This is a genomic window from Raineyella sp. LH-20 (genome assembly GCF_033110965.1).
Taxonomy (GTDB): Bacteria; Actinomycetota; Actinomycetes; order Propionibacteriales; family Propionibacteriaceae; genus Raineyella.
On record NZ_CP137003.1, the window covers coordinates 1035984 to 1093654 of the forward strand.

At 69.6% G+C, this 57671-nt stretch carries 51 protein-coding genes and 1 pseudogene (2 of these 52 cut by a window edge); 27 read left to right on the forward strand and 25 right to left on the reverse strand.

The genetic code is table 11. The features are described from left to right. Positions 1–41: the 3' portion of a dihydroorotase gene (locus R0146_RS04500; protein WP_317691666.1), read on the forward strand. Its footprint begins 1318 nt before the window's first position; only the last 41 of its 1359 coding nucleotides appear in the window; its start codon lies beyond the left edge, outside the window; it ends in the stop codon at positions 39–41. 167 nt (positions 42–208) lie between these two features. On the opposite strand, the gene R0146_RS16165 is transcribed toward R0146_RS04500, so the two are convergent. The 6 genes and pseudogenes from R0146_RS16165 to R0146_RS04525 form a co-directional block, all read right to left on the reverse strand. After that, positions 209–781 carry an anthranilate synthase component II gene (locus R0146_RS16165; RefSeq protein ID WP_411567186.1) on the reverse strand — a complete coding sequence of 191 codons (573 nt, stop codon included), beginning with the start codon at positions 779–781 and terminating at the stop codon, positions 209–211. 117 nt (positions 782–898) lie between these two features. Next, a pseudogene (locus R0146_RS04505) lies at positions 899–2926 on the reverse strand (aminodeoxychorismate synthase component I); the annotation flags it as partial. 537 nt (positions 2927–3463) lie between these two features. Next, the gene (locus tag R0146_RS04510) at positions 3464–5116 is read right to left on the reverse strand and encodes an RNA-binding domain-containing protein (RefSeq protein ID WP_317691668.1); all 1653 of its coding nucleotides are present in this window, start codon (positions 5114–5116) and stop codon (positions 3464–3466) included. Positions 5117–5443: 327 nt separating this feature from the next. Beyond that, positions 5444–6814, reverse strand: coding sequence for a hypothetical protein (locus R0146_RS04515; RefSeq protein WP_317691669.1), 1371 nt, complete (start codon positions 6812–6814; stop codon positions 5444–5446). Positions 6815–7272: 458 nt separating this feature from the next. Continuing rightward, positions 7273–8001: an HNH endonuclease family protein gene (locus tag R0146_RS04520; protein WP_317691670.1), complete on the reverse strand. Its 729-nt coding sequence runs from the start codon at positions 7999–8001 to the stop codon at positions 7273–7275. Between the two features lie 75 nt (positions 8002–8076). Continuing rightward, on the reverse strand, positions 8077–9060 hold the full coding sequence (locus tag R0146_RS04525; protein WP_317691671.1) for an NAD(P)-dependent alcohol dehydrogenase: 984 nt from the start codon (positions 9058–9060) through the stop codon (positions 8077–8079). A gap of 103 nt (positions 9061–9163) precedes the next feature. Between R0146_RS04525 and R0146_RS04530 the strand changes: the two genes are divergently transcribed. Further along, entirely contained in the window at positions 9164–9832 is a 669-nt protein-coding gene (locus R0146_RS04530; RefSeq protein ID WP_317691672.1) for a TetR/AcrR family transcriptional regulator, read from the forward strand. 179 nt (positions 9833–10011) lie between these two features. Here the strand turns inward: R0146_RS04530 and R0146_RS04535 are convergent, their stop codons facing one another. After that, the gene (locus R0146_RS04535) at positions 10012–10776 is read right to left on the reverse strand and encodes an SDR family oxidoreductase (RefSeq protein WP_317691673.1); all 765 of its coding nucleotides are present in this window, start codon (positions 10774–10776) and stop codon (positions 10012–10014) included. A gap of 101 nt (positions 10777–10877) precedes the next feature. On the opposite strand from R0146_RS04535, the gene R0146_RS04540 reads away from it, so the two are divergent. Then, positions 10878–11729: a helix-turn-helix transcriptional regulator gene (locus R0146_RS04540; protein ID WP_317691674.1), complete on the forward strand. Its 852-nt coding sequence runs from the start codon at positions 10878–10880 to the stop codon at positions 11727–11729. Positions 11730–11813: 84 nt separating this feature from the next. On the opposite strand, the gene R0146_RS04545 is transcribed toward R0146_RS04540, so the two are convergent. Continuing rightward, on the reverse strand, positions 11814–13370 hold the full coding sequence (locus R0146_RS04545; RefSeq protein ID WP_317691675.1) for a helix-turn-helix domain-containing protein: 1557 nt from the start codon (positions 13368–13370) through the stop codon (positions 11814–11816). Between the two features lie 210 nt (positions 13371–13580). Between R0146_RS04545 and R0146_RS04550 the strand changes: the two genes are divergently transcribed. From R0146_RS04550 to R0146_RS04575, 6 genes are all read left to right on the forward strand, one after another. Further along, positions 13581–14891: a M20 family metallo-hydrolase gene (locus R0146_RS04550; RefSeq protein WP_317691676.1), complete on the forward strand. Its 1311-nt coding sequence runs from the start codon at positions 13581–13583 to the stop codon at positions 14889–14891. A gap of 26 nt (positions 14892–14917) precedes the next feature. Then, positions 14918–15142 (forward strand): hypothetical protein, encoded by a 225-nt coding sequence (locus tag R0146_RS04555; protein WP_317691677.1) that lies wholly within the window; start codon positions 14918–14920, stop codon positions 15140–15142. Then, on the forward strand, positions 15139–16614 hold the full coding sequence (locus tag R0146_RS04560; protein ID WP_317691678.1) for a sodium:solute symporter family protein: 1476 nt from the start codon (positions 15139–15141) through the stop codon (positions 16612–16614). The genes R0146_RS04555 and R0146_RS04560 overlap by 4 nt, the downstream gene beginning before the upstream one ends. Positions 16615–16680: 66 nt before the next feature. After that, entirely contained in the window at positions 16681–18108 is a 1428-nt protein-coding gene (locus R0146_RS04565; protein WP_317691679.1) for an amidase, read from the forward strand. After that, entirely contained in the window at positions 18108–19481 is a 1374-nt protein-coding gene (locus tag R0146_RS04570; protein ID WP_317691680.1) for an aspartate aminotransferase family protein, read from the forward strand. The genes R0146_RS04565 and R0146_RS04570 overlap by 1 nt, the downstream gene beginning before the upstream one ends. After that, positions 19478–20233: an SDR family oxidoreductase gene (locus R0146_RS04575; protein ID WP_317691681.1), complete on the forward strand. Its 756-nt coding sequence runs from the start codon at positions 19478–19480 to the stop codon at positions 20231–20233. Before R0146_RS04570 ends, R0146_RS04575 begins: the two co-directional genes overlap by 4 nt. A gap of 50 nt (positions 20234–20283) precedes the next feature. Here R0146_RS04575 and deoC read toward each other — a convergent pair whose 3' ends face one another. Continuing rightward, positions 20284–20946, reverse strand: a complete 663-nt coding sequence (gene deoC / locus R0146_RS04580) for a deoxyribose-phosphate aldolase (RefSeq protein WP_317691682.1) — start codon at positions 20944–20946, stop codon at positions 20284–20286. 188 nt (positions 20947–21134) lie between these two features. Here deoC and R0146_RS04585 point away from each other — a divergent pair, with 188 nt between their 5' ends. Continuing rightward, positions 21135–22265: a site-2 protease family protein gene (locus R0146_RS04585; protein WP_317691683.1), complete on the forward strand. Its 1131-nt coding sequence runs from the start codon at positions 21135–21137 to the stop codon at positions 22263–22265. Between the two features lie 22 nt (positions 22266–22287). On the opposite strand, the gene R0146_RS04590 is transcribed toward R0146_RS04585, so the two are convergent. Next, positions 22288–23331 carry an NAD(P)-dependent alcohol dehydrogenase gene (locus tag R0146_RS04590; RefSeq protein ID WP_317691684.1) on the reverse strand — a complete coding sequence of 348 codons (1044 nt, stop codon included), beginning with the start codon at positions 23329–23331 and terminating at the stop codon, positions 22288–22290. A gap of 117 nt (positions 23332–23448) precedes the next feature. Next, positions 23449–24600, reverse strand: a complete 1152-nt coding sequence (locus R0146_RS04595) for a hypothetical protein (protein ID WP_317691685.1) — start codon at positions 24598–24600, stop codon at positions 23449–23451. A 211-nt stretch (positions 24601–24811) separates the two neighbouring features. Between R0146_RS04595 and R0146_RS04600 the strand changes: the two genes are divergently transcribed. Beyond that, positions 24812–25630, forward strand: coding sequence for an HAD hydrolase family protein (locus R0146_RS04600; protein ID WP_317691686.1), 819 nt, complete (start codon positions 24812–24814; stop codon positions 25628–25630). Positions 25631–25711: 81 nt separating this feature from the next. Here the strand turns inward: R0146_RS04600 and R0146_RS04605 are convergent, their stop codons facing one another. From R0146_RS04605 to R0146_RS04615, 3 genes are all read right to left on the reverse strand, one after another. After that, positions 25712–26773: a class I mannose-6-phosphate isomerase gene (locus tag R0146_RS04605; RefSeq protein ID WP_317691687.1), complete on the reverse strand. Its 1062-nt coding sequence runs from the start codon at positions 26771–26773 to the stop codon at positions 25712–25714. A gap of 25 nt (positions 26774–26798) precedes the next feature. Beyond that, on the reverse strand, positions 26799–28889 hold the full coding sequence (locus R0146_RS04610) for a hypothetical protein (RefSeq protein ID WP_317691688.1): 2091 nt from the start codon (positions 28887–28889) through the stop codon (positions 26799–26801). A gap of 63 nt (positions 28890–28952) precedes the next feature. Beyond that, positions 28953–29978, reverse strand: a complete 1026-nt coding sequence (locus tag R0146_RS04615) for a LacI family DNA-binding transcriptional regulator (RefSeq protein WP_317691689.1) — start codon at positions 29976–29978, stop codon at positions 28953–28955. A 540-nt stretch (positions 29979–30518) separates the two neighbouring features. Between R0146_RS04615 and R0146_RS04620 the strand changes: the two genes are divergently transcribed. The 6 genes from R0146_RS04620 to R0146_RS04645 all read left to right on the forward strand — a co-directional run bounded on the left by R0146_RS04620 (position 30519) and on the right by R0146_RS04645 (position 37577). Further along, the gene (locus tag R0146_RS04620) at positions 30519–31847 is read left to right on the forward strand and encodes an extracellular solute-binding protein (protein WP_317691690.1); all 1329 of its coding nucleotides are present in this window, start codon (positions 30519–30521) and stop codon (positions 31845–31847) included. A gap of 59 nt (positions 31848–31906) precedes the next feature. Further along, positions 31907–32749: a carbohydrate ABC transporter permease gene (locus R0146_RS04625; RefSeq protein WP_317691691.1), complete on the forward strand. Its 843-nt coding sequence runs from the start codon at positions 31907–31909 to the stop codon at positions 32747–32749. Then, the gene (locus R0146_RS04630) at positions 32749–33660 is read left to right on the forward strand and encodes a carbohydrate ABC transporter permease (protein WP_317691692.1); all 912 of its coding nucleotides are present in this window, start codon (positions 32749–32751) and stop codon (positions 33658–33660) included. Before R0146_RS04625 ends, R0146_RS04630 begins: the two co-directional genes overlap by 1 nt. Further along, complete coding sequence (xylB, locus tag R0146_RS04635; protein ID WP_317691693.1) at positions 33657–35150, forward strand: xylulokinase; 1494 nt, start codon at positions 33657–33659, stop codon at positions 35148–35150. The genes R0146_RS04630 and xylB overlap by 4 nt, the downstream gene beginning before the upstream one ends. 238 nt (positions 35151–35388) lie before the next feature. Beyond that, positions 35389–36480: an ABC transporter ATP-binding protein gene (locus tag R0146_RS04640; protein WP_317691694.1), complete on the forward strand. Its 1092-nt coding sequence runs from the start codon at positions 35389–35391 to the stop codon at positions 36478–36480. Between the two features lie 134 nt (positions 36481–36614). Beyond that, positions 36615–37577 (forward strand): Cof-type HAD-IIB family hydrolase, encoded by a 963-nt coding sequence (locus tag R0146_RS04645; RefSeq protein WP_317691695.1) that lies wholly within the window; start codon positions 36615–36617, stop codon positions 37575–37577. A 9-nt stretch (positions 37578–37586) separates the two neighbouring features. Here the strand turns inward: R0146_RS04645 and R0146_RS04650 are convergent, their stop codons facing one another. From R0146_RS04650 to R0146_RS04670, 5 genes are all read right to left on the reverse strand, one after another. Then, the gene (locus tag R0146_RS04650; protein WP_317691696.1) at positions 37587–38117 is read right to left on the reverse strand and encodes a YbhB/YbcL family Raf kinase inhibitor-like protein; all 531 of its coding nucleotides are present in this window, start codon (positions 38115–38117) and stop codon (positions 37587–37589) included. A gap of 35 nt (positions 38118–38152) precedes the next feature. Beyond that, positions 38153–39229: an AmmeMemoRadiSam system radical SAM enzyme gene (gene amrS, locus R0146_RS04655; protein WP_317691697.1), complete on the reverse strand. Its 1077-nt coding sequence runs from the start codon at positions 39227–39229 to the stop codon at positions 38153–38155. A gap of 747 nt (positions 39230–39976) precedes the next feature. After that, the gene (locus R0146_RS04660; protein WP_317691698.1) at positions 39977–41497 is read right to left on the reverse strand and encodes a dihydrolipoyl dehydrogenase family protein; all 1521 of its coding nucleotides are present in this window, start codon (positions 41495–41497) and stop codon (positions 39977–39979) included. Then, positions 41494–42060, reverse strand: a complete 567-nt coding sequence (locus tag R0146_RS04665) for a hypothetical protein (protein ID WP_317691699.1) — start codon at positions 42058–42060, stop codon at positions 41494–41496. The genes R0146_RS04660 and R0146_RS04665 overlap by 4 nt, the downstream gene beginning before the upstream one ends. 26 nt (positions 42061–42086) lie before the next feature. After that, complete coding sequence (locus R0146_RS04670) at positions 42087–42518, reverse strand: organic hydroperoxide resistance protein (RefSeq protein ID WP_317691700.1); 432 nt, start codon at positions 42516–42518, stop codon at positions 42087–42089. 58 nt (positions 42519–42576) lie between these two features. On the opposite strand from R0146_RS04670, the gene R0146_RS04675 reads away from it, so the two are divergent. Then, positions 42577–43263, forward strand: a complete 687-nt coding sequence (locus tag R0146_RS04675; RefSeq protein WP_317691701.1) for a TetR/AcrR family transcriptional regulator — start codon at positions 42577–42579, stop codon at positions 43261–43263. A gap of 182 nt (positions 43264–43445) precedes the next feature. Here the strand turns inward: R0146_RS04675 and R0146_RS04680 are convergent, their stop codons facing one another. From R0146_RS04680 to R0146_RS04690, 3 genes are read right to left on the reverse strand one after another with little or no spacing between them, the layout of a single operon-like run. Then, positions 43446–45101, reverse strand: a complete 1656-nt coding sequence (locus R0146_RS04680; protein WP_317692331.1) for a fumarate hydratase — start codon at positions 45099–45101, stop codon at positions 43446–43448. 58 nt (positions 45102–45159) lie between these two features. After that, on the reverse strand, positions 45160–46437 hold the full coding sequence (locus tag R0146_RS04685; RefSeq protein WP_317691702.1) for an AI-2E family transporter: 1278 nt from the start codon (positions 46435–46437) through the stop codon (positions 45160–45162). A gap of 30 nt (positions 46438–46467) precedes the next feature. After that, the gene (locus R0146_RS04690; protein WP_317691703.1) at positions 46468–47454 is read right to left on the reverse strand and encodes a LysR family transcriptional regulator; all 987 of its coding nucleotides are present in this window, start codon (positions 47452–47454) and stop codon (positions 46468–46470) included. A gap of 98 nt (positions 47455–47552) precedes the next feature. Here R0146_RS04690 and R0146_RS04695 point away from each other — a divergent pair, with 98 nt between their 5' ends. The 5 genes from R0146_RS04695 (at position 47553) to R0146_RS04715 (ending at position 51198) form a co-directional block, all read left to right on the forward strand. Continuing rightward, positions 47553–48137: a hypothetical protein gene (locus R0146_RS04695; protein WP_317691704.1), complete on the forward strand. Its 585-nt coding sequence runs from the start codon at positions 47553–47555 to the stop codon at positions 48135–48137. Between the two features lie 55 nt (positions 48138–48192). Then, positions 48193–49182: an LCP family protein gene (locus R0146_RS04700; protein ID WP_317691705.1), complete on the forward strand. Its 990-nt coding sequence runs from the start codon at positions 48193–48195 to the stop codon at positions 49180–49182. 75 nt (positions 49183–49257) lie between these two features. Continuing rightward, entirely contained in the window at positions 49258–50193 is a 936-nt protein-coding gene (gene trxB, locus R0146_RS04705) for a thioredoxin-disulfide reductase (RefSeq protein WP_317691706.1), read from the forward strand. A 42-nt stretch (positions 50194–50235) separates the two neighbouring features. Further along, a complete protein-coding gene (locus tag R0146_RS04710) occupies positions 50236–50568 on the forward strand; it encodes a thioredoxin family protein (RefSeq protein WP_317691707.1) in 333 nt (110 codons plus the stop codon). A gap of 111 nt (positions 50569–50679) precedes the next feature. Further along, complete coding sequence (locus tag R0146_RS04715) at positions 50680–51198, forward strand: hypothetical protein (protein ID WP_317691708.1); 519 nt, start codon at positions 50680–50682, stop codon at positions 51196–51198. Positions 51199–51251: 53 nt separating this feature from the next. Here R0146_RS04715 and R0146_RS04720 read toward each other — a convergent pair whose 3' ends face one another. Both R0146_RS04720 and R0146_RS04725 read right to left on the reverse strand, forming a co-directional pair. Further along, positions 51252–51989, reverse strand: coding sequence for a hypothetical protein (locus tag R0146_RS04720; protein WP_317691709.1), 738 nt, complete (start codon positions 51987–51989; stop codon positions 51252–51254). Then, on the reverse strand, positions 51986–52642 hold the full coding sequence (locus R0146_RS04725; RefSeq protein WP_317691710.1) for a GNAT family N-acetyltransferase: 657 nt from the start codon (positions 52640–52642) through the stop codon (positions 51986–51988). Before R0146_RS04725 ends, R0146_RS04720 begins: the two co-directional genes overlap by 4 nt. Positions 52643–52732: 90 nt before the next feature. Between R0146_RS04725 and R0146_RS04730 the strand changes: the two genes are divergently transcribed. The 4 genes from R0146_RS04730 to R0146_RS04745 all read left to right on the forward strand — a co-directional run bounded on the left by R0146_RS04730 (position 52733) and on the right by R0146_RS04745 (position 56339). Next, positions 52733–54049 carry an aminotransferase-like domain-containing protein gene (locus R0146_RS04730; RefSeq protein WP_317692332.1) on the forward strand — a complete coding sequence of 439 codons (1317 nt, stop codon included), beginning with the start codon at positions 52733–52735 and terminating at the stop codon, positions 54047–54049. 19 nt (positions 54050–54068) lie between these two features. Continuing rightward, the gene (locus R0146_RS04735; RefSeq protein ID WP_317691711.1) at positions 54069–55103 is read left to right on the forward strand and encodes a D-alanine--D-alanine ligase family protein; all 1035 of its coding nucleotides are present in this window, start codon (positions 54069–54071) and stop codon (positions 55101–55103) included. Positions 55104–55105: 2 nt separating this feature from the next. Then, positions 55106–55861, forward strand: a complete 756-nt coding sequence (locus R0146_RS04740) for an SURF1 family protein (protein WP_317691712.1) — start codon at positions 55106–55108, stop codon at positions 55859–55861. Positions 55862–55970: 109 nt separating this feature from the next. Next, a complete protein-coding gene (locus R0146_RS04745) occupies positions 55971–56339 on the forward strand; it encodes a DUF3817 domain-containing protein (protein WP_317691713.1) in 369 nt (122 codons plus the stop codon). 188 nt (positions 56340–56527) lie between these two features. Here R0146_RS04745 and R0146_RS04750 read toward each other — a convergent pair whose 3' ends face one another. Next, positions 56528–57671, reverse strand: the 3' portion of a protein-coding gene (locus tag R0146_RS04750; protein ID WP_317691714.1) for a ParB/RepB/Spo0J family partition protein. 173 nt of this gene lie beyond the right edge of the window; the window shows 1144 of its 1317 coding nt (coding positions 174–1317); the start codon falls outside the window, past its right edge; it ends in the stop codon at positions 56528–56530.

Here is a 57671-nt window from a genome sequence, read left to right on the forward strand (position 1 = left end):
GACGTGGCGGCGGCTTCCTGGCGGGGGCCGGCGCCCGCTGACCGCCGGGTCGGGCGCGGGCCTCCCCGGTCGCCTCAGCCTGCCCCGGCCCGGCCCTGCCGGTCCCAGCGACCTGGCCGCCCTCCGACCTGGCCGGCCTCCGACCCGACCGGCTGCCGACCCTGACGGCCCGGCCGTCAGGGCGACCGGCCGACTGGCTGACTGGCCGTCAGGGCGCGAGGAAGTTGGCCAGCATCTCGTGGCCGTACGTGGTGAGGATCGACTCGGGATGCATCTGCACGCCTTCGACGGGCAGTGTCGCGTGTCGTACGCCCATCACCACGCCCGAGGCGGTGCGGCCCGTCACCAGGAGGTCGGGCGGCAACGTCGTCTCGTCGAGGACGAGTGAGTGGTAGCGGGCACAGGTCAGCGGCGTCGGCAGGCCCGCGTACAGCCCGTGCCCGTCGTGGTGGATCAGCGACGGCTTGCCGTGCACGACCTCGGGCGCGCGGACGACCGTTGCGCCGTACGCTTCGCCGATCGCCTGATGTCCCAGGCACACCCCGAGGATCGGGGTCGAGGGCGCCAGCCGGCGAACGGCCTCGACGCTGATGCCGGCCTCGGCCGGCGTGCCGGGCCCCGGGGACACGATGAGGTGGGTGAACGCTCCCGCCGCCCGCTGCGCCAGCAACTCGTCGACGCTGACCGCGTCGTTGCGAACCACCTCGGTCGCAGCTCCCCACTCGCCGAGGTACTGCGCCAGGTTGTAGACGAACGAGTCGTAGTTGTCGAGCAGGAGCACCCGGGCCGCCGGCCGGGGCCGGACACCGAACTTCGGGACCGCGCTCGGCCCTCCGGCGGCGAGGGCGGCGGCGACCGGACCGGGCGACCAGTGCCCCACCCCCTCGACCTCTGTCACCGGCACCACGCCGCGCAGCGCGTTGACCGCGAACACCTCGGACGCGGCGGCGAGGTCACCGGTGGTCAGGCGGCGCTGGACCACCGGGATGCCGGCCACACGCAACTGTTCGACGAGGCGGGCACGGGCGGTGCCGGGCAGGATCCGGCCATCCAGCGGCGGGGTGTGCACACCGTCGTCGAGCACGACGAAGATGGTGGCGCGGCCGGTCTCCAGCACGCTGCCATCGGTGTCGAGGATCAGGTCGTCGGGCTCGAACCCGCGTCGGTCGGCCCACTTGTGCGCGCCGATCCCGCCGGCGACGATCCGCGGCGTCAGCCGCCAGGTCGCGCCGGCCGGCTCCAGGACGGCCGACGAGAGACGGATCCGTAGCTCGGCGGCAGCGGGCACGGCGGCATCGGGCACGGCGGCATCGGGCACGGCGGCATCGGGCACGGCGGCATCGGGCACAGGCACCGCGTCGATCCGCAACCGATGCGGGCCGACCAGCCCCGACGCCGTCCGTCGTACGGCGTCCGCCAGCCCGGCGTGGATCGTACGACCGTAGAGCGCGCGGGTGCTGGCATCGAGCCGGGCGATGTGTGCCTCGAGGTCGACCGGTGCGCCGTCGCGCACCAGCAGGGTGGTGAACACTCCGCGCGCCCTGTCGACAGTGCGTGGGATGTCGACAGGGCGCGAGATGTCGACCGGGAGTGACGTGGCGGCAGGTGACGCGATCCGGGGCGCCCCCGGCCTCGCCGGCGCCGGGGGGTCGACCGCAAGCGCGCCGCCGATCGCGGCCAGCAGCGGACGCGCCTTGACCAAGCACTCCTCGTACTCGGCCTGCGGGTGGGAATCGGCCACGATCCCTCCCCCGACGCCCAACCAGACCCGGCCACCGGCGAACTCGAAGGTGCGGATCACGACGTTCAGTTCCAGCCCCGCGCACGGACTGACGTGCCCGATCGCGCCGGTGTAGGCCTCCCGAGCCGACGCCTCGCAGGCGTCGATCAGCTCCATGGCGCTGACCTTGGGGGCACCGGTGACCGACCCGGGCGGGAAGGTCGCCCGCAACAGGTCCCCGTCGTCGACGCCTGCGGCCAGGTGACCGACGACATCGGACACCAGGTGCCACACGGCATGCCGCTCGGCGCGCGCGACGGCCGGCACCCGCACCGTGCCGGGCACGCAGACGCGGCCCAGGTCGTTGCGCATCAGGTCGACGATCATCACGTTCTCCGCCCGGTCCTTGGCGGAGGCGACCAGGTCGCCGGGGTCGGTCTCCAAGGGCGCCGTGCCCTTGATCGGCGACGTCAGCACGTCGTCGCCGATCCGCCGCAGGAACAACTCGGGCGAGAAGCTCGCGATCGCGCCGCCGTCCCACGAGACGAACGCGGCGTACGCCGGGGTCAGCGTGCCGACGCCCGCGCAGAACACGTCGAGCGGGTCCCCGGCGAAGGACGCCTCCAGGCGCAGACACAGGTTGGCCTGGAAGATGTCGCCGGCCTCGATGTGCTCGACCACACGCGCCACAGCAGCACGGTGGTCGTCCGCCGACGGCGTCATCTCGAACCCGCCGAGCGCGTACGTACGCTCCTGACCCGGCGCTGCCAGCATCGCCGTCACGTCGTCGACGTACGCCGCCAGCGCCGCGTCGCCCCGCAGCCCCTCGGCCCACCACACCCCGTCGGTGAACCGCAGCACGTGGTCGTAGTAGCCGAGCACGTGCTCCGGTTGGGGCTGCGGGCGCGGCCGCGTGTCGGGCAGCACCTCGAGGCGCCCTCCGAGCCGGTACCCCCACACGCCGATCCAGCCGCCGCCGACGGTGTCGTCAGCGCCGGTCACCCGGGGCAGTGAGATGTCGGCGAAGGGGTCCTCGTCGTCGCGCAGCACTCGCGACGGCTCGAACGCGATCAGCGCCTCGCCGTGGTGCCACGCGCCGAGGAGTGCGACGAGTCGGTCGCGGCCGAGGGCGGCCCGGAGGACCTCGAGCGGATCGTACGGCAGGTCGAGCCGCCGCCGAGCCGGCTCAGGCTTCGTCATCGTCATCGCCGATTCACCGTGGCGCCGGGTTCCTTGGACACCGACTGTTCACCGTCGACACCGGGAAGGTCAGCACCACCTAAGTATCACCCCTCACCCACAGGCGAGCCGACTTCGCGTCGGCCGCCCTCGACCTGCTCCCAGCCGACAACGACATGAAGGGACGTAGGCCATCCTCGGGTTCACGTACGCATTTCGGGCCAGCAGGTGGCCGGTCCTGCGACCCTTCCCGCGGAACATCGCAGGAACCAGCCGCTGATCTCCCACCTCCGGACCTCGTCACCTCTGCAGTCGGCGGATGGTCCGCAGGCATCCTCGAAGGGTCCTCGCGCTGGGATGCCGACCGCCCCGGCGGCAGTGACGCCTGTGCAACCACTGCCTGCCGAGCGGAAGAGGCGGGGAGCAGGGGCCCCGCGGGAGGCACGTGGTCTCCAGAGAGAGTGGCTAGACATGAAGGACCAACGCGGTGGCTTGCGAAAACGCCCTTCGGGCGCGCCCAGCATGTCTACGACATGTCTAGCAGGATGTCTACGGCGCTGCCCGCTAGACAAGCTCCCAGCGCGGCTTCTGCTGGGACCCAGCGTTGCGGATCTGACGCCCCCTGCGCATCTTCGATAGTAGGTTCCTGATCTTGTTCCGCTTCTGCTTATCATCAAGCGCGTCACTGAGCTTGTCCCACAGAAGCTCGTTGATGTTCTGACGGCTCGCCCCGCCAACACCAGCCAAGTAGTCGACCACGAGCTTGGCGTAGAAGTCGTCAGACTGTCCCCGCGTGCGAAGGTACTCAGCCATGGTGTCCGTCGCGGCTGCCACCACCGACGAGACGTGCAGGTGGGGGCTGCGGCCCTCAATCAGGTGAGTTCGCTTCAGCCGGGCCGCAGCCTCCTTCGTTATACGCAACTTCTTCTGGACTCGGTCGAGTGCAAGAACATCTTCCAGCGGCAGATCCTCGTGCTGCATCAACTGCTCACTGTAGTTCGTGTCAATCACCGCGCCGTAGATGGTGAGCTTTACCGCACCGACTTCGTTCAGGTCGTAGTCCGGCAAAGGGAGAAAGCGCCTGACTTGCGACAGATTGATCCGCTGGATTCCGAAGCCCATGCGGTCAATCATGTTCAGCTCGGTCATCGCATTGACAAGGAACGGATTGCGGTACCTCTTCGGCATTCGGCTCTCTGTGACGTACTCTTCGGGACTCCCGTCGAAGAAAGAACCGGCATTCTCCAGGACGACGCGATCCACGTATTCGATGACATTGATTCGCGACCCAGTGCGGTAGTCCATGTGTGCCACACAATTGTGGATAGCTTCCAGGACACTCTGACGATCATATTTCTGAATCTCGGTTTGAATGAGCGTTCCTGGCGGAAGCAGTCGAACCTGGACGTTTCGAATGCGCTCGTTAACCTTGCTCGTATTCAAGAAGAACGGTAGCCCGAAATGTTCATAGGCCTGTTCGGCGCCGGTGAGCTTCCACGTGATCTCGGCGAGCAGCGGGGAGAGAAGGTGTGCTGACTCCGCCCGGCCGAGCAGAAGGACCGCAGCGCGGGTGATGCCGCCGCTGACCGTGAGCTTCGCCCGTTCAAGGAAGGCTGCGTCGCTCCAAGCTGCGACCTCTTCCGGGTCCAAGCGCGGGTGGCGCGTGGCGAAGGCCGCACGTGCCGCCACAAGGGCGCCCGGGTCGAGGTGGTCGATTGTCGCGCTCGGCAGGACAACAGCGGACCAGTCTTCACCCGCGTCTTGCTGTCGGATCTCATCGAGCTTTGTGAGGGCCAGCGATCCGAGGCTCTCGCCGTTACGGGCGTAGTAGTGGCCATTCCAGGAGATCGGGATGCCGCGAGGCGACGGCGCGACCTCGAAGAGAAGGACTCGACCGCCAGAATGGTTGAGTTCGTGGATTTCATGGAACGAGGTGCGGGGCTCGGTTCCATTGGCAATATCGTTCTTCAAGGCATTCAGACGCTCACGACCCAGGCGGTAGTCGCTACCAACGACGGCGCGACGCTTGTTGTCAATGCCGAACACGAGCCACGCGCGGTCGACACCACGCAGATTAGCCTCATTGGAAAGGGCTGAGAAGTACTTACCGATTTCGGAGGTCGAGTAACTGTCACCTACGGCTTTGAATTCAACGACTTCGTTCTCCCACGCCGCAATGAGGTCATTGAGCAGCGTACTGAGGTTACTTGCGTCCATACTTACTCTCCTCGACCTGGAATGTCGCGGTTGGTCGGGCGACGGCAAGCACACCGTCCTGTGACGTTCCCGCGGGAACGTCACAGGAGCCATTCGCCCGATTCCTCGTCACCAGTGGCCGCATCACGCACGAACTGAGAATCCTCGTAATGTCCGGCGGGAAAACGGCAAGTCGCGCGGAGTTCGACGATGCGGATGACGATGTTGCCGTCGCCGAGGTCACCCGTCGCGGCCCAGTCATGGGAACGCCCCGAAGTGCGAGCGTATCCGCGCTTTCGGGGTCTCAGGCCAGGGCCGGTCGTCATTGCCTGCCGTCACGAACGAGGCTCAGTGCGCGTCATCTGCAGACTCCGCACCGACTTCTTCGGCTGGCGCAGCGACCTCCCTCTGGAACAGGGTGCCGAACGCACCTGCGATACCCGCCGCAGCGCCCTTGAGCGCGGCGCTGGCTTGCTCGGCGGCGGCAACTGCGCGAGGCTGATCGGGGATGCCGTCGCCGTCGATATCAACGGCCCGGAACGCCTCGGTGACACGGTCGACGGTTTGGTCGCTGATTCGCTTAGCGGCAGCGGCACCGTCTGAGGTGGACACCAGGACCTTCTCCATGACCTCCCCGGCCGCCTGGCCCCACCGCTTCGCATCCTTCGACTCGTACCGAGACTCGATACCGAGCCTGCCGCGGAAGTCGAGGACACCGCCGGAGACCTGGTTGCTCGCCTTCACTGCCGCCGGGGAGTCGAAGGGGTTGAGAAGCACCTTGGCGTTGGCCTGTCGGACTGTCTTGTCCATCTGGGTCACCAAGCGGGCAGTGCTGCGACCGATATGTTCGAGGCGGTTCTGCCGCGCGGTTATCAGGCCAAGCCGGTGGCTTTCGACTTCCTCTGGCGATGCGTCGAGCACTCGGTCGAGTTCGAGAACCGACACGCCGTCCTGGAGCTGGAAGGTACGGGCAAGCACGGCGAGCCATTCTCTGACCTTCGGCTCCGCATCCTTCGTCGCCCGGGCGATGTCGCCGAGGTCCGCCTTCTCTTCCAGCCTCGCCGCAATTGCGTCGAGCTGGCGCAGTGCATATGCCTGGGTGCGAGCGAGCGTCATCGAGGTCGACTGCACCTTCGACCACGTCACCTCCGAAACGCGGCCGACCTGGTCACGGACGGTGAGGGCCTCCTCGATGATCAGGTCAACGCCAATCATGTCCGCTAGCACCGCGTCCTTCTGTCCGCGGAGGATGTCGTCGACCTTCTCCTCAAGCTCTTGCAGATACTCGACGATTTCATCCATCTGCTGCTGCATCGCCCGCTGCTGCATCATTGTCGACAGCGCCGTCAGCGCGAAGGGGCCAGAGAGGATGGCGGATGGGACCTGTGCGATCTGAAGCCACTGCTTGATGTCTCCCGGCTGGCCGATCATCGCGTGACTAACGCCCGGCGTCTTCGTCGGCATCAGGCCAAACTTCCTCACGGCCTCGGCGGACTCAGCGGTCAGCTTCACCCACCGCCCGGAGTTTGCCGCGACGTCGGTTCCAATCTGTACTGCTGCGCCAGCGGTCCCCGAGTACGACCAGACGCGGTGAAGATCAAGGCTCTTCGATGGCACCTCTTCGAGTCCGGTCGACAGGAAGAACCGCTCCACGTCTGCCGGGTAGCCGACGACGGCGAAACCGTCACCGTCACTGACCAGTTCGATCTCGCCGCTCATCGCTGCTCCTACTTCCCGAGGGTGCCAAGCTCCCGTGAGGTGCTTCAGAGATGACGGTACTCGGCAGCGCAGACAACGCACGAGCTCATGGCCTACACGGTGGGAGTCCGTGACTGCAGGATCGGCGACAGCCTTTCAGCCGTATGTCGGGCAGCCCGACCCGCAGACTGTCGTCGCCTTGAGGAGCGCGCGGGAGGTCGCTCGCGAGTAAGCCTCGACCGGCACCGACACTGCGCTCGCGTGGGTGCGGGGGGTGTTCGGCGTACGTTGGGGCGCACCGTGGTCACGCAGCAGAGTGATGCTCACCACCGCAGTCCCGTACGGACAGTGAACACACCGCCAGCGACGTTCCCGCGGGAACGTCGCTGGAACGTGACGGCGACCGGCGTCGTCTCGTCCCTCGTGCCCTGCGGCCCCTGCGGCCCCTGCGGCCCCTGCGGCCCCTGCGGAGGGAGGATTCAGCCGTTGCGGCAGGTCGTCAACCCATCCCTGAGGCGAGCCAGGTCGGCGGGCGCCACGCTCAGCCCGTACCGGTCGGCGATCGTCACGTAGTCCACCGCGTACGCACACCAGGCGCCCTTGTTCGGCGGCATCCACGCCGCTGGGGTCTTGTCGCCCTTCGAGCTGTTTGTCGGCCCCGAGACGGCCAGCAGATTGTCGGGGTCGTTGGCGAGTCGGCGGCGTTTGTCGGCCGTCCAGCCGGCGGCACCGGTGTCCCAGGCGACCTTCAGCGGGACGACATGGTCGATCTGCACCGCCGAAGCGTTCGCTTTGGTGAAGTCGATCCGGGTCGGCTGCCCGGACGCGTCGAGCGTGTACGGGTCGGACAGCACACCGCTGACGACCACACAGTCCGAGCCGTCCCGGAAGGTCTCACCGGTCAGGTCGCGCGCCAGGATGTCGTTGCGAGTGTCGCAGCCGTTGTGGTCGACGTCGGCCCACGCCTGCCCGAACGCGGCCCGGTCGTAGCCCGCGACCTCGCCGGCGCCGCCCGTCCGCAGTCGGCCGATGGCGGCACCGGCGGCCTGGTAGTCGCCGGAGGAGACCGCGACCGACGACCCGGCATCGGCGTCGGTCGGCGTCGGCGAGGGCCGCCCGTCCGCCCCGAACCCACCGCGGAGGAGGACCACGACGATGACGGCGAGCGGGATGACGGCGGACAACCAGGTGCGCTTCCTTCTGTGCATCCCTCCACTGTCTGCCTGGCCGGCGGTCCTGCGGGCTCATCGCGGGCGTGTCGCCGCGATCCGGCCCCGCTACGCTCACGCAGCGGAGGGGTCCACCGTGACGACGACCTTGCCGCGGATCCCGCCCGCCTCCAGCGCACGATGGGCATCCGCGATCCGCTCAAGGGGATACACCCGGTCGACGATCGGCCGCAGCACGCCGCTCTCCGCGAGCACGGTCAGCTCGGTGAGCAACTGCCGGTCCGGCTTGCCGCGGAAGAACCGGACCCGTCGGCCGCCGTACACACGCGAGAACACGACGTACGCGAAGCTGCGGAGCAGTCGGTCGAGGTCGAGACCGACGGCGACCATCCGGCCGCCCGGGGCGAGCAGGCGCCGGTAGCGGGGCTGCTGAAGGCCGATGGTGTCGACGATGACGTCGAAGGCTCCGAGGTCGTCAGGGCCGGTCGTACGATAGTCGAAGGCTTGGTCGGCCCCGAGGTCACGGACCTGGTCGAGGGCGGCTTTCCCTGCCAGCCCGGTGACCTCGGCACCGAGGTGCTTGCCGAGTTGCACGGCGAGGGAGCCGACGCCCCCGGCGGCACCGCGCACCAGCAGCCGTTCGCCCGGCTGCAGCCGGGCGTGTTCCGTCAGTGCCGTGATGCTGGTGGTGCCGCCGGCGACCAGCGCCACCGCGTCGACGGCGGACAGGTTCCGTGGCGCGGGCGCCACCCGCCAGGCCGGGACCGCGACGTACTCCGCGGCCGCACCGAAGGTCGTCTCCGACACGGTCCCCCAGACCCGGTCGCCCGGCGCCGACTCGGTGACCCCGCCACCGAGGCCGGCGACCTCACCGACGAAATCGATGCCGACCCGCTTGGGAAAACGACGGCCCAACAGCGGCCACATCGCGCCCGACCGGCCGAACAGCTCACCGCCGTTCACCGAAGTGGTGTGGACCTTGACCACCACCTCGCCGGCGGCGGGCTCGGGGATCGGCAGACGGCCTTCCCGGAGCACCTCCGGCGGACCGTACCGGTCGTACAGGACGGCTCGCATGGTGGCTGGTACCGGCGTCATGATTCCTCGCTTCCGACAGGTGTCCGGCTGCGATCAGCAGCCGTCGCCGGTGCCAACGCGCCGAAATGAACGCCGCATTCCGGTCCTGGTAGAAGTGGGAGTCATGGCATCCCCAGGCTCTCAGAAGGCCGAGCCCGGCAGGCCGGCGCAGCGCTCGGACGCCCGGACCAACCGGGCGCGGATCATCGCCGCGGCGCGGGCATCGTTCGCGGACCGCGGGATCGACGTCCCACTGAGCGCGATCGCCCGTCGGGCCGGTGTCGGACCGGCAACGCTGTACCGGCATTTCGCCACCCGCGACGCGCTGCTGACCGAGGTCTTCGCCGGCCAACTCGCCGCCTGCGACGCTCTCCTCGACGAGGCGCTTCAGGATCCCGATCCCTGGCGGGGATTCTGCGTCCTGCTGCACTCCGTCGCCATGCTGCAGGTCGAGGAGCGGGCCTTCACCGATGCGTTGCTCACCCGGCTCGCCGGGACCGAGGGCCATGAGCGACTGCTCGGCGCGGCCGAGGAGAAGCTCCGCCGCCTCGTGGTGAAGACCCAGCGCGCCGGTCAGCTCCGCCGCGACTTCGATCCTGGCGACGTCACCGCGCTGATCGCAGCCAACGGTGGGCTGGTGCACACGCTCGGCGACGAGGCCCCGGCGGCGATCCGTCGCCAGTTGGCCTACCTGCTGCAGGCCTTCCGGGCGGACTCCCCCGGAGCGGACGCAGCGGGACCGCTGCCGCCCGTTCCGCAGATCGGCCTCGGGCACCTGCACCGGTGTCGATGACGCCGCATCGCTCCGCATCCAGACCGTACGCGTCGTACTCATTCGCGCACGGGCGACCGGTAGGGAATGCGTACGAAGGGTACGGTCTGCTGATGGCGGACCTGTGCCCACCCGTACGATCTGGCCGCGTCCCCACCCGTACGATCGGGCCGCGTCCCCACCCGTACGATCGTGCCGCGTCACCTGCCGTGCGGGTCGAGCTGGTTGAGCGTGGCGACGACCCGGTCGTAGTCGCCGCGGGCCTCGCCGTAACGCAGGAACTTGACGTTCTCCACCTGGATCTCGGTGGCGTACGGCTGCGACTCGATCAGCCCGACGACCTCGGCGACGAACTCGTCCAGCGGCATGGCGCCCTCGCTCTCGGCCTGACCCGGCAGCAGGTCGGTGCGCACCGAGGGCGGCTCCAGCTCGAGCACACTGACACTGGTGCCGGCCAGCTGCAGCCGGATCGACTCGCTCAGCATGTGGATGGCGGCCTTGCTGGCGTTGTAGCTGGGCGTGGCCATCAACGGTGTGAAGGCGAGCCCCGAGGAGACGGTGACGATGGTCGCGTCCGGTCGGCTCTGCAGGTGTTCGATGAACGCCGCGATCAGGTGGATCGGGCCGAGCAGGTTCGTGGTGACGATCTGCTGCGCCGATTCGAGGAAGCCGGCGGCTGTGGTCCAGTCCTCGACGCGCATGATGCCGGCCATCGGGATGAGCACGTTCACCTCGGGATGCTCAGCGATGACCCGCGCCGAGACGGCCGAGATGCTGTCCGGGTCGGCGGTGTCGATGCGGTAGGTGTGGATGCCGGGGTGCTCGGCGGCGATCTGCTCGAGCAGGTCGGTACGGCGGCCGCCGATGATGACCTCGTTGCCCCTGGCCCGGAGGGCGAGGGCGAGGGCCAGGCCGATGCCGCTGGTCGCGCCGGGGATGAAGACGGTGTTTCCGCTGATGTTCATGCCTCCAGCCTCGGTCGGGGACCGGAGGCGTACCAGAGTGCGCTGATCGGGGGATCGTCGATCCCTGGCACCCGACGTCGGCCACCGCCGATACTTCGAGGGTGGACCGTGACGCACTCGCCGACTTCCTCACCCGTCACCGCGACGCGGTGAGACCGTCAGACGTCGGGCTCAGCCCCGGACCACGCCGTCGCACGCCGGGGCTGCGTCGCGAGGAGGTCGCACAGCTCGCGGCGATGTCCACCGACTACTACACCCGGCTGGAACAGCGGCGGGGGCCACAGCCGAGCACGCAGATGCTCGGCTCGCTCGCCAGGGCGCTGCGGCTGACCCCGGACGAGCGCGACTACCTCTACCGTGTCGCCGGCCACCCTGCCCCCGATCGTGCGGCGGTGACCGACTACGTGGCGCCCGGGCTGCAACGCGTCCTGGACCGGCTGGTCGACACTCCGGCGCTCGTCCTGAACGCGCTCGGCGAGACGCTGCTGCAGAACGATGCCGCCCGAGCCCTCTTCGGCGACGCCGGCGGGCTGACCGGCATGGAACGCAGTGGCATCTACCGCTGGTTCGTGCACCCCGAGCAGGAGCGGTGGCGCTACCCGGAGGGTGACCAGGATCGGCAGAGCCGCGCGCAGGTGGCATCCCTCCGCGTCGCGTACGGTTCCCTGGGCGCCGACTCCCGTGCGGGCGACATGGTGCGCGAGCTGACCCGGCGCAGCGCCGAGTTCGCCCGGCTCTGGGACGCCCACGAGGTGAGCCGACGCTTCGAGGACCACAAGGTGCTCATCCACCCGGAGATCGGGCCCATCGAGGTCGACTGCCAGGCGCTGCTCACCGAGGACGAATCGCAGGTGCTGCTGGTGCTCACCGCGCCACCACGTACCGAGGCGGAGAGCAAGCTCAGACTGCTGACCGTGCTGGGCACCCAGGCGTTCGCCGGCGAGCCGACCTGACGCCCCAGCGCAGGCACTGACGAGATCACGATGCACATCGTGGGTCGCCATCCGCTGGAGGAGTACGCCTGGGGCACGGTGAGATCACAGCCCGGAGAGGCCCTGCCTGTCCGGTGGAGTCGCCAGGCTGACCGCGATCCACAGTCGATGGCGGGTCGGCGGATCACCCAGGTCGACGCCGAGGATCCTCGCGCATCGGTCGATCCGTGATCGGAGGGTGTGGCGATGCAGGTTGAGGGCGTTGGCCGCAGCCTCCCACTGGCATCCCGCATCCAACCAGGCGGCCAGTGAGCGAGTGAGGTCCTGACCGTGCGCATCGTCGTACCGGGTGAGCGGCTCGAGCGTACGACGCGCCTGCTCATCCATCCCTGGCACCGCGGCGACCGCCTCCATCATGTGCTCCATGCTCCCGGGGCGATATCTGATCCAGGGAAGATCAGCGGACAACGCCTCGCCGAGCGCCGCCACCGCCTGTCGGTGCCCGAGAGCCACAGAGTCGTAGAGCACCGGCTGCGACACGCCGATCCAGGCGCCCTCGAGTGGCACCTCGGCGATCGACCCGGTGGTCCGCCGAGCCGACGACAGCACCACGGTGAGCCCCTCGTATTCGGCAGCGAACGGACGCCCGTCGCCGACGCGGCGCCCCAGGACACGGATCAGATCGCTGCTGGGCAACTGGTCGGACGCCACGGCCATCACCACGATCGGCGGATCCGGGAGGGTGCCCCAGGCTGCCGTGGTCGTGCGCGCCTCCTCGACCGCTCCGCTGAGCAGCAAGCGGAGTACCGCCGTATCGAGCCGCGCACGCTCCCTGCGGACCTCGGCGGAGCGCACCATGGCGACCGACAGGAGCGCCACTGCCGAGGTGATGAGCTGCTGCACCGGCTCGGACATCCGCCCGTCACTTCCGTACGCCAGGACACCGAGCAACTCGTGGGCCGGACCGAGGGTCTGCAGATGGGCACCCAGCTCCGTCCCCTGCAGACTTGTCCCGCTGCGTACGCCACGATCGAGGATCCCGACCGAGCGCTCGCGGAGTGCCGCCACCACGGATGCACCGAATCGGGCGGCTTGACCGGACCGATACAGGGGTCGCGCCAGCTCGTCGAAGCAGATCACCCACGTGTCGAGTTCCTGGCCGAGCTGTTCGACCACGGCGGCGGCGCCGTGCTCACTCAGCGCGGCATGGGTGAGGCGCCGTTGGGCCTCACCGAACCACACCGCTGTCTCGCGCTGGTCCTCCCGCAGCAGCGCCCCCACGTCGCGGATCATCTCGATGAAGGAGGTCTGCCCGCCCCATATCAGTGACATCCCCTGCCGCCGGCATTCGCCGGTCAACTCCGTCAGCAGGTGGGTGCTGTCCTCGAGGTCAGGATCCCCGATCCGTTTCGGCCCGCACACGATGCCCGCGACTCCGGCCTCGGACAGTCGCTCGACGTACGCCGCGGCGGTCGGGCCGTCGAAGCCGTCGTCGACCAGCGGCCCGGTGGTGAGAACGAGTTCGCCGCCGTGCAGATAGGGCGTCGGATCCAGCAGGTTCGTGAAGTAGGGCCACGACACGACCGGATCGTGGTCGGCGGGAACGACGACCTCGACGCGGGGTCCGAACGTCCCGAGGACGTCACTCAACGAGAGGCTCATGCCGTCCCATCGAAGCCCCAGGATGTTTCGTCGACGAAACGGTCGAGTAACGGCACGACAGGGGCAGGAGTGCCCGGTCCGGCGCCGTCCGGTACCGGGTCACGGCGAGGGTGGACGAGATGGCGTTACGGGGCGATTGCCGGCGCCGTCGCGTCCACAGCCCGGAGATGTCGCCCTCCTATGTTCTGACTCACCCGAGAAGGAGCACAGATGACGACACACATCCTGGTCAGGACCCAAGGGTCAGACGAGTTCGCGACCGATTTCGCCACGATGTCCCGCTTCGGCGCCACTCCGGCCGGTGGTGTCGATCGACAGGCAGCGACCGCCGCCGACGGGCTCACCCGGGACTGGCTGTCCGGCTGGTTCGCCGACCACGGGTTCACTCGACTGGTCGATCCGATCGGCAACCTCTTCGGCCTGGCGGAATATGTCCCCGGGGCGCCGTACGTGCTCGTGGGCTCGCACCTCGACAGCCAACCGCGCGGCGGCCGCTACGACGGCGCGTACGGAGTCCTGGCTGCCGCCCATGCGGTGGCGCGAGTCACCGCCGCCGTCGAGGCGGGCGACGTCGTCCCGACCTACAACCTGGCGGTCGTGGACTGGTTCAACGAAGAGGGCTCCCGCTTCGAGCCGAGCATGATGGGAAGCGGTGTGTTCTGCGGTCGCCTCCCCGTGGAGGTGGCGCTGGCGACCGCGGACCGCGATGGAGTCACGGTTGCCGAAGCACTGACCCGTATCGGCTACCGCGGGACCGACGCCGTCCCCGAGATCGTCGGTTACGCCGAGATCCACATCGAGCAGGGCCACCGGCTCGAGGACGCGGACGTGACCATCGGGCTGGTCGAGTCCAACTGGGCCGCTCACAAGTACCGCCTGGTCGTCCGCGGCGAACAGTCCCACACCGGATCGACGCCGATGGCGGAGCGCCGCGACGCTCTGCTGGGAGCCGCGCACATCGTGGTCGCCGCCCGGGAGGTCTGCGACCAGTTCCCGACCGGCCAGCTGCACTCCGGGATCGGTCTGCTGGAGGCGATTCCGAACTCCCCCGTGGTCGTCAACCGGGAGGCGCGGCTCCACCTGGACATGCGGTCACCGTTCCCCGAGGTGCTGGACCGCTCGGACGCCTGGCTGCGGGCCCGGTTCGAGGAGATCGAGAAGGCCACCGGCACCTCGATCGACCTCGGCGAAGCCCACTTCTGGGGTGTCGAGCCGTACCACGACGACGGCGTGGTGATGGCCGAGCAGGCGGCGGCCGACCTCGGTCTCACGGCCCGGCGCACTCTCACCCTGGCCGGGCACGACTCCACCAACCTGAAGGATCTCGTGCCGACGGTCATGCTCTTCATCCCCAGCGTCCGCGGCATCTCCCACAACGAGCACGAATACACCGCCCCCGAGGACTGCGAAGCCGGCGTACGCCTGCTCGCCGAGGTCCTCGCCCGTCAGATCACCGGCGCGTGCACCGGCGCACCCTGCACATCCGCGCTGGCCGCCACCCTGCACACCGTCCCCGCCTGACCCCCGCAGATTACGGAGCACCTCCCATGCACCTCACCACCGCCCACTGGTCCCTGCTGCTCCCCGTGATGGCCCTGGTCCTCACCCCGCTCTTCCCCTTCGTCAACACCCCCACCACCGCTCTCGGCCTCCCGCCGATCCTGTTCTGGGTAGGCGGCTGGGCGATCGTCACGACGCTCATCCTCGCCGCACTCTTCCGTCGGGAGCCCGAACTCAACGACACCACCGGTACGGAAGGAGACCTCCGATGATCATCGCCACGATCCTCGGCCTCGCACTGATCGCCCTCCTCGGCCTTCTCGGCCGCCGAACGGTCCTCGACACGAACTCCGGATGGTCCATCGGCAACAGGACCATGAGCAGCCTGACCACCTTCTTCCTCCAGGCCGGGGCCATCTTCACCAGCTTCACCTTCCTGGGCATGTCCGGTCTGACGGTGCTCGGCGGGATCTCCGCCGCGTACCTGCCGGCGTACCTCGTCATCGGGTACATCGGGATGTTCCTCCTCGGGCCCGCCATCTGGAAGCTCGGCAAGGTCTTCGGCTACCACACGAACGCCGACATGGTCGGCCACCAGTTCGGCAGCCCGGCACTCGGCCGCCTCGTCGCCCTGCTGGCGGTGGTCTTCTTCACGCCGATCGTCCAGGTCCAGATCGTCGGACTCGGCACGATCGTCTCCTTCAGCACCGGCATGAAGCAGGCCGGCACGCTGAGCATGATCGTCGCGACCGTCCTCGTCCTCGCCTTCGTCACGACGGCCGGGCTGCGCGGAGTCGCGGTGACGGCCTACTTCAAGGACGTTGCGATGGTCGTCGCACTGGTGATCATCCTGGCCGGCACGCTCGCCACGTTCCACGCGGGCGATCTGATGGGTGAGGTGATGACTCGGGCCGAGCACCTGACAGTGATCGCTCCCGGAACCAAGACGTACGGGATCGCGTGGTTCATCTCGAGCGTGGTGATCAGCGGGATCGGTCTGGGCGCCATGACGCTGCCGGAAAGCTGGCCCGCGGTGCTGTCGGCCGACCGGTCCAGGGCCGTCTCCAAGAACCACGTCCTGCTGCCGCTCTACACGCTGGCGACCTTCATCCCGATCGTGCTCGGCTTCTTCGCGGTCACCCAGCTCCAGATCCACAAGGGTCAGGAGAACTCCGCCATCCTCACCCTCGCGGAACAGTCGCTTCCCGGGTGGCTGATGGGCATCGTGGTGATCTCAGGGCTGGCCTGTGCGATCGTGCCGGCCGCCCACTGCGTGCTGGCCATCGCCACGCTGGTGTCGTCGAACCTCACCCCCGCCGGGATCACCGAACCCCGCAAGCTCCTCGTCGGCCGCGTCGCCTCGGGCCTCATCCTGCTGCTCTCCCTCGGTCTTGCCCTGGGACGCCCCGATCTGATGGCGAATCTCTACCTGCTGACGTACGCCGGCCTGGTCCAGCTCGCTCCCGCCAACCTCCTTGCTGTCACGCGCCAGAGGTTCGTCAACGCTGCCGGCCTGATCGCCGGGCTCGTTGCCTCCGAACTTGTGGTGATCGGCTTCACCGTCGGAAAAGTGAGCGTCTTCGGTCTGAACACCGGCGTGGTCGCCTTGGTGGTCAATCTCGTCGTGATGGGTGTCGTGTCGTCGGTGACCGGCGAGGCGAGGCGCCCCGAGGCGCCGGATCGGCAGTCCCCCCTGCCGGTGGCGGCGGCCCAGCGGGAGCTGGTTCTCGACCTCGACGCCTGATCTCACACCTCGGCGCCTGTTTCGACCCGAACCCGCCGACATCGCCCTTCTCAGAAAGGAACGCCCGTGAGCACCCCGGACCCGTACGCCTACCTCAGCGCGACGGACTTGACGGCACAGTTCCGGAGTCGCCGCGTCCGACCATCGGAGGTGATCGAGCACCTGTTGGCGCGCATCGCGGAGGTGGATCCCTCCGTGAATGCGATCACCGAGGTGCTCACCGACCTCGCTAGGACCCGCGCCGCGGACGCCGACCGCCGCTGGGCGGCAGGTGAGCTCGCCCCGCTGCTCGGGGTGCCGGTCGTGCTGAAGGAGAAGCACGACCTCGCCGGCCGCCCGGTGAGTCAGGGTGTGGTGGAGCTCACCGACACTCCGGACCGCGACCATCCGATCGTGGAGCGACTGCTCGCCGCAGGAGCGATACCCATCGCCCGCAGTGCGGTCCCCGAGTTCTGCGCAGCGACCGTCACCGATTCGCGCCAGTGGGGTGTCACCCGTAATCCGTGGAACCCTGCCTGCACTCCCGGCGGTTCCTCGGGAGGATCCGGCGCGGCGCTGGCCGCCGGATTCGCTCCGCTGGCCACCGGATCGGACATCGGTGGGTCGACCCGGATCCCCGCGTGCTACTGCGGGGTGGTCGGCTACAAGGCGCCGTACGGTGTGGTCCCCGGTCTGCACCCCTCGACCATGGACTGGTACCGCGGCGACAGTGCGATGGCGCGAACAGTCGAGGATGTGCGCCTCATGCACAACGTCATCGCCGGCCAGCACCCCCGTGACCAGCTGTCGATCCCTTCGCGGCCGGTGGCCCGCCCGCCGCGACCCGGGCACCTGGACGGCGCGACCGTGGTGCTGAGTCGCCGCCTCGGCGACTACCCCGTGGAGGCCGACACACTCGCCAACCTCGAGGAGACCGCGTACGCCCTGGCCGCCGCCGGCGCGACGATCGTGGAACGCGAACTCCCGTGGCACGCCAACGAGATCATGGACCTGGCCTTCGCCCACTACGGTCACATCCTCGCTCCGGGCATGGCGGAGCAGATCTCACGGTCAGGCGCCATCGTCTCTCCGTACATCACCCAGTTCATCGAGCACGCGCTCGAGGCGGCCTCGCGGATCGGGCTGCCGGAGACGTTCCGCCGAGAGACCATCATGCGCGACCAGCTCTCGGCAGTGCTCAGCGATGCTGACGCACTGATCGCCCCGGTCTCCGCCCGCTCGTCCCTCCCTGCCGAGGCCCCCACAACGTCCGTCGGCCCCGACGGCCGGCACTACTGGCAGGACCAGATGGCGGTGCCGATCAACATCAACAACCGGTGCCCCGCGCTGGCGCTACCCACAGGATTCGGCCACCACGGCGTTCCGACAGGGCTGCAGATCGTCGGCAGCCCGTACGACCAGGAAGCGGTCTTCCGGATCGGCTACGCCGTGGAGGCCCACCGGCCGTGGGCACAGATCACCCCGGCCGACACCACTGACGAAGGGAAACACTGATGTCTTCGATTCTGGAGGCCAGCACGCTGGTCGCTCCGACGGCTCCCGTGGGAGACGGAGCACACGGACAGGAGCTCGACGCGGCGATCATCGCGGCGGACCACGACCGGGTCTTCCATTCCTGGTCCGCGCAGGCCCATCTCCCGGCCTTCTCGGTGGCCTCCGGCAGCGGTGCGACGCTGTGGAACCATGCGGGTGAGCGGTGGTTGGACTTCTCCAGCCAGCTCGTCAACGTGAACATCGGCTACCAGCATCCCCGGGTCGTCGCGGCGATCAAACAGCAGGCCGACCTCCTCACCACCATCGCGCCGGCGACCGCCAACCTCGCTCGGGCGGAGGCTGCCCGCCGCATCCTTGCCCACGCCCCGGCGACCTTCGAGAAGGTCTTCTTCACCAATGCCGGGGCCGACGCGAATGAGAACGCGATGCGTCTTGCTCGCCTCTACACCGGTCGGGACAAGATCATCTCCCGTTACCGCTCCTATCACGGCAACACCGGCGCTGCCGTCGTGGCCACCGGCGACTGGCGGCGCATCCCGAACGAGTATGCGCGCGGTCACGTCCACGTCTTCGGCCCTTACCTCTACCGTTCCGAGTTCTGGGCGACCACCCCGGAGGAGGAATGCGCCCGCGCGTTGCACCATCTGGATCGGGTGATCCAGATGGAAGGACCCGACACGATCGCGGGGATCCTGCTTGAGACGGTGCCCGGGACCGCTGGGATCCTCGTGCCACCGCCGGGATATCTGGCCGGGGTCCGCGAGATCGCCGACCGCTACGGCATCGTTCTGATCTGCGACGAGGTGATGGCCGGATTCGGCCGCACCGGCACCTGGTTCGCGTTCGAGCAGCAGAACGCCATCCCCGACCTGGTCACCTTCGCCAAAGGCGTGAACTCCGGCTATGTCCCGGCCGGCGGGGTGTTGCTGAGTTCGCCTGTCGCCCATACCTTCGACGAGAGGGTCTTCCCTGGCGGCCTGACCTACTCGGGTCACCCGCTCGCGATGGCGGCGATCGTGGCGACGATCGAAGCGATGGAGGACGAGCAGGTGGTGGAGAACGCCGCCTCGGTCGGTGCCACGGTGATCGGACCGGCGCTGGCCCAGCTGCTCGCGGACAACCCACTGGTGGGCGACGTACGTGGCACCGGTCTCTTCTGGGCCGCCGAACTGGTGACCGACAAGGCGACCCGCGAGCCGTTGCCGGCAGGACGGATGGCCTCGATCAAGGCCGCCTGCCTGACCAGGGGTCTCATCGCCACCGTCGTCGACAATCGTGTCCACGTGGTGCCGCCCTGCGTCATCACGACGGACGAGGCCCGACGCGGCATGGCCATCCTGGCCGAGGTCCTCACCGAGGAGGCGTCCCGATGACCGCCTCCCCACGTCGCGTGCTGGTCACCGGTGCGTCCTCCGGCATCGGGGCGGCGACCGTACGGCGCCTGCAGGCCGACGGGATGGCGGTCGTCGCCGCGGCCCGCAGGGCCGACCGACTGACCGAGCTCGCCGACGAAACCGGCTGCGAGGCCTATCCCCTCGATGTCACCTCCGCCGAGGAGGTCGACGCCCTGGTCACCCATCTGACCCGGACCGGCGGGCTGGACGCGGTGGTCAACAACGCGGGTGGGGCGCTCGGCCTGGACAGCATCGCCGACGCCGACATCGACGGCTGGCGGCGGATGTACGAACTCAATGTCCTCGGCACCCTGCGGATCACCAAGAGCGTCCTGCCACTGCTGCGCGCCTCGGGTGCAGGCGACGTGCTGGTCGTCACGTCGACCGCCGCGCACGGTGCCTATGAAGGAGGCGGCGGCTACACCGGCGTCAAGCACGCCGAACGGATGCTCGCCACGACGCTGCGCTGGGAGATCGTCGGCGAGCCGATCCGGGTGCTGGAGATCTCTCCGGGCAACGTCGAGACCGAGGAGTTCTCGCTCGTCAGGTTCGGCGGCGACCGCGAGCGCGCGGCCAAGGTCTACCAGGGCTACCAACCGCTGCTCGCCGAGGACATCGCCGACGTCATCTCCTACGCCCTGACCCGCCCCGACCACGTCAACCTCGACCTGGTCATCGTGCGCCCACGGGCCCAGGCCCACAACACCAAGATCGCCCGCGATCCGGCCTGAGGACGACCTGCAACGCGCCGCCTCAGGCGGTCGGCCTCAGGCGGTCGGCCTCAGGCGGTCGGCCGGTCGTACTCGGCCAGGATCTTCCGCGACGACGAGAGGCCGAGGCGGGTGGCACCCGCCTCGACCATCGCCAGCGCGGTCGCCAGGTCGCGGATGCCGCCTGCCGCCTTGACGCCGACCCGCGGGCCGACCGTCTCGGCCATCAGCCGGACCGCGTGCACCGAAGCTCCTCCGCCGGGATGGAAGCCGGTCGACGTCTTGACGAAGTCGGCTCCTTCCTGCACGGCGATCCGGCACGCCCGGACGATCTCGTCGTCGGTGAGGATCGCGGACTCGATGATCACCTTGAGCACCGTCGGGGCAGGCACGACGGAGCGTACGGCGGCGATGTCGGCGCCGACCGCCAGCCACTCGCCTGCCTTCAGGGCCCCCAGATCGACGACCATGTCGACCTCTGCGGCGCCGTTCGACACCGCCAGGGCCGCCTCGGCCGTCTTGATCGACGGGGCCACCGCCCCGGAGGGGAAGCCGCACACGGTGGCGACGCGCACCCGCTCGACCCGTACGGGCAGCCGGGCCGGCGAGACGCAGATCGCGTACGCTCCCAGCTCACGCGCCTCCCAGGCGAGCGCCTCCACGTCCGCGGTGGTGGCCTCCGGCCGCAACAGGGTGTGGTCCACCAGCTGCGCCAGTTCGTGACGGGTGATCATCTCGGGCTCCTCTTCCTCGACCGCTTCGACGTTCCGGCCGGCACAGAGATCAGCCGGCACAGACATCATGCCGTCGTCCGTCCCCGGCCCGGCGGATGGACGTCCGGCGGCCGCTCCCGACCGCGGGCGCCGGACGGAACGTACGCTGAAAGCACGAGGGTTCCGTACGGCACAAGGTGGTGGCGACGATGGGCACAGGCATCCGTCTGGGGCGCATTGCCGGGATCGAGATCAGGCTGCAGTGGAGCGTGGTCGTCATCTTCCTGTTGATCGCGTGGAGCCTCGCGACCGTGCAGTTCACCCCGACGCCGGGAGTCGGCACGACGGCCAGCTGGGTGGCGGCGGTGATCGCCGCGCTGCTCTACTTCGGTGCGCTGCTCGCCCACGAGTTGGGCCATGCGCTGCTGGCCCAGCGCAAGGGTCTCGAGGTGGAGAGCATCACGCTGTGGGTGTTCGGTGGGGTGTCGCGGCTCAAGGGCGAGGCCGAGGGCCCGGCCGACGAGTTCCGGATCGCCGTGATCGGGCCGGTGGTGAGCCTCGCAGTCGCCGCGGTGTTCGCCGGTGCCGGCTATCTGCTGGCGACGCTCGGTGCGCCGACCCTGGCGGTCGACGTGGCCCGGTGGCTGGCGTTGATCAACCTGCTGCTGGGCGTGTTCAACCTGCTGCCCGCGTTCCCGCTCGACGGTGGCCGGGTGCTCCGCGCCGGACTGTGGCGCCGCAGCAAGGACCGGGCCTCGGCGACGCGGACGGCGGCCGCCGTGGGACGGGCCTTCGGGATCAGCTTCGTCGCCGGCGGCGTCTTCCTGTTCGTCGCCGGCGCGCCGGTCAACGGACTGTGGTTCGCCCTGCTCGGCTGGTTCCTGTTCGGCGCGGCCCGGGCCGAGGAGTCCCATGTGCTGCTCGCGGGTGCCCTGCGCGACGTACGGGTGGCGCAGGTGATGACCGGGCATCCGACGGTCGTCCCGACCGACCTCGCCGTGCAGGACTATGTCGAGCAGGCGATGGCGTCCCGCTTCACATCCTTCCCCGTGGTCGACCGGAGCGGCGCGGTGGTCGGGCTGGTGACGATGCGCCGGGTCCGGGCGGCGATGGCCGGTGGCGACCAGCACGCCACCGTCGGGCAGGTCGCCATCCCGCTGGCACAGGTGCCCGTGCTGTCCCCGTACGACACCGCCACCCAGCTGGTGGACCGGCTGCAGCAGGCCCCGGACGGGCGGGCTCTCGTCTTCGACGGCGGACATCTGGTCGGCATCGTCTCCCCGACCGATCTGCAACGGATGCTGGACCTGGCCCTGTTGCGGCCGCGCGGCGACCGTTGAGCTGAGGACGGCGACGGGGCCCTCAGAGCGTGGCCGTGTCGATCACGAACCGGTACCGCACGTCGGACCCGAGCACCCGCTCGTACGCCTCGTTGATCCGGTCGGCGCCGATCAGCTCGACCTCCGGCGCGACACCGTGCTCGGCGCAGAAGTCGAGCATCTCCTGGGTCTCGGCGATGCTGCCGATCCCGGAGCCGGCGAAGGACCGGCGGTTGCCGAACAGGGTGAAGACGCCCACCGGCATCGGCTCGGCCGGGGCGCCGACGTTCACCAGGGTCCCGTCCAGGCGGAGCAGCCCGAGGTAGGCGTTCAGGTCGATGTCGGCACTGGAGACAGTGTTGATGATCAGGTCGAACGTGTTCGCCAGCGCGGCGAAGGTGGCCGGATCGCTGGTGGCGTAGTAGTGCTTCGCCCCGAAGGCCAGGCCGTCGGCCTGCTTCGCCAGCGAGTGCGACAGCACGGTGACCTCAGCGCCCTTGGCGGCGCCGATCTTGACGGCCAGGTGACCGAGGCCGCCCATGCCGACGACCGCGACCTTCATGCCCGGACCGGCACCCCAGTGGGTCAGCGGCGAGTACGTGGTGATGCCGGCGCACAGCAGTGGTGCCGCCGCCTCGTACGGGATGGCTTCCGGCAGCCGCAGCACGAAGTCCTGGTCGACCACGACGTGGGTCGAGTAGCCGCCCTGGGTGATGGTGCCGTCGCGATCCAGCGAGCCGTACGTCTGGGTGTTGCCCTTCAGGCAGTAGTTCTCCATCCCGGCGCGGCAGTTCTCGCACTCACGGCACGAGTTGACCATGCAACCGACGCCGACGCGGTCACCGACCGCGAACTTCGTGACGGACGGGCCGACCTCGACGACCTCGCCGGCGATCTCGTGGCCGACCACCTGCGGATAGCTGACCGGGCCCCAGTCGCCGCGGACCAGGTGGATGTCGGAATGGCAGATGCCGGCGTAGCGGATGGCGATGAGGACGTCGTTCTCGCCCGTCGCCCGTCGCTCGATCGTGAGCGGGACGAGCGGTTCGGTGGCGGACGGAGCGGCGTAGGCACGGACGTTGAGCATGGATCTCTCTTCGTGGTCGAGTGAACGGTCACATTCATGGGAGACCGTCTGGGGGTGAGCGGCTGCCCCTCCATCCAACACCACCCGGTGCCGCGGTGGGAAGTCCAGACCGACCCCTCAGCCGAGGCCCTCGGGCGCACGACCACCGACCGGCCCTGGATCGGCCGCGGCCTGCACCGGCGCAGCGCCCTCGACCGGCTCCCGCCTGAACGGCCAGAACGCGAACCCGTCGCTCAGCACCGCCAGCAGCGGGAAGGTGACCCCGAGCAGCGCCGACGCCAGCCACACCTCACCCTGGAAACCCGGGGCCCCGAAGGGGATCTCCCCCGAGACGGCCGGCAGGACGAGGACGTACAGCCGGCCGAGCAGCACGCCCACGACCGCGGCGATCAGCGCGGAGACCGCGCCCCGGGCGGGCTGCCCGGTCGGCCCCGGCAGCCGACCCTGGAGGATGTTCAGCACGACGATCGAGCCGAAGAGGAACGCCACCGTCACCCCGGTCAGCATCGTCGGCCACGGCAGTCGGACCAGTCCCACGCCGACGAGTTCCACGACCAGCGTGACCGCGGCGATCAGGCCGGTCGAGGCCACCGCCACCACCGGCGGGTTCTTCGTCACCCGCTCGGTCAACGGCCAGAAGTCGAGGTGCAGGAGCAGCAGCCCCGCCGCCATCCCGGTGACCACGGTGGTCATCACCGCCCAGATGTCGAACGGACCGTGCGGATCCAGTGCCGGGACGTACGCCGGACCGCCCTCGAAGGACGCGTAGTTGGCCAACAGGCCGTACGTCAGGGCCGACAGTGCGTACGCCGCGACCATCAGGAGGTAGCCGCCCAGCACCGGGTTCCGGATGCCGCGGAACGGCCACCCGCGCCAGATCACCGCGAGCAGGAACGTGTACGGCACCGCCATGATCGCGATGTGCGCGACGTTCGGCACCGGCGGGGTCATCCCGCCGCCGAACAGGACGACGAGCAGCGTGGCGATGACCGCCGCGTTGACCAGCATCAGGACGAGGAAGGCCAGGCCCCGCCAGGGCTGGCCCAGCCGGCCGATCCACCGGGGATGCTCGGTGCGCCAGAAGGCGCCGACGACGAAGAGGGTCGGCACCCCGCAGACGAGCAGGTAGGAGACCCGGTCGCGGAAGGTGGGCCAGGAGAAGAGCGCGATGAAGCCGAGCGAGAGGACGACGGCCACGATGAGCACCAGGATGCCGAGCACGGGCTGGCGAAGAGGACGGCGCACGGCGGTGGGCGCTGGTTCGTTCATGATCGTCCGTTCGGGAGCGCACCGAGGTGCTGGGGCGCCACACCCCACCACATCGGTTGAATCTTGAATTGGTTGGGCTCACGGTAGCCCGCCGACACACGCTCCCGCCCACCGTCGTTTGAACGTGTGGCACATCACACCGGCGCGCATCCCGACCGGACGGGCCGCCCCACCGTCGGAGCGGTCGTGGGTCCAATGAGACGATGACGCCGTGGATCCCCAGCTGAGCGCGGCCTCACGCGGCCGACCCGACGTCCTGGTCTGCGACCTCGACGGCACGATCGTGTTCGACGGCGAGGTCCCGTCGGAGGACGCCGCCGCACTGCGGGCCTGGACCGAGGCCGGCAACCTGCTGGTCCTGGACACCGGCAAATCGGTCGACGCCATCCGACGGGTGTGGACGGCCGACCTGCCCCGCCCCGACTACGTGATCGCCTTCACCGGGGCGGTGATCACCGACGGCGACCTGGTGCCGCTGTCGGTGCGCTCGCACGACCCGACGCTGTTCCGAGAGGTGTTCCGTACGGTCCGCGACGAGGCGCTCGCCCTCTACGCGTCGACCATCGAGCGGGACTACGAGGTGTTCAACCGGGTCGGCACCCACTCGATGATCCTGCCGGCGTTCGCACCGGCCGACGCCGACTGGATCGCCGACCAGGAGCTGTTCGGCATCCCGGTGTTCGTCCCGGACGACGACGATCGCGACCGGCTGACCGGCGCGCTCACCGGCCTGGTCGGCGACCGCGGCGTGCTGCACCGCAACCAGACCTTCCTCGACATCGTCCCCGCCGGCGCCACCAAGGGCCTCGGGCTGCGCCGGCTGCTCACCGACCTCGTCGCGGACCACGGCCAGGTGTGGACGATCGGTGACTCCTGGAACGACCTGAGCATGCACGCCGAGGCCGACCACCCGATCGCCCTGGCCCACTCCCCCGCCGAGGTGCTGGCCGCCTGTGAGCGCGCGGTCGGCAGCACCCACGAGCTGGTCGACCAACTACTGGCCTCGACCGATCCCGGGCGCCAGGGCTGACCGCGCCGCGCACCTCACCGGGTACCCGGGGCGTGCCTCCGCACGGTACGGCGACACGCCCCGGGCCGGGTCAGCTGCGGGTCACTCCGGGGGCCGGGCCCGGATCAGCTGGACGTCGCCGACGATCTCCACGGGTCCGGCGGCGTACGGGAGCAGCACGGTCATCCCGCGGCGGATCGGCAGGGTGCCGCCCGCGTAGTCGATCGCCCCGTCCCCGGCCAGCACGATGAGGACCGAGAATCCCGCGTCGACGGCCGCCGACCCGCCGGCGACGATGCGTTCGGCGCGGAAGAACCCGTCGGCGGCGGCCGGGAACAGCCGTTCGGTCGTCGCACTCACCCGACGCGCCGGCGACGCCAGCTCGCCGAGACGTTCGGGCGACCAGGCACTGCGATCGAGCGCCTGCAGGGCCAGGTCGAGGTGGAGGCCCATCAGGGCGTCCTTCTCGTCCATCCCGCGGTAGCCGGCGTACTCCAGCAGGATCGACAGGTCGGTCGGCTGCTGCAGTTCGACCAACGTGAGGCCCGGACCGATGACGTGCGGCAGGCCGGCCGGCACGAGAATGGTGTCACCGGGACGGACCGACAACCGGTGCATCACGCCCAGCATGTCCGCAACGTCCTGGCCACGGAACCACTGGGCCGCCTCGACCTCGGACACGGCGCGGGTGAAGCCCAGCGACACGTACGCGTCCTCGTCGGCGGTGGCGAAGACCGCCCAGGCCTCCGTCTTCCCACGCGGCTCCCCGAGCCGCGTCCTGGCGAAGGCGTCGCTCGGGTGGTAGTGCACGAACAGCCGTTCAGCGGTGTCGAGCAGCTTCACCAGCAGCATCGAATCGGCCCCGTAGCGGCGTACGTGCTCCTCGCCGAGGAACCCGACCGGGTCCGCGGCGATCGCGTCCTTCAGGGTCCGGCCGTCGGAGAGCACCGTCAGCCCGACTCCACCGCCGGCGTGCACCTGGGTGGTCGAGCCGACGAAGTCCTCGGGGACGAACGCGCTCGACTGCGCGATGCCGCGGAACGCGGCGATCCCCGCGCCACCCCGGTACGGACGCTCCGGAGGCTGATTCGCCTCGAGCACGATCGGGGCGCTGGTGAGGACCGGCGCCGGCAGGCGGTCACGATCCGTCAGCCCTGTTTCCATGGAGATCTCCTGGGAATTCTGTGGATCACGCACAATGCACCACGCAGTACAGGTCGATCCGGTCGATGTCCACCGACGCGACCCCGTCGGCGACCGTCAGCGGGACACTCACCACCGGGAGGCCGGGACGGTGCAGCGTCGCCGTCGTCACCGGCCGGTCGGTCCGGATCCCGACGCGGACGTCGGTGCGCGGAACGACCCGATCGGTCTCCTCCTGATAGTCGAAGTTGACAAGGTGCAGCGCGACGGAGTCGTCGTCGAGAAGGTGGACGCTCACCGCCATGCTCTCGTCGAAGTCCCCGACCACGTCGCTGGCGACGTGGCCCGGGACGGCCGTGGCGTCGTCGAGCACCACGGTGCGCTCGTGGTGGAGCAGCGCGTCCGCGGCACCGTCGGGCAGCTCCGTCCCGTACGCACCGTTGACGACGACCGACCCGCCGGCCTCGAGATAGCCCATCAGGGCGGCGTGCTGCGCGACGCTGATGTTCCACGCGTCGGGGACCACGACGGTGCGATACGCAGCGAACGTCTCCGGCGCGGTGGCGTCGGGACGCAGGCCCTCGTCGGGCAGGACGATCACGTCGAAGGTGTGACCGGTGCGGCTGAGCGCCTCGATCGTCTCCCAGTAGGAGGCCGGCCGCGCGTCGACCGCCTCGACCGGCTCGAACCAGCGGCCGTCGTCGCTGAACATGTCGGAGTCCATCATCGACCGCATCACGCTCGGCACCGAGTAGGCCACCGCGACCGAGTGTGCGGAGCGTTGGGAGGTGACGCCGTCGAGGGACACCAGCGCCTGCCCGGTCGCCACCGCCAGGTCCTTCGGGACCCAGTAGGAGTCCTTGACCTCGGTGCCGAGCCAGGACCCGTACGGCAGGGACATGTTGGCGCCCATGGCGTTGGCCTCGAAGATCGACAACCGGAACAGGTCGTACGCCGTGCCGCGCTGGATGCGGCGCAACAGGTCCTCGGTGACGCCACCGTACGGATTCTCCACCGCCACCAGGGGGCGGCCCGCGGCCAGGCCGACGCCATGGCGGAAGTACCAGGGCTGCTGGTACCTCGTCTCCCGCATCTCGGTGACCAGCACATCGACGTCGGGCACCATCGCCTCGTAGAAGGGCGCGCAGTCGTAGAAGTTCCCCGCCACCCGCACCTTCCTGCCCTGCGACGCCGCATATTCCTTCACGTACGACGCGATCTCGTGGAACGTCTCGGTGATGGACACCTGCAGGAACCGGCAGTACTCCGCGTAGAGCGGCAGCCGCTGCGGCGCCGTCCCGGCCCGGAAACCCTGCGCCAGCAGCCAGGCCCGGTAGTCGAAGGTCTCCAGCTCGACACCGGCCAGCTCGGCCGGCGCCTCGTCCTGCGCCAGCAGGAACGCCCGGAACCCCTTCATGCAGTCCTTGCAGAAGCACCCGCCGTAGCGCAGGGCGAGCAGCGGCACGTCGGTCTCGTCCAGCTGGACACCCGGAGCGCCGGCGTCGATCTGGATCCGTACGATCGCCTTGAGGTACTCGCGCCACACCGGATTGTTCCGGTCGGCGAGGCGGCAGGCCTGGCCCTTGCCGTCGACCTCCACCCAGTGGGCGTGCAGCGGGCGGCCCTCCAGGTCGCGGGAGACGACCTCCTCCCACAGATCGGTGACCTGCTCGCCGTCACTGTTGACCAGACCGTCCGGGAAGTAGTGCCGGAACGGCTTCCAATCGGCCGGGCCGGTGTCCGTCGAGAACTCACGCAGGCCCGTGGTGGTCTGCGTCCCCACGCCCCGCAGCTGGTTCTGGGCGACGACCTCGCCGCCGACGATCTCGGCCGGGAACTCCCACGCCTGCGCCTCGAACACGATGCCGAACAGGTCGATCCCGTGCTGCTTGGCGTACGCGACGAACTCGGACTCGTTGACGTACCCGTGCTGCCGGAACCGCTGCGGGATCCGGCCGAACGCCTCCTCCTCCAGATACGGAAGGCTGATCACGCCGCCGCCCAGCCCCGCCCAGACGAGCATGGTGCCGCCCATCTCGGCGACATCGTCGGCCATCGTGAGCCGACGAGGCGGCAGAGCCGGGTGATAACAGTGCTCGTTCGGGTACCACCCGTCGAAGTAGATGCCGCGTTCCATCGGTTTGCTCCTTCTCCCACGACAGCGTGGGTCCGGCGGCAGCAGCCGCCTGTCAGCTCTTGGTTAGGGGGTCTGGGTGAAGTGGGCGGCCGCGCTGCGCCGGATCTGGATCTCGACCGGCAGGGTCATCGACCGGGCCGTCCCGTCCGGCGACAGCACCAGCCGGGCCGCCGCCTGACCCATGCTCCAGGCGGGCTGCGCGGCGACCGTGATCGGCGGATCCACCAGCCGCGCCCACGGCACGTCGTCGAACATCACCAACGAGATGTCGTCCGGCACCCGCAGTCCTCGATCGCGGATGGCGGCGAGCGCCGCCTCGCCGAGGACGTTGTTGGCGGCGAAGAGCGCGGTGGGCGGGATCCGGGAATCGAGCAGCCGGATGGCACTGGCGTACGCGGTGTCGCGGGTGAACCGGGTGCGGACGACCAGTCCCTCGTCCACCGGAACGCCGACGTCGACGTGCGCCCGGCGGAAACCCTCCTCGCGGCGGCTTCCCGTGGTCAGTTGGCTGGGGCCACCGAGGTAACCGATCCGGCGGTGCCCCAGGGCCAGCAGGTACTCGGTGAGTGCGAGCGCACCGCCCACGTTGTCGACCAGGATCGAGGGGGCCGTGAAGCCGGGCAACTCGCGGTCGGCGAGCACGATGTTGATGCCCAGCCGGCGGGCGTCCTCCCACGCGTCGAGGTTCTCACCGGTCGGGAAGGCGATGATGCCGTCGACCCGCTGCTCGACGAGCAGGTCGATGTACTCCCGCTCGGTGGCCGCGTCCTCGCCGCTCGCACAGAGGATGACATGGCGGCCCAGTTCCTTCTCGGTGGCCAGCACGCCCTCGGCGAACTCGCCGTAGAAGTTGTTCGAGATGTCGGTGACGATCAGGCCGACGGTGTTGGTGGAGCGACGCTTGAGGTCGCGGCCCAGGGCGCTCGGCCGGTAGCCGAGGTCCTTCGCCACCGCTTCCACCCGCTCGCGGGTGGCGGGTGCGACCGCCCCGACATTGGAGAACACCCGCGACACGGTCCCGATGCCCACGCCTGCCTCTTCCGCGACGTCGCGCATCGTCGGCTGGCTCCGGCGCTTTCGTTCCGACACCCGTCCCTCTTTCCGTTGCATCGACCGTGATGGTGGTGGGGCCGAGCACGAGCACCGATCCGACGCCTCGCCGGGGTCCGCGCTGCGCGCGCCCACCGCTGGGCCGGTCGTCCGCCCGAGCTTGCTCGACAGTCTCAGTTGGATACGTTTCCAAACAGAAGATAGGACCAGGCGCAGCAAGCCGTCAACACAGCCACATGATTACGCGAAGGCAGTTGACAAGAAGGCTCCTGGCAGCCCACAGTTGGAACCGTTACCACTTCGCGCGGCAGTTTTCGCGCGGCAATGAAGCCGTGGGAACGCGGCGGAGAGGGCACCTCATGGACACCACGATCGGCTCCACGCTGCGGGCCCGCGCGCTGTGCGCCCGTGAGGATCGCCGGCACCACCGAGACCATCGCCCGCGAGGCAGCCGGCGCCGCCTCTGCTTCCGGCCGTCAGGGCCCGCGCCCGGCCGATGACCCGCAGCCACTCCTGACGTACCCCACAGCCCGTCGACATCAGCGCACCACCCCCGAATACTCCAATGGAGGAGAAACCATGAAGATCCCGACATCGTCGCGACGCACACAGGGCCGCACCGTGAAGCGCCTGGTCCCCGCGATCGCGGCCTTGGCGCTGGCCACCACGCTCGCCGCCTGCGGAGGTGGCACCGGTGCCGCCTCCAGCAGCGCCGGCCTGGCGGCATGGAGCACGACGGCGGACCGGCCCAACATCGAGCCCTCGATCGCCGACTGGAACAAGTCCCACCCGGAGGCGAAGATCTCCGACTCGTACTTCGGCACCAACGACTTCAAGGACAAGATCCGCACCGCGATCAACTCCCCGCAGGCGCCGACCCTCGTCTACAACTGGGGCGGCGGCACCCTCAAGTCGTACGTCGACGCCGGCCTGGTGAAGGATCTCACCCCCGAGCTGGCCGACAAGAAGGACTTCACCGACAAGATCGTCCCCTCGATCATGGACACCGGGAAGATCGACGGGAAGACCTACGCCGTCCCCGCGTCCTCCACGGCACCCGTGGTGCTGTACATGAACAAGGACGTGCTGGCCAAGGCCGGCATCCAGACCGCTCCGGCGACCTGGGACGAGCTGCTCGCCGACGTCCAGACGCTGAAGAAGGCCGGCGTGGCGCCCATCGCCCTCGGCGGTGGAAGCAAGTGGCCCTATCTGATGTGGATGGAGTACCTCGTCGATCGCGAGGGCGGCCCCGAGGTGATGAAGAACATCCTGGCCAACAAGCCGAACGCGTGGTCCGACCCGGCCGTCATCAAGTCCGCCACCATGATCCAGGACCTGGTCAAGGCGGGCGGATACGAGGAGGGCTTCGCCTCGGTGTCCGCCGACACCAACGCCGACCTGGCGCTGATGGTCACCGGCCGCGCCGGATTCCTGCTCCAGGGCACCTGGGCCTACTCCGGCATCGAGCAGATCGACGCGAACTTCGTCAAGGACGGCAAGCTGATGGTCGCGCCGTTCCCGGCCGTCGCAGGCGGCAAGGGCGACCCGAAGAACATCGCCGGCAACCCGTCGGTCTACTGGTCGATCTCGTCCAAGGCGACGGACGAGCAGACCAAGACCGCGATCGACTACATCACCACCAACGTCTGGAACGACTCGTACGACTCGACGATGATCGGGCAGGGCCAGATCCCGCCGGTGCAGGGCGTGGGCCCGAAGCTCAACAGCGACTTCTCCAAGCAGGTCGAACAGATGATCACCGACGCGCCGAACTTCCAGCAGTCCTGGGACCTCGCGCTGAGCCCGAAGGCATCGACCGAGTTCTGGACCCAGCTCGACCTGCTGTTCTCCGGTTCGTCCACCCCCCAGCAGTTCGCCGACAACATGAACAAGACCATCGGCGAGTGACGATGACGACTCGAAGCGGTGGGGCACTCAGCGAGAGGTCGGCCCCCAGCAGTTGGTTCGTGCTCCCTGCGTTGGCCATGTTCCTCGCCTTCGCGATCATCCCCCTGGTGATCGCGCTCGGGCTCAGCTTCACCAGCTGGGACGGCCTCACCGCTCCCGAGTTCAACGGGATCGCGAACTGGGTCAGCAGGCTCACCGACCCGCTCACCTATCACGCCCTCTGGCTCACCTTCCAGGTCATCGTCCTGTCCTGGCTGATCCAGACGCCGATGAGCGTCCTCATCGGGGTGTTCATCGCCGGCAAGCAGCGATACCGGGCGGTTCTCGCCGCCCTCTACTTCCTGCCCCTGATCATGTCCTCGGCCGCGATCGCCATCGCGTTCAAGGCCCTCCTCGATCCCAACTACGGGGTCGGGCACGCCTTCGGGCTGTCCGTCCTCTCCCGGGACTGGCTCGGCAGCCAGACGTACGCCCTGTACGTGGTGATCCTGGTGATCGCCTGGCAGTTCATCCCGTTCCACTCGCTGCTCTACCAGGCGGCGGCACGACAGATCCCGGGGTCGCTCTACGAGGCGTCCCAGATCGACGGGGCGGGTCGGATGCGCCAGTTCTTCAGCATCACCCTGCCGATGCTGCGGAACACGATCGTCACCTCCTCGACCCTGATGATCGTGGGGTCACTGACCTACTTCGACATCGTCTACGTCCTGACCCAGGGCGGGCCCGGCTACGCCACCCGCATCCTGCCGCTGGACATGTACCTGACCGGCTTCTCCGCGAGTGACCTCGGGAACGCCAGTGTGCTCGCGGTGATCCTCGTCATCATCGGTCTCGCGATCGCCCTCGCACTGACCCGACTCAGCGGCTTCAACCGGATGACCAGCGACCAGGAAGGCGCGTGATGGTGAGCGTCCAGAACGAGAGCCCGGTCGCGACCGCGCGGCGGGCGACCACGCCCACCCCCACACCGACCGCCGTGTCGGGGCGGTCGCGGAACGGGAAGCACCGCAACGTCGTCGGAGGTGTCGCGGCGTGGATCTGGCTGGCCGTCGTGCTGCTGCCGGTCTACTACGTGGTGATCACCAGCATCACCCAGCAGGGCGCCTACTACACCCGCAATCCGCTGGCCCCACCGGCCAAACCCACACTGGACAGCTACCTGCTGGTCCTCAAGAGCGGCTTCGGCGTCTACTTCACCAACAGCCTGATCGTCACGCTGTCCACCGTCGTGGTCACGACGATCGTGTGTCTGCTGGCGGCGTACGCGATCGTACGGTCGCGCAAGAAGCTGGTCCGCGGGGTCTACTCGCTGTTCCTGCTGGGGTTGGCCATTCCGCTGCAGGCGACCGTCATCCCGCTGTTCTACGTGCTGGGGCGCGTCGGTCTGTACGACACCCTCGCCGCCGTGGTGCTGCCGTCGATCGCGTTCGCGATCCCGATCACCGTCCTCATCCTCGTCAACTTCATCCGCGACATCCCCGGTGAGCTGTTCGAGTCCATGAGGGTGGACGGCGCCGGCCAGTGGACCCTGCTGTGGAACCTGGTGCTGCCGCTGTCGCGGTCGGCGCTCGCCACCGTCTCGATCTACAACGCCCTGCAGGTGTGGAACGGGTTCCTGCTGCCGTTGGTCCTCACCCAGAGCGACAACCGACGGGTCCTCCCGCTCGCCCTGTGGAACTTCCAGGGTCAGTTCAGCATCAACGTGCCGGCGACCCTTGCCGCCGTCGTGCTGTCGCTGCTGCCGATCCTGGTGCTCTACCTGTTGGCCCGCCGGCAACTCGTCGCCGGCCTCACGGCGGGAGCGGGCCGATGAGCACCCTGGTGGCAGGGGTCGACTCCTCGACCCAGTCCTGCAAGGTCCTCGTCGTCGACGTCGAGACCGGCCGGATCGTACGGTCCGGGCGCGCATCCCACCCGGACGGCACGGAGGTCGATCCGGAGGCGTGGTGGGACGCTCTCGGCGCGGCGATCGCCGACGCCGGTGGCCTGGACGACGTGGCCGCCGTCTCGATCGGCGGACAGCAGCACGGGATGGTCGTCCTCGACGCGTCGGGGCGGGTGATCCGCCCGGCGCTGCTGTGGAACGACACCCGCAGCGGGGCTGCTGCGGCCTGCCTGGTCCGCGAGTTGGGGGCTGACGAGTGGGTGCGGCGTACGGGTCTGGTGCCGGTCGCCTCCTTCACCGGCACGAAGCTGCGCTGGCTGCGGGAGGCCGAGCCGGAGAACGCCGCGGCCGTGGCCGCGGTGGCCCTGCCCCACGACTGGCTGTCCTGGCGGCTCCGCGGGTACGGCCCGGCCGGCCAGGCGCCGCTCGGCCCGGTACTCGAGGAGCTGGCCACGGACGGGTCGGACGCGTCCGGGACCGCCTACTGGGACCCGGCACGCCGGGAGTACGACGGGGACCTGTTCGAGCGCGCCCTCGGTCGGCCGCTGCGCGAGGCGGGCGGCCCGGCGCGGACCGCCGCCGTGGTGGTGCCGCGGGTGGTGGCACCCGACGAGGCGATGGGCACTCTCGGCACCCATGTGCAGCTTCCGCACGGCGCCGCCGCCCACGCCGGACTCGTGGTCGGCCCAGGGGCGGGCGACAACGCCGCAGCCGCTCTCGGACTCGGGCTCGGTGTCGGCGAGATCGCCATCTCCCTCGGCACCAGCGGCACGGTGTTCGGTCCGAGCTCGGTGCCGACCGCGGATCCGACGGGCACTGTGGCCGGATTCGCCGACGCGACCGGCGGGCGACTGCCGATCGTCACGACCCTCAACGCGGCGAGGGTCCTCGACGTGATGGCGGGCCTGCTCGACATCAGCCACGAGGAGCTCGGGACGCTCGCCCTGACCGCACCCGCCGGCTCCGGTGACCTCGTGCTGATCCCCTATTTCGTAGGCGAACGTACGCCGAACCGGCCGGACGCCACGGCGACCCTGCTCGGGCTCACTCCGACGACGACGAGCAGGTCCTACCTGGCACGCGCGGCGATCGAGGGCATGCTGTGTGCCCTCGCCGACGGACTGGCCACCGTGGAGGCGACCGGGGTGGAGGTCTCCCGGCTCGTCCTGATCGGCGGTGCCGCGCGCAACGAGGCCGTACGGACCATCGCGGCCCAGGTCTTCGGACGCGACATCGAGATCCCCGCACCGGGGGAGTATGTGGCGATGGGCGCAGCCCGCCAGGCCGCCTGGGTGGCCGCCGGAACGCTCCCCAGCTGGCCGGCAGCGGTCACCCGGATCGCCGCAGACCCGCGCCCGAAGGTGCTCACGCGGTACCGGACCCTCGCCTCGTGCCAGGGGGAAGGACGGCCCGAGTAAGGATGTGTCGGGTGCCGGCCTCCGGGAGGAGGCCGGCCGACCCGACACGACCCTCAGCAACACCAGACGTGGTGATCGATGCCGTGACCGGAGAGATCACCGATCAGATGGACTTGGCCGAGCGGCGGCCAGTGGGGCGCACCAGCGCGCCAGGATCCCTTGTGGACACGGCATCGGCGTCCAAGCTTCCGCTCAGATCGTCGTTGGGCAGCCAGCTGCCCGTGGAAAGGAATGTGGCATGGCCACCGTTACGTTCAGAGATGCCTCGCGCGTCTACCCCGGCTCGGACCGCCCCGCCGTCGACAAGCTGAACCTCGAGATCGAGGACGGCGAGTTCATGGTCCTGGTCGGACCGTCCGGCTGCGGCAAGTCCACCTCGCTCCGCATGCTCGCGGGCCTGGAGGACATCGACGCGGGCAAGATCTTCATCGGCGACCGCGACGTCACCGAGCTCTCCCCGAAGGACCGCGACATCGCGATGGTCTTCCAGAACTACGCGCTCTACCCGCACATGACCGTCGCGGACAACATGGGCTTCGCCCTCAAGATGCAGCACGTCAGCAAGGCGGACCGCGCCGCCCGGGTCCGCGAGGCCGCCCGCCTGCTCGGCCTGGAGGAGTATCTCAACCGCAAGCCGCGGGCGCTGTCCGGCGGGCAGCGACAGCGCGTCGCCATGGGCCGCGCGATCGTCCGGCAGCCGCAGGTCTTCCTGATGGACGAGCCGCTGTCCAACCTGGACGCCAAGCTCCGCGTCGCCACCCGCACCCAGATCGCCGCGCTGCAATCGCGCCTCGGCGTCACCACCGTGTACGTCACCCACGACCAGGTCGAGGCGATGACGATGGGCGACCGGGTCGCCGTGATGCGCGACGGGCTCCTGCAGCAGGTGGACGCCCCGCTGGCGCTGTACGACCACCCGGTCAACCTGTTCGTCGCCGGCTTCATCGGCTCCCCCGCCATGAACCTGATCTCGGGCGCGGTCGTCGACGGCGGCGTCCAGGTCGGCGACTACGTGGTCCCGGTGTCGCGCGAGGTGCTCGCCAAGGCCGGTGAGACCGCCACGGTCGGCATTCGTCCCGAGCACCTGTCGATCTCGGAGGACGGTCGGGGCATCGCGGTCGACGTGTCCGTCATCGAGGAGCTGGGGGCCGAGGGCAACGTCTACGGCACGCTGTCCGGCGTGTCGGAGGACGCGATCATGACGGCACCGCAGATCGTCGCCCGCACCCACGCCCGGATCGGCATGCACCGCGGCTCGCAGCTCCGATTCACGCCCGACCTGTCCCGCGTGCACGTCTTCAACGACGCCACCCAGGAGCGCATCTCCTGAGGTCGCGTCGTCCAGCCCGGCGGGGCCGGCTCGGGGCAGCCCCCGAGCCGGCCGGGCCGGCGCTCGAGCCGATGCCGGCCGAGCCGATGCCGGCCGGCTGGAGCGACGCCGGGCCGGCCCGTAGGATCGGGCCCGTGCCGACCCCAGACCCCGTCCCTCCGTACGCCCTGATTCCGGACGGAACGACCCTGAACGACACGACCCTGAACGACACGACCCTGAACGACACGACCCCGAACGACACGACCAGCGCCACCGCAGCGGCCCTGCCGCCGGATCCGTCCGACGTACGCCTCGTCGTCGCGGACATGGACGGCACCCTGCTGGACGCCGAGGGCCGGGTCCCCGACGCCCTGTGGCCGCTGCTGGTCCGGATGCGCGAGCGCGGCATCGCCTTCGCCCCGGCCAGCGGCCGCCAGTATGCGACCCTGCGGCAGCAGTTCGAGCGAGCCCTCGACGGGATGGTCTTCATCGCCGAGAACGGCGCCTTCGTGGTCCGCGACGGCGTCGAGGTGAGCTCGATGCCCCTGGACCGGCCGTTCGTCGAGGAGGCGATCGGCCGGATCCGTACGCACGCCGGGAGCGGTCGTGACATCGGTGTCGTGGTGTGCGGCAAGCGGTCGGCCTACATCGAACGCGTCGATCCGCCGTTCGTCGTCCAGGCCGAGCCGTACTACGCGGAGCTTGCCGTGGTCGACGACGTGCTGGCCCCCGAGGACGACGTGCTCAAGATCGCCGTCTTCGACTTCGAGGACTCGGCGGTGACGGCGCAGGCGCTCGCCCCGTTGGGCATCGGTCACCAGGTGGTCGTGTCCAGCCACCACTGGCTCGATCTGATGGGCCCGTCGGTCAACAAGGGCACCGCCGTCCGCCGGTTGCAGCAGGCGATGGGCATCGGCCCCGCCAACACCGTGGCCTTCGGCGACTACCTCAACGACCTGGAGATGATGGGTGCGGTCGAGCACTCGTACGCCATGGCGAACGCGCACCCGCAGATCCGCGCCGCCGCCCGCCACACCGCCCCGGCGAACACCGAGCAGGGCGTGATCAGCGTGCTGTCGGCGATGCTGGACGTCACGGACCGGACGTCGGTGTGAGGCTCGCCGTCACCAACCGAACGTCGGCGTGAGCCAGGCCCGCCCCAGCGAGTGGAAGAACAGGGTGAAGCCCAGCTTCGCCGGGGTGGTGTCGAGGGACAGTCCGAGGTGTTCCACGTCGACCGCGTGCACGATGAAGAAGTAGCGGTGCGGGCCGTGTCCCTGCGGCGGCGCGGCGCCGAGGAAGCCCGCCATCCCGGCATCGTTGCGCAGGGTCAGCGCGCCCTCGGGAAACCCCGGCGCGGTCGGGCTGCCCGCCCCGGTGGCCAGCTCGGTGCAGTCGACCGGGATGTCGAAGACCGCCCAGTGCCACCACCCGGACTGGGTCGGGGCGTCCGGGTCGTAGCAGGTCAGCGCGAACGATCGGGTGCCCTCCGGGAAGCCCGACCACCTCAGCTGGGGCGAGACGTCCTCCCCGCCGGGGATCTCCATCACCCGGGACCGGTGCCGGGGCGCCAGCTCCACCCCGTCGGCCACGTCGGTGCTGGTCAGGGCGAAGCGCGGCAGGTCGCGCAGCTTCGCGAACGGGGAATTCTCCATCGGACGCTCCTTCGCGTGGGTTCCCGCTCCCTCGCTCACCGCGCCAGTCGCACCGGGATCCGCCGCGAGCCGAAATGCCCCGGCGTGGCGGCGAAGCGACCCGGGATCACCGTCCCGCAGTCGGGACACCGTCCGTCGGCGGTGAGCCGGTAGCTGCGCAGATCGTACCAATCACGCACGATCAGCGGGGCCTGACAGCCCGGGCAGAAGGTGGTGTCCCCCTCACGGTGGTGCACGTTGCCGGTGTAGACGAAGTGCAGTCCGGTCTCCAGGGCGATCTCCCGCGCCCGGACCAGAGTCTCCCGCGGCGTGGCGGGGACGTCCTGCATCCGCCAGTCGGGGTGGAAGGCGGAGAAGTGCAGCGGGACGTCGGGGCCCAGCTCGGCAAGGATCCACCGGGTCATCGCCCGTAGCTCCTCGTCACCGTCGTTCCGGCCGGGGATCAGCAGGGTGGTGATCTCGAACCATACCGATGTCTCGTGTTTGAGGTAGACAAGCGTATCGAGCACCGTCTGCAGGTGTGCTCCGGTGAGCTGCTGGTAGAACTCGTCGCTGAATCCCTTGAGGTCGACGTTGGCAGCGTCCATCACCGCGAAGAGGTCCTCGCGGGCCCGGCCCTGCACGTAGCCGGCGGTCACCGCGACCGTACGTACGCCGCGCTCACGGCACGCCAGCGCGGTGTCGACGGCGTACTCGGTGAAGATCACCGGGTCGTTGTAGGTGAAGGCGACGCTCTCGCAGCCGTACGCCTGCGCCGCGAGGGCGAGCTCGGCGGGCGAGGCCTGGTCCATCAGCCGATCCATCTCCCGGGACTTGCTGATGTCCCAGTTCTGGCAGAACTTGCAGCCGAGGTTGCAGCCGGCGGTGCCGAAGGAGAGCACCGAGGTGCCCGGGTAGAAGTGGTTGAGCGGCTTCTTCTCGATCGGGTCGACGCAGAAGCCGGACGAGCGGCCGTACGTGGTGAGGACGATCTGGTCGCCCTCCCGCATCCGGACGAAACAGAAGCCACGCTGGCCCTCTCGCAGGTGACACTCTCGGGGACAGACGTCGCACTGGAGACGGCCGTCGTCCAGTGCGTGCCAGTAGCGGGCGGGGTGGGACGGAGCGGTCATCAGGTCCTCCTGCCGAGCACCCCGCCATGTCCGGCCGGCCCCGGAGGGGCCTGGTCCTGCAGCCGGGAGCCACCACCCAGCACATCGGGGGCGGACGGAGGGATCTCGGGTCGATCTGGGCCGAATTCTACCTGGGGGCCCTCGGGGCCTGGGGCTCTTCGGCAGGCCCGGGCTCTCAGCATGCCCGGGGCTCCTCAGCACTCCGGCGCCCTTCTGCGGGCCGGCTCTCCCGCAGGCCGGGGGCTCCTCAGCACTTCGGCACCCTTCGGCAGACCGGCACTCCCGCAGGCCGGGAGTTCTTCAGCATGCCGTCCCCCCTCCCCAGGCCGGGGCACACCTGGTTATGCGTTGCGCTCATGCACTGGTGTGTGAAGACCAGCACGAACGCATGAGCACAACGCATGACCGAAACCCAGCGGCGAAGGCACCCGACGAGCCAACCCGACAAATCACCCGACAAACCCACCCGACAAACAGGACCCGCTCATGTGGTCAGCGGACCCCAGACGGGTGTCGGTTCGGGCCGCGACGTTCCCCCGGGAACGTTTCAGGCCCCCCGCGGGCAGGCCTCACCTGCTGCTCGGTGTCCGACAAGAGCCGTCCGCAGACCGTACCCGTCGTACGTATTCCCTACCGGTCGCCCGTGCGGGAACGCGTACGACGGGTTCGGTCTGGACGCGGTGCACCGCTCGGCGGGTCTGGACGCGGTGCGCCGCTCGGCGGGTCTGGATGCGTACGACCGGGACCTCAGGTCGTGACCGGGATGATCGGACGTTCGGACCGACCGTAGGTCTCGAGCAGGCGCAACCAGATCTCGCTGATGGTGGGGTACGCCGGGACGGCGTGCCACAGCCGGTCGATCGTGACCTCGCCGACGATCGCGATCGTGGCGGAGTGCAGGAGCTCCGCGACGTCCTGACCGAGGAAGGTCGCCCCGAGGATCACCCTGCGGTCCTCGTCGACGACGAGCTTGGCACGGCCCGTGTACCCGTCGGCCTGGAGCTTCGCCCCGGCGACCCCGCCCAGGTCGTACTCCACGGTGCGGATGGTGCACCCCAGCCCGCGGGCGCGGGCCTCGGTGAGGCCGACGCTGGCGACCTCCGGGTCGGAGAACACCACGTGCGGCACCGCCGCGTGGTCTGCGGTGGCGACGTGGGCACCCCAGGGGACGTCATCGAGCGGCGTGCCCTGCAAGCGTGCCGCGATCGCCTCGCCGGCGGCGCGGGCCTGGTACTTGCCCTGGTGGGTGAGCAGGGCGCGCCCGTTCACGTCGCCGACGGCGTAGAGCCAATCCGTGCCGTCGACCAGCAGCGTGTCGTCCACGGTGAGCCGGCCGGCTGCGTCGAGCCCAGCCCTGTCGGAGCCAACCCTGCCGACCCCGACCGGATCGAGCCCGACCGGATCGACCCCGACCGGATCGAGCCCGATCGGATCGAGCCCGACCGTGTCGAGGCCCAGATCATCGGTGTTCGGGCGACGCCCGGTGGACACGAGGATCTCCTCGGCCTGGACCACGGTGCCGTCCTCCAGGGCGATGCTGACGACCCGGTCTTCGTTGCGGTCCACGCACGTGGGCATGACCCCGAGCCGCACCTCGACCCCCTCCTCCGCCAGTGCCTCGGCGAGGTGCTCGCCGACGAAGGGCTCCTCGCGGTCCAGCAGCCCGCAGCGGGACAGGACGGTCACCTGGGAGCCGAGGGCGGAGAAGGCGAAGGCGAATTCGACACCGGCGACCCCGCCCCCGATCACGACCAGTCGCGGCGGCACATGGTCGGCCGCGGCGGCCTCGCGGGTGCCCCAGGGAGCGGCGGACGCCAGGCCGGGGATGTCCGGGAGCACTGGCACGGAGCCGGTCGCCAGGGCGACCGCCCGGGCAGTGAAGACCTGCCCGCCGACCTGCACCGCGTGCGCGCCCGCCAGTCGTCCGCGGCCGCGGAGGAGATCGATGCCCGCCGACTCGAGCCAGGCCACCTGGCCGTCGTCCCGCCAGCCGTCGGTGAACGCCGATCGGCGGGACAGTACGGCGGAGACGTCGATCGATCCCGTCATCGCCTCGCGCGCACCGGCGAGCCGCCGAGCCGCTCGGACAGCGTGTCCGCTGCGCAGCAGAGCCTTGGAGGGCATGCACGCCCAGTAGGAGCATTCGCCGCCGACGAGTTCGGACTCCACGATCGCTGCGCGTACGCCGCGCTTGGCCGCATAGTCGGCGACGTTCTCGCCGACCGGGCCGCCGCCGATGACGATCAGGTCGTAGTCGTACGTACTCATGCCGCCCGCGTCCGCAGCGTCACACTCAGACGTACGGCCGAGATCAGGAAGAACACCCCGCCGAGGATCGCGTAGCCGGCTGCGCCGGTGATCATCTCCGATCCCTGAAGGCCCTGGAGGAGGAACGCGCCGCCGGCGAAGACCGAGAGGCCACCGCTGAGCATCTGGGCCACCTGGCCCCCTGCACGGCGGTGACGGATCGCCGCGATGAGTTGCGGGATGCCCGCGCCGATCGCCCACACACCCCAGACAGCGAGGGCCGCGCTGACGGACTGCGTCGAGGCCACGCCGAGCGCGACAGCGACGATGACGCTGACGACGACGTTGGTCCACTCGGCGGCAGTCGAACGCCCGGCGTCAGGGTCGGCGCGGATCTGCCAGAGCACGGCGGCCGCGTCGAAGAGCGGGTAGACGATCAGCAGGATCGTCAGCTGCGGGCCGGCCGTGGTCGCGGTGGTGAAGACCAGGCCCGCCCAGACGATGGCGAAGGCGAAGCGGGTGACGTAGAGCCGGCGCAGTGCCGAGGCGAAGGTCGTCGGGCGGATGGTGGCGGTCGTGGTCATGGCGGTTCTCTCGTTCCTGGTCGCGGTCAGGCGACCGTCGTGGTGAGGGTGACAGGGACGCTGCCGCGCGTGGCGAGGGAGTAGGGGCACACCTGGTGGGCGGCGGCGACCAAGCCCTCGGCGACGTCCGCGGCGATGCCACCGCCGATGTGCACGGCCAGCGCGGCGCTGAGCCCGAGGCTGTCGGCGTCGGTCTTCGCGATCGACACCTCGGCGGTCACCGAGGAGTCGACCAGGCGCAGCTTCTGCTGCGAGGCCACCAGCTTGAGGGCGGAGTGGAAGCAGGACGACCAACCGGCGGCGAACAGCTGCTCCGGGTTCGTCGCCCCGCCGGGGCCGCCCATCGACCTCGGGATGGCAAGGGCCACGTCGAGCAGACCGTCGTCGGTCACGGCGCGACCTCCGGCGCGGCCGTCTCCGGTGGAGGTCGCGACGGCGGTGTAGAGGGGTGCAGACATGGGGGTCTCCTTCTGGTCTGATCGGTGCCGATCAATGTAGAGTTGCTAGTACGTCTACATGAGTGACTATAAGGTGCTGACAGCGCTGGTGCAACCAGCCCGACAAGAACGGAAGTGGGACATGCAGGCCGAGGCAGCAGAGCCGGCGACGCGCAGGACGTCGGGATCGGCCACCCGGGCGCGCATCCTCGCGGTCGCGACCGAGCTGTTCTACGCCCAGGGGATCCGCGCCACGAGCGCCGACCGGATCATCGAGCAGGTCGGCATCACAAAGGTCACCTTCTACCGGCACTTCCGCACCAAGAGCGACCTTGTCGTCGCCTACCTGCAGACACAGGCGGCGGCCGAACAGGTCTGGATGGAGACGTCCCGGCGGCAGGGTGACCCGATCGGCTCGCTGCGGGAGCTGGCCACCGGAATCGGCTCGGTGAGCTGCCGCCCGGGGTTCAGGGGGTGCGCGTTCATCAACGCCGCCGCCGAGTTCTCCGACCCCGACGACCCCGTACGCACGATCATCGACGGCCACCGTCGCTGGATGCTGGACGAGTTCGCCGCCATCGCTGCGGACGCGGGCGTCGACGACGTCGATTCCGCCGCCCGGCAGTTGATGATCCTGCGCGACGGCGCGATGGTGAACGGCTACCTCGGCGATCCGACCACCGTGGCGGATGCGCTGGCCGACGCCTTCCTGTCCATCGTGACGGCAGCCGGCGGGGCCGACGATGCCACGTCCGGTCCTGCCTAGCGCTCAAACGCACGCAGCACGTCGGACGGTCGACCTCCGCATCCGAGGCGGATCCGGCAGACGCCGGCCCGCATCACCGGGCCCGGCGGGACCACATCCAGCTATGCGTTGTGCTCATGCGTTGGTGCGTGTCTTCCAGCACCAACGCATGAGCACAACGCGTCACCGATGGTTCACCGGCGCTACTTGGCGCCCTCGCGCACCGGGATCGTACGGGCGATCGGCTTGCTCACCGTGGCGAAGAAGTCGTTGCCCTTGTCGTCGACGATGATGAAGGCCGGGAAGTCCTCCACCTCGATGCGCCAGACGGCCTCCATGCCGAGCTCGGGGTACTCCAGCACCTCGACCTTCTTGATGCAGTCCTGAGCCAGCCGGGCCGCCGGGCCGCCGATCGAGCCGAGGTAGAAGCCGCCGTGGGTGGCACAGGCGTCGGTGACCGCCTTGGAACGGTTGCCCTTGGCCAGCATCACCATCGAGCCGCCGGCCGCCTGGAACTGGTCGACGTACGAATCCATCCGGCCGGCGGTGGTCGGGCCGAACGAGCCGGAGGCCATCCCCTCGGGGGTCTTGGCCGGGCCGGCGTAATAGACCGGGTGGTCCTTGAGGTACTGCGGCATCTCCTCGCCGGCGTCCAGCCGCTCGCGGATCTTGGCGTGGGCGATGTCGCGGGCGACGACCAGGGTGCCGGTCAGCGACAGCCGGGTCTTCACCGGGTACTGGGTCAGGTCGGCGAGCACCTCGGGCATCGGCCGGTTGAGGTCGATCGCCACCGCCTCGTCCGCGGCACCGACGTGCTCGTGGGTGACCTCGGGCAGGTAGTGGCCGGGCTCGAACTCGAGCTGCTCGATGAACACACCCTCCGGGGTGATCTTGCCCTTGCACTGCCGGTCGGCCGAGCAGGAGACCGCGATGGCCACCGGCAACGAGGCACCGTGCCGCGGCAAGCGGACGACCCGTACGTCATGGCAGAAGTACTTGCCGCCGAACTGCGCGCCGATGCCGAAGTCCTGGGTCAGCTTGAGGACCTTCTGCTCCATCTCGAGGTCGCGGAAGCCGTGGGCCTGCGCCGAGCCCTCGGTGGGCAGCGTGTCGAGGTACTTCGCGGAGGCGTACTTCGCGGTCTTCAGCGCGGCCTCCGCGGAGGTGCCGCCGATCACCACGGCGAGGTGGTACGGCGGGCAGGCGGCGGTGCCGAGGGTCCGCAGCTTCTCGTCGAGGAAGGTCATCATGGCGTCCTCGTTGAGGATCGCCTTGGTCTCCTGGTAGAGGTACGACTTGTTGGCCGAGCCGCCGCCCTTGGCCATGAAGAGGAACTCGTACTCGGTCTCGTGACCGGGGTGGGTGTCGGCAGCGATGTCGATCTGGGCCGGAAGGTTGCAGCCGGTGTTCTTCTCGTCCCACATCGTCAGCGGCGCGTTCTGCGAGTAGCGCAGGTTGAGCCGCGTGTAGGCGTTGTAGACGCCCCGCGAGATCGGCACCTCGTCCTGCACCGACGTCAGCACGTGCTGGCCGCGGTGCGCCGACACGATCGCCGTGCCGGTGTCCTGGCACATCGGCAGCACGCCGCCGGAGGCGATGTTGGCGTTCTTCAGCAGGTCCAGGGCGACGAACTTGTCGTTGTTGGAGGCCTCCGGGTCGTTCAGTATCTTCTGCAGCTGGGCGAGGTGCGCCGGACGCAGGAAGTGGGCGATGTCGTGCATCGCGGTCTCCGCGAGGAGGGTGATCGCCTCCGGGTCGACCTCGAGGAACGTACGCCCACCGGGTCCCTCCACGGTCCGGACACCCTCTGTCGTGAGCAGACGGTACGGCGTCTCGTCCGGCGTGACGGCCGGCAGCATGTCCTCATAGAAGAACTCGGTCACGGATCACTCCTTCGTGCGGATCACGGTGTGCTGGTCATTTTTCCACGCCGTCCTCGCCGTCTCCCACCGGGTGCGGGCCGGACGGGCCGGGCTCCGGACGGCCCGCCGCCGAGGGGCTCTCCGCCGGCCCCGCTCCGGCGTCGGCCGGCCGCCCGGTCCACGGCATCCAGCGCGGCATCGAGGGGACGTGGTGCAGCTGCCACTGCGGCCGGATCGGCGGCTCCTCGGCGTCCTTGGAGCGCAGAAAGACGTTCACCCATTGCAGGCGTGGACTGGAGTCGATCAGCAGCGACTTCGCGAAGAGGGTCAGCGGCACGGCCAGGATCGACCCGAGCGCCCCGATCACACTGGTCCAGAAGATCAGCGAAACGAACGTCACAGTGGTGTTCAGGCCGACGGCGTCACCGGTGAACTTCGGCTGGATGATCGCCTGGATGACGAAGTTGAGCACCGAGTAGGCGATCACCACGATCAGCGCCTTCACCGGCCCACCGTCCAGCAGGGCGACCAGGGCCGGCGGGACCAGACCGATGACGAAGCCGATGTTGGGGATGTAGTTGGTCACCCACGCGAACAGGCCCCAGGCCAACGGCAGCGGCACCCCGAGCGCGATCAGCACGATGGTGTCGAGCACCGCGACGATCAGGCCGAAGATGGTGTTGACCACCCAGTAGCGACGTACGCGGTAGCCGAAGTCGGCGAGCGCGGCGGCCAGGTACGGCTGGTACTGGCGCAGCGAGGCCAGCCGGCCCTCCATCGCGGTGGAGTCGGCCAGCAGGAAGGCCACCGCCATCGCGAGCACGAAGATGATCGTGCCGGCCGAGGAGACCCCTTCGAGCAGGCCCTGCAGCACGTCGATGATCCGGCCCAGGTCGAGCTGGCCGAGCAGCAGGTCGGCGTTGGAGGTGTCGATCCCCCGCTCCGACAACCACCGCAGCACCTCGACCGTCATCTCGTTGACGGTGCCCGCGTAGCGCGGCAGCACCTGCACCAGCTGGGCGATCGACACCGCCGCACCGGCCAGGATGCCGAAGATCACCGCGTAGAGCAGGAGCAGCATCAGCAGGCTGGCCAGCCAGCCGGGCAGGTGCCAGCGCACCAGCCGCTGTCGCATCGGGCCGACGGTGAGCACCAGGGTCAACGCGAAGAACGTCGGCCCGACGATCCCGCCGATGTAGCGCAGCCCCACCGCCACGACGACCAGCGCCGCCGAGATGAGGATCAGGCTGATCCCCATCGGCAACGGCGCGTCGTCGCGGACCAGGGCGGCTCCACGGCCGCGTCCGGTACGGGTGGGCGGCGTCTCGCTCATGATCGTGCCCCGGATCCCGGCACCGCCCCGCTAGGCCGGTTCCCCGACGGCCTCCCGCGCGCCGACGATCGCCGACGCCTGCACCGACTCCGGCAGGGTGAGGCCCTGCCCGACCTCGACGATCGCGTGCATCGTCTCCAACACGCCGGGCACGGAGGCCAGCGCCTTGGTCGTCACCACCGACACCCGACGGAACCGCTGCTGCAGCAGCGGCTTGAGGACGAGGTCGACGTCGTGGCGGGTGGCCATCAGCATCAGGTCGGGCAACAGCGCGACCCCCAGGCCCGCGGCGGCGAGTCCCTGGAGCGCGATGTAGTCGTCGGTCTCGTACGTGATGTCGGGCTGGAAGCCGGCGACCGAACAGACATCGACCAGGTTGCCCTGACAGGACGGACAGCCGGAGATCCACCGCGCCCCCTCCAGCTCGCTGACATCGACCACCGGCTCGGTCGCCAGCGGGTGCGACCGCGGCATGGCCACCCAGATGTGCTCCTCCAGGGCGGTCTGCCAGATCTCGTCGGGGTCGTGGCGCAGATCGGGTCGGCGCAGCGTCATGTTCTGGGAGTGGTATTCGTACACCAGCGCGATCTCGCAGTCGCCCTTGCGGAGCAGCTCGAGGGACTCCTCGGTCTCGGCCTCGCCGAGCCGGAAACTGACTCCCGGATGCTCGTCGGCCATCCGGGCCAGGGCCCCGGGCAACAGCGCCGCCGCCCCGGAGGCGAAAGCGCTGATCCGGATCTCGCCGCCGCGCAGGCCCGCGATGGCGGCGATCTCGGACTCGGCCCGGGACAACGAGGGCAGCACCTGACCGGCGTGCCGCAGCAGCACCCGGCCGGCGGAGGTGAGGCTGACCCCGCGGGACTGCTTCGTCACCAACGGGGTGCCCAGCTCCTTCTCCAGGCGCTGCATCTGCTGGGTGATGGCTGGCTGGGAGAGGCCGAGCTCGCGAGCGGCGCCCGACAGGGTGCCGTACTTGTCGATGGCTGCGATCAGCCGCAGGTGCTTGACCTCGATCATGTCGCGATTCTACGTGATACTTCTTTCGTTATCCATAAGTTGACGTGAATCGGGCATCGAACACCGCCGTCGCCCGGACGGTCGGCTACCGTCGGGTCATGCGATTCGGCGCCGCCGCCCTCCTTCTCCTGCTCCCCCTGCTCGGGGCCTGTTCTGCGGCCCGTACGCCCGCCGCGACGGTCTCCCCGGCGGCCGGCGACGTCAGCACGGTCGAGGCCTCGGGCACCCCGGCCCCCGACCTCACCGACGCGCCGAGCACACCGCCGGCCGGTGAGGTGCTCACCCTCGACCAGGCGGCCCACTTCCCCGACGGTCTGTCGATCCAGGTCGACCGCATCGCCGCCGCCACCGCCCCGGCCGGCGTGCTCGGCGCAGAAGGCACGGACGGGGAGGTGGTCGTCGCGGACGTGGTGATCACGAACTCGACCGCTACGGCGTACGACGCCACCAAGCTGGTGATCCACGGCTACTATCGCGACACGGTCGGCGCGGTGATGCTGAGCGACACGGACGGCACCTTCGGGGTGGGCTTCGCCGGCGCCGTGCCGGCCGGGGAACAGCGCAAGGCGCACGTCGGCTTCGCCATTCCCCGCGAGGACGCCGGGAACGTCACGATCGCGGTCGATCCGAGTGACGGTCAGCACAATGCGGTCCAATTCCGGGGCACAGCGGTTGGGAAGTGACCCGTCGATCGCGAGACTGGTCTGAGCACGACACCAGGCGTTCTGAGGATGACAGATGACTGACAGGCACGTACCACGGCATGCGGCGGAGGACTCCGTCGGGAAGAAGCGGCACCCGGTGCTGATCGCCGTCGGCGCCCTGCTCGCCGTCATCCTCATCGCCGTCGGCGCCCTCGGCATCTACCTGAACGCGATCCGTTCGTCGTTCGACCGCAACGTGCAACGTACGAGCGGCGTCATCACCCCGGCACCGGACAAGAAGGGTGACGCGCTGAACTACATCGTGATGGGCACCGACACCCGCGACGTCGGCGCCGAGCGGGGCCGCAGCGACGCGCTGATGCTGGTCCACATCCCGTCCGACCGCAAGAGCATCACGATCATCTCCTTCCCGCGCGACATGTGGGTCCCGATCCCCGAGCACGGCACCGCGAAGATCAACGCCGCGTACTCCTGGGGCGGCCAGGCGCTGACCGTTCGCACCATGCAGGACTTGCTGGGAGTGCCGATCGACCACATCGTCACCACCGACTTCCAGGGGTTCCAGGACATGACGACCGCCCTCGGCGGGGTCACCGTCTACAACCCGATCGCCAGCAACCAGGACATGACCTTCCCCCAGGGCGAGGTCACCCTGCAGGGCGAGAACGCGCTGGCATACGTACGGGAACGCTACGACCTGCCGCGCGGCGACTTCGACCGGGCCGAGCGGCAGCGCACGGTCATCCAGGCGATCATGCGCAAGGCACTGAGCGCCGACGTGCTGGCCAATCCGGGGCAGTTCACCAACTTCGTCTCCAGCCTCTCGAAGTACCTCACGGTCGACGCGGGGCTGACCGACACCGAACTGCTCAAGACCGGGATGTCGCTGCGCGACATGACCGGGGACGACATCCACCTGATGCAGGCCCCGATCGCCGGGACCGGCTGGTCCGCCGACAAGCAGTCGATCGACCTCGTCGACGAGCCCAAGCTGGCCGAGCTGCGCGACGCCCTCAAGAACGACACCGTGGACCAGTACCGGGCCAAGTACCCACAGGGCTGAGCCGGGACGGGGACCGGGAATAATGGGCCGGGCAGAACGGTTGTCCCGGCGATCCACCCCCGAGCAAGGAAACCCATGAGCGACGTACGTGACCTGATCATCATCGGCAGTGGCCCGGCGGGCTACACCGCGGCCATCTACGCCGCCCGGGCCCAGCTCAAGCCGCTGGTCATCGAGGGTGCGGTGGACGCCGGCGGCGCCCTGATGACGACCACCGAGGTCGAGAACTTCCCCGGCTTCCCCGAGGGCATCCAGGGCCCCGAGCTGATGGACAACATGCGGGCCCAGGCCGAGCGGTTCGGCGCGGAGTTCATCACCGAGGACGTCGTCGAGGTCGACCTGACCGGTGACGTCAAGGTGGTCAAGGACTCCGCCGACGACGTCCACCAGGCCCGTGCGGTGATCCTGGCGACCGGCTCCGGCTACCGTCGGCTCGGTCTGGCCGATGAGGACCGGCTGTCCGGACACGGCGTGTCCTGGTGTGCCACCTGCGACGGGTTCTTCTTCCGCGACAAGCCGATCGCCGTGGTCGGCGGCGGCGACTCGGCGGTCGAGGAGGCGACGTTCCTGTCCCGCTTCGGCAGCTCGGTGCTGATGATCCACCGTCGCGACCAGCTGCGGGCGTCCCGGATCATGCAGGACCGGGCGATGGACGATCCCAAGATCTCCTTCGCCTGGAACAGCGAGGTCGCCGGCATCAACGGCAACGGCAAGGTCGAATCGGTCACCCTGAAGGACACTCGGACCGGCGACACGCGGGACGTTCCTGTGGAGGGCCTGTTCATCGCGATCGGTCACGACCCGCGCTCCGAGCTGTTCCGCGGCCAGGTGGAGCTCGACGAAGGCGGCTACGTACGGGTCGCGAAGGACAGCACCGCCACCAATCTCGACGGTGTCTTCGCTTGTGGAGACCTGGTCGACCACTCCTACCGGCAGGCGATCACGGCCGCCGGCACGGGGTGCTCGGCGGCCCTCGACGCCGAGCGTTGGCTCGCGGCACACGGAGCCTGAACCCTCTGACCCGACCCACGGGGCGGGCTAGACTCCCGGCCCGTGGAGACTCCGATCCTGGACGCCGTGACGGATGCGACCTTCGCCGAGCGGGTGCTCGCGGCGAACGTCCCGGTGGTCGTGGACTACTGGGCGCCGTGGTGTTCGCCGTGTCGTCAGCTCGATCCGATCCTCGAGGAGCTGGCCGTACGCTTCGGTGGCCGGGTCCGGTTCCTGCGGCTCGACACCGACGCCAACGGCGTCACGCCGGACGTCCAGGGGGTGCGCGGCCTGCCGACCGTCCAGCTCTTCGTGGCGGGGCAGGAGGTCCGGCGGTTCCAAGGCGCGAAGACCAAGCTGGAGCTGCAGAACGCGGTGGAGTCGGTCCTCGCCTGAGGGGGCCGATCCCGGGTGGCTGCGACCGCTCTCTGAGGGCCCTGACCACCCCCTGGGGGCGCCGGTTATTGTTGACCGCGCCCCGACCGTGAGGTACCGACCGGAGGAATCATGAGCACCACCCGAGGCAAGTCCAGGCAGATGACCGTGATGGTCACGATCGCAGCCGCTGTCGTCGTCCTGGGGGTCGTCGTCATGATCGGATGGCTGTCCTCCCAGGCCGGTTCCCGATCGTCGTCGGCCAATCCGGCCACGACACCGATCGTGCTGCCCCGCAAGGCCGGCGGCCTGATGATCGACCCGAACGCCGCCCCTTCGCCGACCACGATGGCGCTGGCCGACGGTCAGGCGCAGACCGTCACCGGCACCTACTACGAGGGCAACGACAAGGAACTGCTCGTGATGGCGGTGCGCCCGGTGAACGAGGTCGCCGGCCTGGTCGACGACCTCCGGATCACCACGGTGCGCCAGGTCGGCGCCGGCATGTGCGGCCGGTACAGCACCGGTCAGGACGTCTGCGTGGTCCGCAACGACAACGTCGCCGTGGTCGGGGTCGGCCTGGCCAACCAGAGCCTGGAGCAGGTCGTCGAACAGAGCGGCGTGGTCGCCACCGCCATCGTCTCCCAGTAGGCCGCTCGGCTGATCGCACGCTCGCCGTTGCGTGAGTAGGTCTGCGGCGCGGCTCAGGCCTTCTCGAGGTGGCGGCTGTGCGCGACGTACGCGTCCACCGACAGCGGCCGCACCGACTCGGCATGCAGCCGTGCCGCCACGGCGCGCGCGGTCTCGATCGCTGCGGGGTTGTTCGCGGCGGCGGTGACCAGATGTCCGGAGTCGGGCAGCCAGACCAGCGCCGGGGCGTCGAACACGCCCAGGGCGATCTTCAGCACCGTCGGGTAGAGGGCCCAGGCGCTGGCGGTCCAGTCGTCGGAGGAGACGATCACCACGCCGTCCTCGTGAGTGACCGGTTCGAACGGGGTCAGTGCGAAACGGCTGCGCACCGCGGAGAACACCTGGTCGGCGTCCACCTCCCAGGCGGACAGGTCGGCGGTCGACACGTACCCCTCGCCGTGGACGATCGCCTCCAGCAGGCCGTCCCCCACCGGGCGGGACAGGATCCAGTCGGGCAGGTCGGTCCCCACGACGGTCGGCGCGAGCTCGTTCACCGGGACGTGCGACGGCAGCGGCCCGGTGCTGACCAGCATGGCGTACGTCCAGTCATGGATCGCCGTATCGGTCAAGTTGCCGACGGCGACGAAACCGCCCACGTCGAGGATCCGGAAGCTCCCGTCGCGGTAGGTCACCCGCAGTTGCTGTGCGCTCAGCGGGGCGACCTGGGCGCCGGCGCCGTTGGGCGCGGCGGGGAGGATCGTACGCGCCGCCTCGGCGACCTTGTCCCGGATGTCCTCGACACTCTCGTTCACGAGGACAGCCTACGGGGGCGGGAGCGGTGCGCCGGCTCCGCCCCTGGGGCAGGCCGGCGGGGTGGTTCCTGGCCGACCGGCGCCGGATGGCCGACCAACGCCCGCACCCCGTCGAGGACCGCCGACCAGGACGGCAGCCAGGTCCGGGTGGCCCGCAGGTCCATCCGCAGCCGCGACGCGAGCGCGTCCTCCCGCAGCACCCGGAAGCCGTGCGCCAGCAGCCATCCCTCCGGTGGGGCGACGCAGGTCGCACCGGTCCGGGAGGCGCGGATCTCCAGCCCGGCGACCTTACGACGGACCAGCAGGCCGGCCAGTTCCTCGAGCAGCCGCCGGCCGATCCCCTTGCCACGATGGTCCGGGTGCACCCAGAACTGCAGGATGACGGCGGCGTCGGGGCTCACCCCGGCCGAGGCGTACGGTCCGCGCAGCGGCGCGTTGAGTGGCGGGGAGATCAGCACGTGGCCCACCGTGGTGTCCCCGATCCGGGCGCGGACCCCGCAGAACCCCCAGGTGTGCGCGGCGGCGTCCACCCAGTTCTGTCCGGAGCCCGGGGGGACGTTGTGCGGCAGCGGGCAGTCGGCGCAGACCGCCGGGAGCCGGAGCACCCCGCCGGGCTGCAACGGCTCGACCTTCAGCTGTTCAGCGCCGGCCATGGCCCCATCCTATTCCCGGGTACGGCACGGACAATCTGAACATCGCGGCCCCTGACGGGCCCGAGTGGCACACTGGGCGGGGTGAGCTCGATGGAACCTCAACGCCGCGACACCCGACTCGACCTTTACCATGACCGCTACGCCGCCCGAGCGTTCGGTATGAAGGAGTCGGCCGTACGAGCTCTCTTCGCCGTCGCGAACCGACCCGAGGTGGTCTCGCTCGCCGGCGGCATGCCGAACATCGCCGATCTGCCGCTCGATGTGGTCGCGAACGCGCTGAGCGACATGATCCAGTCCGCCGCCGGCCCCAAGGCCTTGCAGTACGGCTCCGGCCAGGGTGAGCCGATGCTGCGCGAGCAGATCTGCGAGGTGATGGCGGAGGAGGGCATCAAGGCCCACCCCGACGACGTCACGGTGACTGTCGGCAGCCAGCAGGGTCTCGACCTGGTCACCCGGATCTTCTGCGACCCCGGTGACGTCATCCTCGCCGAGGCGCCCAGCTACGTCGGTGCGCTGAGCACCTTCGCGTCGTACGAGACGCAGGTCGTACACGTCGAGATGGACGAGGACGGCCTGGTGCCGGAGCGGCTCCGGGAGGCGGTGCTGACCCTCACCGCGGCCGGCAAGAAGGTGAAGTTCCTCTACACCATCCCGAACTACAGCAACCCCAGCGGCATCACCATGACGTTGGAACGCCGCAAGGCGGTCCTCGAGGTGGCCCGGGAGACCGGTCTGCTGGTCGTCGAGGACAACCCGTATGGCCTGCTCGACCTGGAGGGCGAGCGGCTGCCGGCGATCCGCTCGATGGAGAGCGAGCAGGTGCTCTACCTGGGCTCGTTCTCCAAGACCTTCTCCCCCGGGTTCCGGGTCGGCTGGGTGCTGGCCCCGCACGCGGTCCGCGAGAAGCTGGTGTTGGCGCAGGAGTCAGCGACGCTGTCCCCGCCGACGTTCTCCCAGTACGCCGTGTCGACGTACCTGAAGGCGCACGACTGGCGCCACCAGATCGACGTCTTCCGCAACATGTACCGGGAGCGGCGCGATGCGATGCTGAAGGCGCTGCCCGAGTACATGCCCGCCGGCAGCACCTGGACCCACCCGCGCGGCGGGTTCTTCATCTGGCTGACCCTTCCGGCTGGCATCGACTCCCAGGCGATGCTGCCCCGCGCGGTGACGAACCGGGTCGCCTACACCCCGGGCACCGCCTTCTACGCCGACGACCTGGGTGCCCGCAACATCCGGTTGTCCTACTGTTATCCGACCCCGGAGCGGATCCGGGAGGGGGTGCGGCGGCTCGGTGAGGTGTTGAACCGGGAGTCGCAGCTGAACCGTACGTTCGGCGTGCACCCGGGGGCCACCCATCCGCACAGCGTCGAGGAGCCCACCAGTCCTCGCCCCGACCAGGCCTGACGAGCGTCCAGGAGGAACGATGACCGCCACCGGCAACCAGAGCCCCACTCCCGAGTCCCCTGTGACCGACGCCCCCACCGCGGAGGCCGCCCCGCTTGCGGGGGCCGCGCTCGGCACCATCGTGGTGCTCGCGGGCGGGCTGTCCCACGAACGCGAGGTGTCCCTGCGGTCCGGTCGCCGGGTCGCGCAGGCGCTGCGCGACCGCGGCTGCACCGTGCTCGAATCGGACGTCAACTCCGATCTGGTCACCCTGCTCCGCGACCTCGACGACCCGGTCGTCTTCCCGCTGGTGCACGGCGCCACCGGCGAGGACGGCTCGCTGCGCGAGGTCCTCGGGCTGCTCGATGTCCCGTTCGTCGGGGCGACCGGCGCCGACAGCCGGGTCGCCTTCGACAAGTCGATCGCCACCTCGGTGATCCGCGGGATCGGCCTCACCACGCCGCAGCAGGTCGCGCTGCCCGACGAGGTGTTCCGCGAGCTGGGCGCCCGCGCGCTGATGGACGCCCTTGGTGAGCGGATCGGCTTCCCGATGTTCGTCAAGCCGTCGCGCTCCGGCTCCTCGCTCGGCTGCACGAAGGTCACCCAGCGCGAGGACCTCGCCTCCGCGATGGTCGGCGCGTACGCGTACGGCGACGTCGCGGTGGTCGAGACCTACCTCGACGGCATCGAGGTCGCCGTGACGGTCATCGACCGCGGTGACGGTCCCGAGGCGCTGCCGGCGGTGGAGATCCGCCCCGACTCCGGCGACTACGACTACTCGTCCCGCTACACCGCCGGGAGCACCCGCTTCATCACCCCGGCCGAGGTGCCCGACGAGGTCGCCGCCGCGTGCGCGGACATGGCCCTGCGGGTGCACGACCGGCTGCATCTGCGGGACATCTCCCGGACCGACATCATCATCCGCGACGGCGTGCCGCACTTCTTGGAGTGCAATGTCGCGCCCGGGATGACGGAGACGTCGCTGGTGCCGCTGGAGCTGGACGCCGCCGGCCTCGACCTGGGCGAGGTGTGTGAGGCTCTGGTCCGCCAGGCCCGACGGCGACAGCAGCCCTGACGATGGTGAAGACCCGGATCCAACAGGTCGCGCTCGTCCTCGTCGGGTTGGTGCTCGCCGGGGTGATGATCGGGCTCGGTCTGTGGCAGATGCAGGTCTTCCAGAGCCAGGGCCAGAGCGGCGCGGTGGCCCGGATGAACGAACCCGCCGTGCCGCTCACTTCGGTGGCGACCGCCGGTCAGCAGATCACCGACGGTTACGGACGTACGGTCTCCTTCAGCGGAACATACGTCCCCCAGGAGCAGCTGCTCGTCCCGGTCGACGGTGAACCGGGCACCTTCCGGGTCCTCACCCCGCTGCGGACCGCCGACGGCACTCTGGTGCCGGTGGTCCGTGGCGTCTCCGTCGGCACCACTCCGCCACCGGCTCCGCTCGGCACGGTGGAGCAGCACGGGGTGCTGCTCTCCTCCGACACGCAGCCCGAGGGGCCGGTGCCGGCCGGGCAGATCGGCTCGGTCTACCTGCCCGTCCTGGTCCAGCGGTGGACCGATCCGATGATCGCCGGCTACGTGACCCTGCCCGGCGATCTGGCGACCGCCCAGGGTCTGAGCCCTGCCGTCCCGGCGCTGCCGTCCGGCCGTGGCTCGGTGCAGAACTTCGGCTATGCCCTGCAGTGGTGGGTGTTCGCCGCCTGTGCGCTGGGCTTCGCGATCTACCTGGCCGGCCACATCGGCCGGGCCTCCGACCGGCGCCGACTCGCCGATCTTGGTCTCATCACGCAGGATGAGATCGGGCCCGATCCCGATCGGATGTCCTGACCGTCCGCGGCGTCCGGCCGCGGCCCCACCCCGCGCGCGCCGACCCGGCCGCTGCCCGACCATCGATGCCCGCCAGCCCGGCATCGCCCGACCCGAGGAACAGAGGAACATGGATCCCCAGAAGCGCTCAGCCATCCAGGCCGCTCTCGTCCGCTACCGCGTCATGGCGTGGGTGGTCGGCTGCCTGCTCGTCGTCCTGGTGTGCGTCGGCGTGCCCTTGGAGTACGTCTGGCACTACGACAAGGTGGACATGTACCTCGGTGTCGCCCACGGGTGGCTCTACATGGTCCTGCTGATCACCGCGTACGACATCGGTCGCCGGGTGAAGTGGCCCTGGATCAATCTGCTGGGCATCGCACTCGCCGGCACGGTGCCGTTCCTGTCCTTCGTTGCGGAGCACTACGCGACCCGCAACGTACGCCGCTACCTCGCGGAGGCCGACGCGACCGCGGTGACCGCGGAGGCATCGGCGGCCTGAGGGCTGGTCATCCCGCAGGCCCATCCGTGCAGGGGTCGCGAACGATGAGGCTCTATACTCATCTATGCAATAGGCCCTAGATAATCTTATAGATCGCCATCGTCAGGCCGTGGCGGTCCGGAAAGGGGCTCCCCGGACCGCCACGGCTCGCACCGGTCAGACCTGGCCTCAGGCGCTGCCGTCTAGCCTCAGGCGCTGCGCGCCGTCGTCCGGCCGCCGGCCTGGAGCAGCCCCATGATCCGGTGCAGGTCGGCCTCCGAGACGAACTCGAGGACGATCTTGCCCTTCCTGGCTCCGCGGGTGACCTCGACGCGCGTGTCGAAGTAGTCCCCCAACTGGGTCGACAGCTCCTGGAGTTGGGGGTCGCGCTCACGGGTCGTACGGCGGCCGGGGCGATTCCCGCCGCCCGCGCTGCGCGCGACGATCTCCTCGGTCATCCGCACCGACAGCCCCTCGGTGACGATCCGTGCCGCCAACCGCTCCTGGGCCCATCGGTCCGGCAGACCCAGCAGGGCCCGCGCATGCCCCGCCGACAGCGACCCGGCCGCCACCTGTCGCTGCACCGACGGTGGAAGGTTCAACAGTCGAATCAGGTTGGCGATCTGCGAGCGGGATCGCTTGATCCGTTCGCCGAGCTCCTGCTGGGTGCAGCCGAAGTCCTCCATCAGCTGCTGATACGCCGCCGCCTCTTCCAGAGGGTTCAGCTGGACGCGGTGGATGTTCTCCAGCAGCGCATCCCGGAGCATGTCGTCGTCGGTGGTCTCCCGCACGATGGCGGGCACGGTCTCCAGGCCTGCCAGCGAGGACGCGCGCCACCGCCGCTCCCCCATCACCAGTTCGTACGATCCTTCGCCGTCCTCACGGACCACGATCGGCTGCAGCAGCCCCACCTCGCGGATCGACCCGACGAGCTCCTCTAGGGCCTCCTCCTCGAAGACCTGGCGGGGCTGCTTCATGTTCGGATGGATCCGGTCGATCGGAATATCGGCGTAGTAGCCGTTCGCCGGGTCCACGGTCACACGAGCCTGCTCTCCGCTGTCCTGGGAGTCGTCAGCGCCCGACGTACGCGACGCGGTCGCGCCATCCTCGATCGGAGTCTGATCGCTCGATGCCCGGGTCGACGCCGTCGGCGCTCCAGCAGATCCGGCAGACCCCGCAGACCCAGCGGCAGCCGCACCCTTGGCGCCGCTACGACGGGGAGTCCCCGCGGCCTTCACTGTCGACGGTGCCGCGTCACGCCCGGACGGCGGCGTCGGGGAGGTCTGCTTCTTCGCCGCAACCCCGGCAGTCACCGCAGTCCGCTTCGCCCCAGTCCCCTGCTCGATCCCGGCC

Excerpts from the sequence above, each read along its gene's own strand:
- R0146_RS04735 (WP_317691711.1), top strand. The coding sequence starts at position 54,069 with ATGACCGCCACCGGCAACCAGAGCCCCACTCCCGAGTCCCCTGTGACC.
- R0146_RS04715 (WP_317691708.1), top strand. The coding sequence starts at position 50,680 with ATGAGCACCACCCGAGGCAAGTCCAGGCAGATGACCGTGATGGTCACG.
- R0146_RS04610 (WP_317691688.1), bottom strand. The coding sequence starts at position 28,889 with ATGGAACGCGGCATCTACTTCGACGGGTGGTACCCGAACGAGCACTGT.
- R0146_RS04730 (WP_317692332.1), top strand. The coding sequence starts at position 52,733 with ATGGAACCTCAACGCCGCGACACCCGACTCGACCTTTACCATGACCGC.
- R0146_RS04545 (WP_317691675.1), bottom strand. The coding sequence starts at position 13,370 with ATGAGCCTCTCGTTGAGTGACGTCCTCGGGACGTTCGGACCCCGCGTC.
- R0146_RS04650 (WP_317691696.1), bottom strand. The coding sequence starts at position 38,117 with ATGGAGAATTCCCCGTTCGCGAAGCTGCGCGACCTGCCGCGCTTCGCC.
- R0146_RS04510 (WP_317691668.1), bottom strand. The coding sequence starts at position 5,116 with ATGGACGCAAGTAACCTCAGTACGCTGCTCAATGACCTCATTGCGGCG.
- R0146_RS04680 (WP_317692331.1), bottom strand. The coding sequence starts at position 45,101 with ATGCTGCCGGCCGTCACGCCGGACGAGACGCCGTACCGTCTGCTCACG.
- R0146_RS04535 (WP_317691673.1), bottom strand. The coding sequence starts at position 10,776 with ATGAACATCAGCGGAAACACCGTCTTCATCCCCGGCGCGACCAGCGGC.
- R0146_RS04530 (WP_317691672.1), top strand. The coding sequence starts at position 9,164 with ATGGCATCCCCAGGCTCTCAGAAGGCCGAGCCCGGCAGGCCGGCGCAG.
- R0146_RS04620 (WP_317691690.1), top strand. The coding sequence starts at position 30,519 with ATGAAGATCCCGACATCGTCGCGACGCACACAGGGCCGCACCGTGAAG.
- R0146_RS04740 (WP_317691712.1), top strand. The coding sequence starts at position 55,106 with ATGGTGAAGACCCGGATCCAACAGGTCGCGCTCGTCCTCGTCGGGTTG.
- R0146_RS04590 (WP_317691684.1), bottom strand. The coding sequence starts at position 23,331 with ATGCTCAACGTCCGTGCCTACGCCGCTCCGTCCGCCACCGAACCGCTC.
- R0146_RS04570 (WP_317691680.1), top strand. The coding sequence starts at position 18,108 with ATGTCTTCGATTCTGGAGGCCAGCACGCTGGTCGCTCCGACGGCTCCC.
- R0146_RS04595 (WP_317691685.1), bottom strand. The coding sequence starts at position 24,600 with ATGAACGAACCAGCGCCCACCGCCGTGCGCCGTCCTCTTCGCCAGCCC.
- trxB (WP_317691706.1), top strand. The coding sequence starts at position 49,258 with ATGAGCGACGTACGTGACCTGATCATCATCGGCAGTGGCCCGGCGGGC.
- R0146_RS04690 (WP_317691703.1), bottom strand. The coding sequence starts at position 47,454 with ATGATCGAGGTCAAGCACCTGCGGCTGATCGCAGCCATCGACAAGTAC.
- R0146_RS04520 (WP_317691670.1), bottom strand. The coding sequence starts at position 8,001 with ATGCACAGAAGGAAGCGCACCTGGTTGTCCGCCGTCATCCCGCTCGCC.
- R0146_RS04725 (WP_317691710.1), bottom strand. The coding sequence starts at position 52,642 with ATGGCCGGCGCTGAACAGCTGAAGGTCGAGCCGTTGCAGCCCGGCGGG.
- R0146_RS04550 (WP_317691676.1), top strand. The coding sequence starts at position 13,581 with ATGACGACACACATCCTGGTCAGGACCCAAGGGTCAGACGAGTTCGCG.
- R0146_RS04695 (WP_317691704.1), top strand. The coding sequence starts at position 47,553 with ATGCGATTCGGCGCCGCCGCCCTCCTTCTCCTGCTCCCCCTGCTCGGG.
- R0146_RS04665 (WP_317691699.1), bottom strand. The coding sequence starts at position 42,060 with ATGACCACGACCGCCACCATCCGCCCGACGACCTTCGCCTCGGCACTG.
- R0146_RS04700 (WP_317691705.1), top strand. The coding sequence starts at position 48,193 with ATGACTGACAGGCACGTACCACGGCATGCGGCGGAGGACTCCGTCGGG.
- R0146_RS04685 (WP_317691702.1), bottom strand. The coding sequence starts at position 46,437 with ATGAGCGAGACGCCGCCCACCCGTACCGGACGCGGCCGTGGAGCCGCC.
- R0146_RS04660 (WP_317691698.1), bottom strand. The coding sequence starts at position 41,497 with ATGAGTACGTACGACTACGACCTGATCGTCATCGGCGGCGGCCCGGTC.
- deoC (WP_317691682.1), bottom strand. The coding sequence starts at position 20,946 with ATGATCACCCGTCACGAACTGGCGCAGCTGGTGGACCACACCCTGTTG.
- R0146_RS04585 (WP_317691683.1), top strand. The coding sequence starts at position 21,135 with ATGGGCACAGGCATCCGTCTGGGGCGCATTGCCGGGATCGAGATCAGG.
- amrS (WP_317691697.1), bottom strand. The coding sequence starts at position 39,229 with ATGACCGCTCCGTCCCACCCCGCCCGCTACTGGCACGCACTGGACGAC.
- R0146_RS04560 (WP_317691678.1), top strand. The coding sequence starts at position 15,139 with ATGATCATCGCCACGATCCTCGGCCTCGCACTGATCGCCCTCCTCGGC.
- R0146_RS04640 (WP_317691694.1), top strand. The coding sequence starts at position 35,389 with ATGGCCACCGTTACGTTCAGAGATGCCTCGCGCGTCTACCCCGGCTCG.
- xylB (WP_317691693.1), top strand. The coding sequence starts at position 33,657 with ATGAGCACCCTGGTGGCAGGGGTCGACTCCTCGACCCAGTCCTGCAAG.
- R0146_RS04525 (WP_317691671.1), bottom strand. The coding sequence starts at position 9,060 with ATGACGCCGGTACCAGCCACCATGCGAGCCGTCCTGTACGACCGGTAC.
- R0146_RS04630 (WP_317691692.1), top strand. The coding sequence starts at position 32,749 with ATGGTGAGCGTCCAGAACGAGAGCCCGGTCGCGACCGCGCGGCGGGCG.
- R0146_RS04555 (WP_317691677.1), top strand. The coding sequence starts at position 14,918 with ATGCACCTCACCACCGCCCACTGGTCCCTGCTGCTCCCCGTGATGGCC.
- R0146_RS04575 (WP_317691681.1), top strand. The coding sequence starts at position 19,478 with ATGACCGCCTCCCCACGTCGCGTGCTGGTCACCGGTGCGTCCTCCGGC.
- R0146_RS04675 (WP_317691701.1), top strand. The coding sequence starts at position 42,577 with ATGAGTGACTATAAGGTGCTGACAGCGCTGGTGCAACCAGCCCGACAA.
- R0146_RS04605 (WP_317691687.1), bottom strand. The coding sequence starts at position 26,773 with ATGGAAACAGGGCTGACGGATCGTGACCGCCTGCCGGCGCCGGTCCTC.
- R0146_RS04515 (WP_317691669.1), bottom strand. The coding sequence starts at position 6,814 with ATGAGCGGCGAGATCGAACTGGTCAGTGACGGTGACGGTTTCGCCGTC.
- R0146_RS04745 (WP_317691713.1), top strand. The coding sequence starts at position 55,971 with ATGGATCCCCAGAAGCGCTCAGCCATCCAGGCCGCTCTCGTCCGCTAC.
- R0146_RS04670 (WP_317691700.1), bottom strand. The coding sequence starts at position 42,518 with ATGTCTGCACCCCTCTACACCGCCGTCGCGACCTCCACCGGAGACGGC.